51 protein-coding genes, 6 pseudogenes and 1 riboswitch (1 of these 58 only partly in view) are annotated in these 55,309 nt (G+C 71.0%); of the genes and pseudogenes, 28 read left to right on the top strand and 29 right to left on the bottom strand.

The window, feature by feature from the left end; genetic code table 11:
* From ACH5AF_RS18955 to ACH5AF_RS18930, 6 genes are all read right to left on the bottom strand, one after another.
* Positions 1 to 138, bottom strand: the 5' portion of a protein-coding gene (locus ACH5AF_RS18955; protein WP_134407181.1) for a mobile element transfer protein. Its footprint begins 57 nt before the window's first position; 138 of the gene's 195 nt are visible here — the first part of the coding sequence; it begins with the start codon at positions 136 to 138; its stop codon lies beyond the left edge, outside the window.
* Position 139: 1 nt separating this feature from the next.
* The gene (locus ACH5AF_RS18950; protein WP_398902769.1) at positions 140 to 334 is read right to left on the bottom strand and encodes a hypothetical protein; all 195 of its coding nucleotides are present in this window, start codon (positions 332 to 334) and stop codon (positions 140 to 142) included.
* Positions 335 to 353: 19 nt separating this feature from the next.
* Entirely contained in the window at positions 354 to 1,001 is a 648-nt protein-coding gene (locus ACH5AF_RS18945; RefSeq protein ID WP_398902768.1) for a DUF2637 domain-containing protein, read from the bottom strand.
* 88 nt (positions 1,002 to 1,089) lie between these two features.
* Positions 1,090 to 2,448 (bottom strand): FtsK/SpoIIIE domain-containing protein, encoded by a 1,359-nt coding sequence (locus ACH5AF_RS18940; protein ID WP_398902767.1) that lies wholly within the window; start codon positions 2,446 to 2,448, stop codon positions 1,090 to 1,092.
* 2 nt (positions 2,449 to 2,450) lie between these two features.
* The gene (locus tag ACH5AF_RS18935; protein ID WP_398902766.1) at positions 2,451 to 2,795 is read right to left on the bottom strand and encodes a hypothetical protein; all 345 of its coding nucleotides are present in this window, start codon (positions 2,793 to 2,795) and stop codon (positions 2,451 to 2,453) included.
* Positions 2,796 to 2,933: 138 nt separating this feature from the next.
* A complete protein-coding gene (locus ACH5AF_RS18930) occupies positions 2,934 to 3,713 on the bottom strand; it encodes a GntR family transcriptional regulator (protein ID WP_398902765.1) in 780 nt (259 codons plus the stop codon).
* 18 nt (positions 3,714 to 3,731) lie between these two features.
* On the opposite strand from ACH5AF_RS18930, the gene ACH5AF_RS18925 reads away from it, so the two are divergent.
* Complete coding sequence (locus ACH5AF_RS18925; RefSeq protein ID WP_071274990.1) at positions 3,732 to 4,199, top strand: NUDIX hydrolase; 468 nt, start codon at positions 3,732 to 3,734, stop codon at positions 4,197 to 4,199.
* Between the two features lie 341 nt (positions 4,200 to 4,540).
* Here the strand turns inward: ACH5AF_RS18925 and ACH5AF_RS18920 are convergent, their stop codons facing one another.
* On the bottom strand, positions 4,541 to 5,113 hold the full coding sequence (locus ACH5AF_RS18920) for a hypothetical protein (protein WP_398902764.1): 573 nt from the start codon (positions 5,111 to 5,113) through the stop codon (positions 4,541 to 4,543).
* A 380-nt stretch (positions 5,114 to 5,493) separates the two neighbouring features.
* On the opposite strand from ACH5AF_RS18920, the gene ACH5AF_RS18915 reads away from it, so the two are divergent.
* Positions 5,494 to 5,697 (top strand): hypothetical protein, encoded by a 204-nt coding sequence (locus ACH5AF_RS18915; RefSeq protein WP_398902763.1) that lies wholly within the window; start codon positions 5,494 to 5,496, stop codon positions 5,695 to 5,697.
* 471 nt (positions 5,698 to 6,168) lie between these two features.
* Here the strand turns inward: ACH5AF_RS18915 and ACH5AF_RS18910 are convergent.
* The 4 genes and pseudogenes from ACH5AF_RS18910 to ACH5AF_RS18895 form a co-directional block, all read right to left on the bottom strand.
* Positions 6,169 to 6,507: pseudogene (locus ACH5AF_RS18910) on the bottom strand (site-specific integrase); the annotation flags it as partial.
* A 75-nt stretch (positions 6,508 to 6,582) separates the two neighbouring features.
* Positions 6,583 to 6,882 (bottom strand): annotated as a pseudogene (locus ACH5AF_RS18905) (RNase A-like domain-containing protein); the annotation flags it as partial.
* Positions 6,883 to 6,892: 10 nt separating this feature from the next.
* Positions 6,893 to 7,498: a hypothetical protein gene (locus ACH5AF_RS18900; RefSeq protein ID WP_398902762.1), complete on the bottom strand. Its 606-nt coding sequence runs from the start codon at positions 7,496 to 7,498 to the stop codon at positions 6,893 to 6,895.
* An 11-nt stretch (positions 7,499 to 7,509) separates the two neighbouring features.
* The gene (locus tag ACH5AF_RS18895) at positions 7,510 to 7,644 is read right to left on the bottom strand and encodes a hypothetical protein (RefSeq protein WP_398902761.1); all 135 of its coding nucleotides are present in this window, start codon (positions 7,642 to 7,644) and stop codon (positions 7,510 to 7,512) included.
* A 543-nt stretch (positions 7,645 to 8,187) separates the two neighbouring features.
* Here ACH5AF_RS18895 and ACH5AF_RS18890 point away from each other — a divergent pair.
* On the top strand, positions 8,188 to 8,592 hold the full coding sequence (locus ACH5AF_RS18890) for a hypothetical protein (protein WP_398902760.1): 405 nt from the start codon (positions 8,188 to 8,190) through the stop codon (positions 8,590 to 8,592).
* A gap of 126 nt (positions 8,593 to 8,718) precedes the next feature.
* Here ACH5AF_RS18890 and ACH5AF_RS18885 read toward each other — a convergent pair.
* Together ACH5AF_RS18885 and ACH5AF_RS18880 are read right to left on the bottom strand one after the other, a co-directional pair.
* Positions 8,719 to 9,117: pseudogene (locus ACH5AF_RS18885) on the bottom strand (transposase); the annotation flags it as partial.
* A gap of 21 nt (positions 9,118 to 9,138) precedes the next feature.
* On the bottom strand, positions 9,139 to 9,633 hold the full coding sequence (locus ACH5AF_RS18880) for a hypothetical protein (protein ID WP_398902759.1): 495 nt from the start codon (positions 9,631 to 9,633) through the stop codon (positions 9,139 to 9,141).
* Positions 9,634 to 10,649: 1,016 nt separating this feature from the next.
* On the opposite strand from ACH5AF_RS18880, the gene ACH5AF_RS18875 reads away from it, so the two are divergent.
* The 3 genes from ACH5AF_RS18875 (at position 10,650) to ACH5AF_RS18865 (ending at position 12,541) form a co-directional block, all read left to right on the top strand.
* Positions 10,650 to 11,120: a DUF6153 family protein gene (locus ACH5AF_RS18875; RefSeq protein WP_398902758.1), complete on the top strand. Its 471-nt coding sequence runs from the start codon at positions 10,650 to 10,652 to the stop codon at positions 11,118 to 11,120.
* An 87-nt stretch (positions 11,121 to 11,207) separates the two neighbouring features.
* Positions 11,208 to 11,840 (top strand): DUF305 domain-containing protein, encoded by a 633-nt coding sequence (locus tag ACH5AF_RS18870; protein ID WP_398902757.1) that lies wholly within the window; start codon positions 11,208 to 11,210, stop codon positions 11,838 to 11,840.
* 158 nt (positions 11,841 to 11,998) lie between these two features.
* Positions 11,999 to 12,541 (top strand): DUF4396 domain-containing protein, encoded by a 543-nt coding sequence (locus ACH5AF_RS18865; RefSeq protein ID WP_398902756.1) that lies wholly within the window; start codon positions 11,999 to 12,001, stop codon positions 12,539 to 12,541.
* 47 nt (positions 12,542 to 12,588) lie between these two features.
* Here ACH5AF_RS18865 and ACH5AF_RS18860 read toward each other — a convergent pair.
* Both ACH5AF_RS18860 and ACH5AF_RS18855 read right to left on the bottom strand, forming a co-directional pair.
* A pseudogene (locus ACH5AF_RS18860) lies at positions 12,589 to 12,675 on the bottom strand (cation transporter); the annotation flags it as partial.
* Positions 12,676 to 12,762: 87 nt separating this feature from the next.
* Positions 12,763 to 13,299, bottom strand: coding sequence for a hypothetical protein (locus ACH5AF_RS18855; RefSeq protein ID WP_398902754.1), 537 nt, complete (start codon positions 13,297 to 13,299; stop codon positions 12,763 to 12,765).
* 379 nt (positions 13,300 to 13,678) lie between these two features.
* Here ACH5AF_RS18855 and ACH5AF_RS18850 point away from each other — a divergent pair, with 379 nt between their 5' ends.
* Positions 13,679 to 14,257, top strand: coding sequence for a TetR/AcrR family transcriptional regulator (locus ACH5AF_RS18850; protein ID WP_398902753.1), 579 nt, complete (start codon positions 13,679 to 13,681; stop codon positions 14,255 to 14,257).
* 21 nt (positions 14,258 to 14,278) lie between these two features.
* A pseudogene (locus ACH5AF_RS18845) lies at positions 14,279 to 14,437 on the top strand (four-helix bundle copper-binding protein); the annotation flags it as partial.
* Between the two features lie 57 nt (positions 14,438 to 14,494).
* Here the strand turns inward: ACH5AF_RS18845 and ACH5AF_RS18840 are convergent.
* Together ACH5AF_RS18840 and ACH5AF_RS18835 are read right to left on the bottom strand one after the other, a co-directional pair.
* Complete coding sequence (locus tag ACH5AF_RS18840) at positions 14,495 to 15,262, bottom strand: CbtA family protein (RefSeq protein ID WP_398902752.1); 768 nt, start codon at positions 15,260 to 15,262, stop codon at positions 14,495 to 14,497.
* 18 nt (positions 15,263 to 15,280) lie between these two features.
* A complete protein-coding gene (locus ACH5AF_RS18835; RefSeq protein WP_398902751.1) occupies positions 15,281 to 15,508 on the bottom strand; it encodes a CbtB-domain containing protein in 228 nt (75 codons plus the stop codon).
* Between the two features lie 60 nt (positions 15,509 to 15,568).
* Positions 15,569 to 15,657: riboswitch (cobalamin riboswitch) on the bottom strand.
* 173 nt (positions 15,658 to 15,830) lie between these two features.
* Between ACH5AF_RS18835 and ACH5AF_RS18830 the strand changes: the two genes are divergently transcribed.
* From ACH5AF_RS18830 to ACH5AF_RS18810, 5 genes are all read left to right on the top strand, one after another.
* On the top strand, positions 15,831 to 16,400 hold the full coding sequence (locus ACH5AF_RS18830; RefSeq protein WP_398902750.1) for a histidine phosphatase family protein: 570 nt from the start codon (positions 15,831 to 15,833) through the stop codon (positions 16,398 to 16,400).
* Between the two features lie 185 nt (positions 16,401 to 16,585).
* Positions 16,586 to 16,753 carry a hypothetical protein gene (locus tag ACH5AF_RS18825; protein WP_398902749.1) on the top strand — a complete coding sequence of 56 codons (168 nt, stop codon included), beginning with the start codon at positions 16,586 to 16,588 and terminating at the stop codon, positions 16,751 to 16,753.
* Positions 16,754 to 17,468: 715 nt separating this feature from the next.
* Complete coding sequence (locus ACH5AF_RS18820; protein WP_398902748.1) at positions 17,469 to 18,509, top strand: lyase; 1,041 nt, start codon at positions 17,469 to 17,471, stop codon at positions 18,507 to 18,509.
* Positions 18,510 to 18,532: 23 nt separating this feature from the next.
* Positions 18,533 to 19,876, top strand: a complete 1,344-nt coding sequence (locus tag ACH5AF_RS18815) for a cytochrome P450 (protein WP_398902747.1) — start codon at positions 18,533 to 18,535, stop codon at positions 19,874 to 19,876.
* 190 nt (positions 19,877 to 20,066) lie between these two features.
* Positions 20,067 to 22,961 (top strand): ATP-binding protein, encoded by a 2,895-nt coding sequence (locus ACH5AF_RS18810; protein WP_398902746.1) that lies wholly within the window; start codon positions 20,067 to 20,069, stop codon positions 22,959 to 22,961.
* A 245-nt stretch (positions 22,962 to 23,206) separates the two neighbouring features.
* Here ACH5AF_RS18810 and ACH5AF_RS18805 read toward each other — a convergent pair whose 3' ends face one another.
* Both ACH5AF_RS18805 and ACH5AF_RS18800 read right to left on the bottom strand, forming a co-directional pair.
* Entirely contained in the window at positions 23,207 to 24,241 is a 1,035-nt protein-coding gene (locus ACH5AF_RS18805) for a LacI family DNA-binding transcriptional regulator (RefSeq protein ID WP_398902745.1), read from the bottom strand.
* A gap of 75 nt (positions 24,242 to 24,316) precedes the next feature.
* Positions 24,317 to 25,170 (bottom strand): annotated as a pseudogene (locus tag ACH5AF_RS18800) (ATP-binding cassette domain-containing protein).
* Between the two features lie 284 nt (positions 25,171 to 25,454).
* Between ACH5AF_RS18800 and ACH5AF_RS18795 the strand changes: the two are divergent.
* The 4 genes from ACH5AF_RS18795 to ACH5AF_RS18780 all read left to right on the top strand — a co-directional run bounded on the left by ACH5AF_RS18795 (position 25,455) and on the right by ACH5AF_RS18780 (position 30,197).
* Positions 25,455 to 26,417 (top strand): carbohydrate kinase, encoded by a 963-nt coding sequence (locus ACH5AF_RS18795; protein WP_398902744.1) that lies wholly within the window; start codon positions 25,455 to 25,457, stop codon positions 26,415 to 26,417.
* A 569-nt stretch (positions 26,418 to 26,986) separates the two neighbouring features.
* The gene (locus tag ACH5AF_RS18790) at positions 26,987 to 27,727 is read left to right on the top strand and encodes a PP2C family protein-serine/threonine phosphatase (RefSeq protein WP_398902743.1); all 741 of its coding nucleotides are present in this window, start codon (positions 26,987 to 26,989) and stop codon (positions 27,725 to 27,727) included.
* 740 nt (positions 27,728 to 28,467) lie between these two features.
* Positions 28,468 to 29,625 (top strand): serine/threonine-protein kinase, encoded by a 1,158-nt coding sequence (locus tag ACH5AF_RS18785; RefSeq protein WP_398902742.1) that lies wholly within the window; start codon positions 28,468 to 28,470, stop codon positions 29,623 to 29,625.
* A gap of 206 nt (positions 29,626 to 29,831) precedes the next feature.
* On the top strand, positions 29,832 to 30,197 hold the full coding sequence (locus ACH5AF_RS18780; protein ID WP_398902741.1) for an ArsR/SmtB family transcription factor: 366 nt from the start codon (positions 29,832 to 29,834) through the stop codon (positions 30,195 to 30,197).
* A 212-nt stretch (positions 30,198 to 30,409) separates the two neighbouring features.
* Here the strand turns inward: ACH5AF_RS18780 and ACH5AF_RS18775 are convergent, their stop codons facing one another.
* Positions 30,410 to 31,750: a phytase gene (locus tag ACH5AF_RS18775; protein ID WP_398902740.1), complete on the bottom strand. Its 1,341-nt coding sequence runs from the start codon at positions 31,748 to 31,750 to the stop codon at positions 30,410 to 30,412.
* Positions 31,751 to 31,942: 192 nt separating this feature from the next.
* Between ACH5AF_RS18775 and ACH5AF_RS18770 the strand changes: the two genes are divergently transcribed.
* Positions 31,943 to 33,040 carry a magnesium and cobalt transport protein CorA gene (locus tag ACH5AF_RS18770; protein ID WP_398902800.1) on the top strand — a complete coding sequence of 366 codons (1,098 nt, stop codon included), beginning with the start codon at positions 31,943 to 31,945 and terminating at the stop codon, positions 33,038 to 33,040.
* A gap of 15 nt (positions 33,041 to 33,055) precedes the next feature.
* Here the strand turns inward: ACH5AF_RS18770 and ACH5AF_RS18765 are convergent, their stop codons facing one another.
* The 4 genes from ACH5AF_RS18765 to ACH5AF_RS18750 all read right to left on the bottom strand — a co-directional run bounded on the left by ACH5AF_RS18765 (position 33,056) and on the right by ACH5AF_RS18750 (position 37,168).
* Complete coding sequence (locus ACH5AF_RS18765; protein ID WP_398902739.1) at positions 33,056 to 33,238, bottom strand: hypothetical protein; 183 nt, start codon at positions 33,236 to 33,238, stop codon at positions 33,056 to 33,058.
* 200 nt (positions 33,239 to 33,438) lie between these two features.
* Positions 33,439 to 34,023, bottom strand: coding sequence for a PadR family transcriptional regulator (locus tag ACH5AF_RS18760; protein WP_398902738.1), 585 nt, complete (start codon positions 34,021 to 34,023; stop codon positions 33,439 to 33,441).
* Between the two features lie 114 nt (positions 34,024 to 34,137).
* The gene (locus tag ACH5AF_RS18755) at positions 34,138 to 35,019 is read right to left on the bottom strand and encodes a septum formation family protein (protein ID WP_398902737.1); all 882 of its coding nucleotides are present in this window, start codon (positions 35,017 to 35,019) and stop codon (positions 34,138 to 34,140) included.
* 106 nt (positions 35,020 to 35,125) lie between these two features.
* Positions 35,126 to 37,168 carry an FAD-dependent oxidoreductase gene (locus tag ACH5AF_RS18750; protein ID WP_398902736.1) on the bottom strand — a complete coding sequence of 681 codons (2,043 nt, stop codon included), beginning with the start codon at positions 37,166 to 37,168 and terminating at the stop codon, positions 35,126 to 35,128.
* Between the two features lie 190 nt (positions 37,169 to 37,358).
* Between ACH5AF_RS18750 and ACH5AF_RS18745 the strand changes: the two genes are divergently transcribed.
* On the top strand, positions 37,359 to 38,009 hold the full coding sequence (locus tag ACH5AF_RS18745; RefSeq protein ID WP_398902735.1) for a hypothetical protein: 651 nt from the start codon (positions 37,359 to 37,361) through the stop codon (positions 38,007 to 38,009).
* Between the two features lie 45 nt (positions 38,010 to 38,054).
* Positions 38,055 to 38,843: a DUF4239 domain-containing protein gene (locus ACH5AF_RS18740; protein WP_398902734.1), complete on the top strand. Its 789-nt coding sequence runs from the start codon at positions 38,055 to 38,057 to the stop codon at positions 38,841 to 38,843.
* 36 nt (positions 38,844 to 38,879) lie between these two features.
* Here ACH5AF_RS18740 and ACH5AF_RS18735 read toward each other — a convergent pair whose 3' ends face one another.
* Positions 38,880 to 39,014 carry a DUF6126 family protein gene (locus ACH5AF_RS18735; protein ID WP_398902733.1) on the bottom strand — a complete coding sequence of 45 codons (135 nt, stop codon included), beginning with the start codon at positions 39,012 to 39,014 and terminating at the stop codon, positions 38,880 to 38,882.
* 376 nt (positions 39,015 to 39,390) lie between these two features.
* Between ACH5AF_RS18735 and ACH5AF_RS18730 the strand changes: the two genes are divergently transcribed.
* Positions 39,391 to 39,837: a universal stress protein gene (locus ACH5AF_RS18730; protein ID WP_398902732.1), complete on the top strand. Its 447-nt coding sequence runs from the start codon at positions 39,391 to 39,393 to the stop codon at positions 39,835 to 39,837.
* A gap of 314 nt (positions 39,838 to 40,151) precedes the next feature.
* On the opposite strand, the gene ACH5AF_RS18725 is transcribed toward ACH5AF_RS18730, so the two are convergent.
* Together ACH5AF_RS18725 and ACH5AF_RS18720 are read right to left on the bottom strand one after the other, a co-directional pair.
* Complete coding sequence (locus ACH5AF_RS18725; RefSeq protein WP_398902731.1) at positions 40,152 to 41,231, bottom strand: MerR family transcriptional regulator; 1,080 nt, start codon at positions 41,229 to 41,231, stop codon at positions 40,152 to 40,154.
* A 256-nt stretch (positions 41,232 to 41,487) separates the two neighbouring features.
* Positions 41,488 to 41,898 (bottom strand): hypothetical protein, encoded by a 411-nt coding sequence (locus ACH5AF_RS18720; RefSeq protein ID WP_398902730.1) that lies wholly within the window; start codon positions 41,896 to 41,898, stop codon positions 41,488 to 41,490.
* A gap of 187 nt (positions 41,899 to 42,085) precedes the next feature.
* Here ACH5AF_RS18720 and ACH5AF_RS18715 point away from each other — a divergent pair, with 187 nt between their 5' ends.
* The 3 genes from ACH5AF_RS18715 (at position 42,086) to ACH5AF_RS18705 (ending at position 45,844) form a co-directional block, all read left to right on the top strand.
* Positions 42,086 to 43,132 (top strand): endonuclease/exonuclease/phosphatase family protein, encoded by a 1,047-nt coding sequence (locus ACH5AF_RS18715; RefSeq protein ID WP_398902729.1) that lies wholly within the window; start codon positions 42,086 to 42,088, stop codon positions 43,130 to 43,132.
* Positions 43,133 to 43,393: 261 nt separating this feature from the next.
* Positions 43,394 to 43,639, top strand: coding sequence for a DUF2630 family protein (locus tag ACH5AF_RS18710; RefSeq protein WP_398902728.1), 246 nt, complete (start codon positions 43,394 to 43,396; stop codon positions 43,637 to 43,639).
* A gap of 210 nt (positions 43,640 to 43,849) precedes the next feature.
* The gene (locus ACH5AF_RS18705; RefSeq protein WP_398902727.1) at positions 43,850 to 45,844 is read left to right on the top strand and encodes an FUSC family protein; all 1,995 of its coding nucleotides are present in this window, start codon (positions 43,850 to 43,852) and stop codon (positions 45,842 to 45,844) included.
* On the opposite strand, the gene ACH5AF_RS18700 is transcribed toward ACH5AF_RS18705, so the two are convergent.
* Entirely contained in the window at positions 45,839 to 46,234 is a 396-nt protein-coding gene (locus tag ACH5AF_RS18700; protein WP_398902726.1) for an RNA-binding S4 domain-containing protein, read from the bottom strand. The two genes, ACH5AF_RS18705 and ACH5AF_RS18700, sit on opposite strands and share 6 nt — an antisense overlap.
* 198 nt (positions 46,235 to 46,432) lie before the next feature.
* Here ACH5AF_RS18700 and ACH5AF_RS18695 point away from each other — a divergent pair, with 198 nt between their 5' ends.
* Together ACH5AF_RS18695 and ACH5AF_RS18690 are read left to right on the top strand one after the other, a co-directional pair.
* Positions 46,433 to 47,911, top strand: coding sequence for an APC family permease (locus tag ACH5AF_RS18695; protein ID WP_398902725.1), 1,479 nt, complete (start codon positions 46,433 to 46,435; stop codon positions 47,909 to 47,911).
* A 124-nt stretch (positions 47,912 to 48,035) separates the two neighbouring features.
* A complete protein-coding gene (locus ACH5AF_RS18690; protein WP_398902724.1) occupies positions 48,036 to 48,995 on the top strand; it encodes a hypothetical protein in 960 nt (319 codons plus the stop codon).
* Positions 48,996 to 49,019: 24 nt separating this feature from the next.
* Here the strand turns inward: ACH5AF_RS18690 and ACH5AF_RS18685 are convergent, their stop codons facing one another.
* On the bottom strand, positions 49,020 to 51,074 hold the full coding sequence (locus ACH5AF_RS18685) for a PhoX family protein (RefSeq protein ID WP_398902723.1): 2,055 nt from the start codon (positions 51,072 to 51,074) through the stop codon (positions 49,020 to 49,022).
* A 284-nt stretch (positions 51,075 to 51,358) separates the two neighbouring features.
* On the opposite strand from ACH5AF_RS18685, the gene ACH5AF_RS18680 reads away from it, so the two are divergent.
* Together ACH5AF_RS18680 and metG are read left to right on the top strand one after the other, a co-directional pair.
* A complete protein-coding gene (locus ACH5AF_RS18680) occupies positions 51,359 to 53,158 on the top strand; it encodes a VWA domain-containing protein (RefSeq protein ID WP_398902722.1) in 1,800 nt (599 codons plus the stop codon).
* A 133-nt stretch (positions 53,159 to 53,291) separates the two neighbouring features.
* Positions 53,292 to 54,899, top strand: a complete 1,608-nt coding sequence (gene metG / locus ACH5AF_RS18675; protein ID WP_398902721.1) for a methionine--tRNA ligase — start codon at positions 53,292 to 53,294, stop codon at positions 54,897 to 54,899.
* Positions 54,900 to 55,309 lie beyond the last annotated feature (410 nt).

Here is a 55,309-nt window from a genome sequence, read left to right as displayed (position 1 = left end):
GGAGAAGTCGGCGGACCAGCCGCAGCGGTCGGCGGTGCAGACGGCGGCGTGCTTGGTGCGGCCGTGCCGGTCGCGGTGGGTGCCGATCTGTACGGGGCCGATCCGCATGACGGAGTGGAAGTGGTCGCGAGCGGGCATGTCAGTCGCTCTCCGTTCGGGTGGTCGTCGGGTCGGGGTAGGTGGCGCGGATACCGGCGGCGGTGGCCGGGTCGCTGGTGAGCTGGGCGGCTTCCTCGGCGAGCAGGTGCGCGAGGTAGGGCCGGTCAGCGGCGGTCATCTCGCGGGCGCTGTCGAGGTAGTCGGCGGCGCTCAGGTCGGCCGGGTCACGGGCCACGGGGTTTCTCCCTTCGAGGTCAGGCGAGTTGGGCGGCGATGGCGTCGGCCAACGGGGCCGGGACACCGAGGCGGGCGCGCAGGGTGTCGGTGTCGATCGGGCTGCCGGTACGGGCGTGGTGGTCGTCGGCGACCTTGCGGGCGTGGTCGACCAGCGCGGCCGGGACCGGCGGAGCCGGGACGGGAGGAGCCTCAGCCGCTGCGGGCAGGGCCGGGGCAGGCTCCGGCTCGGCGACGGGAACCGGCTCGGGAGCGGACTCCGGTTCGGCCGGCACAACCTCGACCGGCTCCGGCTCGGGGGCACTCGCCGCGGGTGAGTGGGCGAGGAGCGTGCCGCCGAGGAAAGCGAGCGCGGGCCAACCGGCGATACCGAAACGCAGCCAGGCGGGCGGGTGGGCGAGGTCGAGGAATCCGGCGGTGGCGACGTTCGCGCCGAGCGAGGCGACCAGGGCGATCAAGAACCAGCACCAGGCCAGCCGGGACGGGCCGTCGTTGCGCAGCCGTCGCCAGGCGGCGACCAGGAGCAAGTCGACGGAGACCGGGTAGGCCCACGCCTTCCATCCGGTCTGCCCGGCAGCGGCGGCGAGGTCGTGCAGGTGGGCGAAGGACAGGGCCCCGGCGATCACGGCTTGCACCAGGACGGCGTCGACGCGGAGTGAGCGGGTCATGTCTTCACCTCCTTTGCAGGGCGATTTGGGCATGGCGGGGGTAGGGAGCTGGCGCGAGGCGGTCGCGCCGACCGGGGTGCGGGGCGGGTCAGGCGGAGGCGGGTGCCTTGGTCTGGGCCGGGATCTTGACGAGCGAGACCATGGGCGGCAGTTCGGGCCGGAAGGCGGCGAGGCCGGGCAGGTCGGGGGCGCGGTGGGCGTGCCGGTTGCAGGCGTTGACCGCCTGGCGCATCGAGGTGTGCGGGGTGCGGATGCGGGCCCAGCCGCCGGTCGAGTCGCCGGTGACAGCGAGGCCGGGGGTGTCGGTCGGGATGGAGATGGCGGCCAGGACGGCGTCGGGGGCGATGTCGCCGAAGGCCATGTTCGCGGACGTTTCGTCGTTGACGCGGTGGGCGGTGCGGGCGGTCAGCTGGGCGCGGAGCATGGTGATGCCCTTGCCGAGTTCGGAGCCGAAGCGCTGCCCACAGATCTCCAGATAGATACCGGCAGCACGACCGAGCTGGGCGAGCCGAGCGAGCGCGGTGATGATCCGGTCCCGGCGCTTCTCCTCTTCCTTCGTGGCGAACAGGGCGAGTTCGGCGACCTCGTCGACGAGCAGCACGATTGGCGTCGGCCGCAGACGATCGGGCAGGTCCCAGATGTCGGCGGCGATCTCCGCATCAGGGATGTCGGCGGTGATGCGCTGCTCGGCGCGGATCAGCTGATAGACGCCCTCCATGTGGGTCACGAGCGCGTCGAGGAGGTCGGCGGCGGTGTCGGGGTTGTCAGCCAGCGCGGAGAACCGGCGGGCCAGCGGGAACAGCTCCACCCCTTGCTTGCAGTCGATGCCGACCAAGGCGACATCCTGGGCGGCGAGTTCGGCGACCAGGTTGCGCTGGTAGACGGACTTGCCGGACTTCGTGGCCCCGACCGTCAGGGCGTGCGGGGTGGTGCGGTAGTCGCGGTAGTGGACGGCTCCGTCCTCCCGCAGCGCGACGGGAACCCGCATCGGCGCACGCTCGACCTTGGCGGGCATCTGCACCCGGGCCAGGACGTCGTAGCCGGTCATCCGCAGCTCGACCACACCCGAGCGGATCTCACGCGAGGTGACGCCGTACATGGCGAACGAGTGCCGAAGCCGGTCGCACGAGGCGGCCACGTCGAAGGCGTCCTGACCGGGCCGAAGCCCCAGCCGTAAGACCAGGCCGGTGCGTGTTGGGCGGAGCCGCATGATGCGCGGCGCAAGCGACTCGGGAGCCGGGCGGCTGGCCATCCTGGCGAGTGCGAGCCGCCAGCGCGGCGGGGGGACGGTCAGCCCGCAGGCTTCCATGACCGAGACGTAGCGGACCAGGACGCGCAGCGTGGCGAGGGTGACGCCGAAGGCCAGCCAGTACCAGGCGGGGCGCCGCCACCGCAGGAGACCCGCGACGGCGACGACCACCAGCAGCGCGACCGTGAAGCCGGTCATGATCAGGCCGCCTTCGGCTTCGCGGCGTTCTCGACCAGCGACGTGACGGCGACGGCGCGGAAGGCGATGCCGTGACGGCCATCCCGCTCCCACGGCCGGGCGACCAGACCGGTCAGCGCGACCGGAGTGCCCATGGTCAGGTCACCGGAGATGCCGGTCTTCGGCACGGTCACGGCCAAGAGTTCCACGGTGTCGTTGGCCGCGAACATCACGTTCACGGTCATCAGCGTCGTCCCGGTCTCGGCGTCGATGGCGATTTCACCGGTACGGCGGTCCTTGACCTTGGCCTGCGGGGGCTGGGCCGCCATGACGGAGGCGGCGGAGGTGTCGACGGGGATCTGACGCACAGAGATCACTCCTCTAGAAGTGCTGGACTCCGTCACTCATGTACATGAGTGACATGAAGAAGAGTGCACGACTCCTATACATGAGTCAACCCGCCAGGGCGAAGAAGTCCCGGCGGGTTGAGAAGAGTTGAGTGAGCGTCAGTCGGCCGCGGGGATGCGGTACTCGAAAATGAACTGGTCAGCAGCCATAAGGGTGTCGCAGACCTCCACCACGCGACCAGCTTCGGTGACTGCGTTGCGGAGGAGGTGCACGACGGGCGCGCCGGAGCTCAGCGCCAGTTCGGATGCCTCAGCCTTGGAGGCCGGGCGCGCTGTCAGCGTCTCGACGAACTCGGCGAAGGTGTGGCCGTCGTCCTCCAGGCGGGCGTAGATGCCGCCGGGGCCGGGGTTCTCAGCGAACAGTTCGGGGATGTCCTTGACCACGTCCCACGGCAGGTACGAGGTGGCCGTCTCGACGGGGACGCCGTTGCGGAAGTAGAGGCGTCGCCGGGCGAGGATCTGGGTGCCGGCGGGGACGTCGAGCCGTTCGGCGATCTCCTCCGGAGCCTCCCTCGGCCCGATGTACAGGACGCTCACTTTGGCCGTGGCGCCGGACTGGGCCGACTCTGCAAGGTACGCAGCTTTGCCGCCCCGGCGATGCGACGCGCGGAACCGGTCCGAGGAGCGCAGCCGCACGGGCGGCCGGTCCTTCACGATCGAGCCCTTGCCGTGGCGGGTATCGACGAGCCCACTGGCCCGGACCTCCACCATGGCCTTGCGGATGGTGCCACCGGAGACGCCGTAGCGCTCCACCAGCTCGGATTCACTCGGCACCAGATCACCAGGCTTGAGGACGCCCGCCCGGATCTGCTGAATGATCTCGTCGGCGATCTGAACGTACCGAGGTACGGCCCTCCCACCTCCTACGGCTGTTCCCATAGTCCTTCTCACTCTCCTATGCTCCTGTACATGAGTAACAGCGCCCGAGAGACTCAGTCAACGCCACTGCACTCCGTGTCCGTGGCAGGAGCAGTGGTGCGCGAGGACGGGCGACTCCTGGCGATCCGCCGAGCCGACAACGGAACGTGGGAGCTCCCGGGCGGCGTGCTCGAACTCACCGAAGCCCCCGAAGACGGCGTAGCCCGCGAGGTCTGGGAAGAGACCGGCATCCGGGTCGAGGTGGACGAGCTCACCGGGGTCTACAAGAACACGACGCGCGGCATCGTCGCCCTGGTGTTCCGGTGCAAGCCGTCCGGCGGCGTTGAGCGAACCTCCGCAGAATCGACGGCAGTCGACTGGCTCACGCCCGAAGAGGTCGCCGAGCGGATGGCCGAGGTCTACGCGGTGCGCCTGCTCGATGCACTGGACGGCCACGGGCCCCACGTCCGGAGCCATGACGGCAAGCAGCTGATCCAAGCGCGGTAAGAGTTTCTCTACTTCATCAAGGCGGCTCGCTCCGCTCGCCGCGCGCGGCCCCGGCTCCAGCGCCGGGCCCCGACGCTCCTGTCTCCGCCCCGCTCCGGGCCCCGGCTCCGCCGGCCGCGCGGCTAGAGCGAGCACACCTGATCCAGTGGACGGAAGCCCGCTGTGGCTGGGGCGGTCGGCTCCACGGCTTTAGGCAGCCACCATGGGGCGAGCCTCGAAGATCATGGCCCCAACGTCGTGCTTTAACGGGCAGGTCCACAGACTGCCCGACTCGCCGGAAGCTTACGGGGCCATGATCTCTCGCCCCATGGCAGCTCCCGCCCAAAGCCGCTACACCGACCTCAGTGCCGTGTCGGTCGCGCTGGCGAAGACTCGTTATCGCCGCCCAAAGCCTCGCGCGCAAGGCTGATGAAGCCGGGGCGTTTCGCAACGAAACAGGCGTCAAAGGTTTCTTGCCGCGGAGTGGCCAGGCGAGAGAGGCCGGCAGTTGCCTCGGGATTCTCGTTCACGATGTCTTCAGCTGCACGAAGCGCATCTCCGTAGTGAGAGATGAGGTCCTCGGCTTCGCCGGCCAGCAACGGAGGGCCAGCAAGCATGACAAGGTTAGCGACCTGCTCGATCTCGTCGACGAAGGCCTTGGCCCTCGCCAGAAGCTCGTTGTCGTTCCTGCGTAGATCCACTGGGCTCGACTGATAGACCGCCTCATACGCTGCAGATGCGTGCCGCAGCGTGGACACCATTTGTGAGTACACGTCCCGCCGAGCCTCACGATCCGCGCTGCGCCTCTGCTCCAAGCGGTCGAGTTCACGATCAAGTGAGTTGCGGCGTGCCTGCGCGAGGGAATACGTGCCAGCCACGACCACGCCACCCAAAGCTCCAGCTGCGCCGACAACAGCGGCCATGAGTTGAGACATGGCGCGAGTCAAGCAGGGTTCGCATGGCTGCGGAGCAAGACGTAAGAGTTGAGGGCCCCCTGAAGGCTAGTCCGCCCCAACAAGCCCTTAAATGTGATGTTCACCACTTCGTCGGGGGACAAAAGCGCAATCAAGCCCCATTCTGAACCCACTCTGGCCACAGTTCTACCCCAGTTTTGGGGTGGGTGCTCGATCAACTAGTCGCGCCACGGCGCTCGTTGAAGGTGTCCGATTGGGGACGGTCGGTGCGGTCGCTCTAGGATGAGCTGCAACGCAGAAGGAGCCCTGTGGCCCCGACTCCGGTTTCCACGCCTGTCGGTCGGGAGGGCTCCCTACGCGTGAACTGGCCACACCCATATCAAAGGAGAGCCGTGTTTCACGTGAAACAGGTTAGCAAGTTCCTTGCCGACTTCGCGCGACGGGCCGCCCGTTCGGTGCGCGCAGCCGCACGCAAGCTCGCCCTTCGTCAGCGCTTCGAGCGCCATCGGCGCGAGCTCCGTCTCCGCCTCCTGTACGGAGCCGTTAGCGCCTTCGGGAGTTGGGGCGCCGGCATTCTCATCACCTACATGATGACTCGCCGCTGACCCGCATCACGACGATGCCCCCGCCAACTCTCGGTGGGGGCATCGCCATTCCCAGCAGGGACGGCCGCACCAGATGCGCACCAGCTAGGGCGGCGATCACCGGTCAACCACGGTCACAACGGGAAGTCGGCACACACCTCGGTCCGTGCCCTTTCCACAGGTCAGCGACATCTCAACTGGATACGGCCGGTGATTCCCAAGCTCGGAGCGCGGGTTCGATTCCCGTCACCCGCTCCACGCAGAAGGCCCAGGTCGATGACCTGGGCTTGTTGCTTGTCTAGACCACTTCGGGGCGGCGCGCCATTCGAGTGCCGTAAGACCACTCCTGGCCTGCGCCGATGACACGCGACGGGCTGCGGAAGCGGCAACGACTCCTCGCCGTCCCGCATTGCGAGATCGACTTTCAGTGACCTGCACCACGGGGGCCGCCTGACCCATCGTGTGCACGTGTGAAGTTCTGAGGCTGCGCGATCAGCGTCTTGCGGCGCGCGGGGCCGAACCGGGCCGCCGCGGCACCAAGGGCTGCACGGTCGCACCGCCACCTGTGCGGGACACCGAGCCGGACTGCCGGCGGCACACGTGGAGGTCGATGTCGGCGGCGAGTCTTCGCTGATGCTCTTTGGTGGAGTGCTGGCAGATCAGCTGGGCTCGTTCCGAGGACTGGCCGGCTCGGACCGTGAGGTCCTTCAGCTTGGCGCCCGTGTCGGCGGCGACGGTGTTGCCGGTGTCCCGCAGGTCGTAGAAGCGAAAGTCGCCCGGCAGGCCGACCTTGTCACGGGCCCTGCGCCACTTGCGGCCGAAGGTGGTCTTCGGCGGCCTGGACGGCCTTGGCGGCGATCCGGTGCTGCGACGAATCCCGCCGTTTCTACGACCGTAAGCGCTTTGATAGATCGGGACGGTGGTGAGCACGACGAAGCCGTGCGGGCTGTTCGGCTCACGCTTGAGGACGACACGTGCCGCGCGCACATCGACGGGCTCGCGCCCGGCGAGCATCATCGCCTGCAGCAGTACGCGGCCGACGGGTGCCTCACGGGAGGGCCAGGCGGTCTCGATGGCGAGGCGGGCGCGGGTGCCCTGGGCGAGCCAGCGGTGGATCTTCTGCTCGTTGCCGGTCACCACCTGCTGGGTGGCCCAGTGGGCGGTTTCGCGGTCCGGGTAGGTGGCGGATCTGGTGCGTACAGTCATGTCTTCCACTTCAGCTTGCGTCGAACGACCAGATGAGGCCGACTTCCTCACGGGACACCGCGAGGAGGCCGAAGTCCCAGGAGTACTGGGTCATAGGCCAGCAGCCGGTGACCCGTTCGTAGAAGTCGGGGTGGTCGCCGTGGCGGGTGTTCGTGAAGAACTGCGAGCCCTCCGGGAAGCGCGACAGGATCGCCTGCGCGCGTTCCTCCATGCTCGGCCTGCGTTCGGCGAAGCCGTACTGCCGCGACACGTCCATGGCGTCCGTCGCCAGCATGACGAGCAGCCGTACGACGGCGGAACGCGGGATCTCGAACAGCCGGCTGCGCCATTCCGCGGCCCCGGTCTCATCCGTCGGCGGAACCCGGAACGGAAAGGCGGGGTCCTCCTCCAGTTCCTCGTCTCCCTGCTCGGGATCGCTGCCGCTCCAGCCACGGGGGTCGGCCACCTCGCGGTGCATCACCGCGGCCACATCGGGCAGCCAGTCCTCGTGGGCGCGCGGGCCGACCGCGACGAAGGAGTACCGGTTGCGGTACATCTCCACAGCCGCCGCCCAGGTCGCGGCATCCAGGGGCAGCTGGGGGCCGTCCTGCCGATCGGGCTCGGTCTCGCTGTCCATCCGGGTCTCCCTCACTTGGGCATCGAGCTGAAGACGACGAACGGCGGATCGAGGCTCGGGTCGTGCATGAGACGAAGCGAGACCCCCTTGGTGTCGCGCACCTCTGCGAGCTGTCCGTCGACCAGAGCCGTGCCGCGCCCGGTCACCGCGACGGCGGCCAGGGGACCCTGGAGAGGAACGGACGCCGTATTGAATTCCGCGAACGGCTTCGGCGGATTCTCATTGAGCCACTTGTGATTTCGTCCGTGTTGTCACGTAGAGCGTATTGGGTGTACCGCTGAGCGGATTCCATGTCGGCGTACGTAGATGCGCCCGGGATCTTGGGCGTCCCATCCGCCTTGCTCTCGTCCCTCATCCGCTGGAGCAGTTGCTCGGTGCCCGTCGCGTCAAGTGGTGATGGCATGGACCGTCGCGTGCGCCGGTCCAGGAAACGGTTCGCGAAGAAGGTGACCCATGGGCTATTTGCGGCCCGACCGCGATCGGCCGCTGTGGTTGCGGTACTTCGCTGCCGTACCACCTCACGCCTCGTCAAGAGTGGCCACCGAAACGACCAAGACTTGAACGTGTTCAAACACTGTGTCAGGGTACGGCGTGCGTTCTTGAGCCCATCGGTCGCGCCGGCGGCCTGCGGAACCCGCTAGGGGTGGAGTGTGTTGCGTTCCTGTCGTACTGCGCTGATTTTGCTCGCCATGGCCCTCGCCCTGACGGCCTGCGGCAGGTTCACCGTCATGCCGCCGCCCGAAGGCAAGCCGATCGTTCTGAAGCCGGCCGAACTTGCGACCACGTGGACCGATGCCGACGGCGGCACCCTCACGCTGAAGCCGGACGGGACGTTCATCGCCGATAAAGTCTGCATCGCCTACCGCTGGGACGAGGGTTTGACCGGGTCCGGAACAGGCACCTGGGTGCAAGACTCCAACAAGAAGCCAACCTTCGTCGGTGTGACCTTCGACGCCGCTCACCCCGAAACGGGTGAGCGGGAGCCCGACTCCTACGACGCCTTGAGGCACGGCAAGGTCCTGAAGCTCTGGGTCGCCGTCGGCGATCCGGACAACGATTATCCGAACTGCGTCCTGACCAGCCGTGCGGGTTGACCCGGTTGCCGCGCGGTCGGGTGAGCTGCACATGGTCCGGCATCGGACATGAGCGGTTTTAGTCGATCGTGTCCCCCTGCCGTGATGGAGGGGATCAGCCCTCGGTAGTGCCGGGGAGGGCCTCGGGTCGACGGTGGCCATGCTCTCTTCGGAGAGGTAGCGGCGAGGGAAGGCGATCCATTCGTCGTGCATTTCGGCCAGCACTGCGGTGGCCAGTCGTAGGACGGCCTCGGGGTTGGGGAAGACCTGGACGACGTCGGTGCGGCGTTTGATCTCGCGGTTGATCCGTTCCAGCGGGTTGGTGGACTGGATCTTTTTCCAGTGCCGCTGGGGGAAGTCGGCGAAGGCGGTGAGGTCCTCTTTCGCCTCCAGCAGCATGGTTTTGACCTTGGGGAACTGTCTGCCGAGGATGTCGGCGACAGTATCCAGCTGGGCCCGGACTGCCTCAGTGGTGGGCTGGGCGAAGATGGTGCGGATGGTCGCGGCGACCATCTCCCCGGTGCCCTTTTCGATCACCGAGAAGACGTCGTGGACGCGTGCATGGCCTCAGCTGGTGAAGCAACCGAACTGCTCGCTGTCCAGCCCCTCGTACTCCCTTCGCGACTCTGCTCTGCCGTCACTGAAAACGACGCGCCCGGTCGACAGTTGCTCTGGCCGAAAGGTCAGGAAGCCGGGAACGAGGTCATCCGACGTCATGTTGGTGCGCAGGGCGTAGGTGGATCGGGCGTCCAATGTCGCGGTCAAGGGGCGTTGCGTCGTGAAGCCTTCCGGTGCGCTTCCCATCCGTATCCGGTGCAGCGGGAGACTCCGGTCAGCCTTGATGTGCCACAACAGTTCACCGGGCTCGTCGACGGTGCTGGAGTCATCCCACTCGTACAGGCCGACCTCGGTAATGCCGTCATGCTTGGCGTGTGGGCACTCCCGCCAACCGATCACGGGCTCCGCGCGATCGCCGTTGATGAAAAGCGGGTTGAGCTCTGCACCACACGCGCTCAACAGGAACACGAGCCCGAGGACCACCACCGCTTTGCCCCACCTCATGCGGCGGAGTCTACGAGCGGCGGGTGGTTGCAGTGCCCCCTGGAGTGTCTCGACCCGATACCAACCCACTGATGCCAGAGCAACTTCCGGCCGCCGGAACGCGGCTTCCTTGGGGGTGGGCCGTGGGGACGGCGTTCGCGCCCACGATCCTCGCCGGATCCGTCGCAGCTGTCACCCTGTGGCTTGCGTGCTCCGTGCTGGGTGTCCACGGCCTGTTGCCTGGGCGCATGCCCGGTCGATGGGTGCAACGGCACGTAAAGCAGCCAAGGGTGTGGGGAACCGGTGCCCTGCTGGTGGCAATCGGCGGCTGCTCCTACCTGTGCTGGGTCTGCCGGGGCGAAGGCGGAGGCCGTCCGGCGTACCGACGGGCGGACCGCGCCGGGCGACCTGCCCGCACCCACCTTCGAGCGCGGGTTCAGCTCGGTGAGAGACCGCGCGCTGCCCGGTGGACGGACCGTGGGGCTGGCGCGTGATGATGTGGCCAAGCCCAGTAAGCAGTTGCTCAGAAAAGCGGCCTGGCTCGTCGAGGCGGCAGGGCGATTGCGCGGCGGGGCCTGACACTGCGCTGTCCGTGGGCCCCGGCAGGGAGGAGTGTCGTGAGCCGTGCTCATGGCTTGGAACGACGAAGGTGGTTCAGCGATCCTGAGTGGACCGGGCGTACCGCAGGATCGAGGCGCGGGTGTCCTCGACGGTGTGGTCAAAGACGGTCCCGTCCCTGGCCGGTCCTTGGCCAGATGTCTCGCTGCCTGTTCAAGGCGCCGCGGCCCCCAGCCGCGGGCGTCCCTTTGTGTCTTCGCACTGCCCACGCCCCCGGACGGCGGCGCACCGGGCGCGCGGCGTCTCGCATCACGAACGTAACCTGTGACCCGCGCCACTGGGCGGCACTACCGGCGCTGTACGCGTCCACAGAGCAGCCTGGCCGGCAGGGACCGGCAAGGTCCTGCAGCAGCGGCTCCGCTGTTGCCGGGCAGGGTGCTCGATCCCGCCAGAGGAAGGCGCCGGATTACGATGCGGGCATGAGTCGGCAGGGAAGGCATGCGGCCCAGCCCCATGGGGCGCGGGCGTACCTGCTGCTTGTGCTGGCCGTGCTCGCTGGGGTCCTGGCCATGCATGGCTTGGGCCCTGCTTTCGCCTCCCCTGCACCGCCCCACTCCACTGCGGCGGCCGCTTCAGACCATGTCACCGCGACCTCGGCCGCGTCCCACACCGCCGTGACGGCCTGCGAGGACTGCATCCACGCCGGCCACGGCGGCACAGGCACAGGCGGGCACGCCGACCACAGTGGCACAGGCACAGGCGGGCACGCCGAGCACGCCGACGCCACCTGTGCGGCAGGCGGCACGAGTACGGCGCCCGCGCTTCCCGCCCTGGCCCTGGCCGGTGTGGCCGACCGCGCGACCGCGGACATGGCCTCCTTCGCCCCGACCGCTCATGTCGGCGGACGCGCCCCGCCGACACTGAGCGAACTGCAACTCCTGCGCATATAGGCGGGCCCCGGCGGACCCGAACCCCTTGTCGGGAGCCGCCGTTGAGAGCCACGCCCGATTCAGCGCACACACAGGAGTCGCACCACCATGACCGCACACCGTTCCATGATCCGCCGTGCCGCCGCCGTGGCGGCCGCGGCAACCGCCGCTGTCGTGCTCGCCGCCTGCGGCGGTGGAGACGACAGCCCGGTCGGGCACGACGGTCACGACAAGAGCGCCTCGCCCAGCGCGTCCGCCGCCGCACAGCAGGGTGAGCACAACGCCGCCGACGTCTCGTTCGCGAAGGGGATGATCCCCCACCACCGACAGGCCGTGGAGATGGCCGGGCTGGCGGAGACCCGGGCCGCGTCCGCCGAGGTCAAGAAGCTGGCCGAGGAGATCAAGAAGGCACAGGACCCGGAGATCAAGACGCTGTCCGGATGGCTCACCTCCTGGGGCGAGGAAGTCCCCGGGGAGGAAGAGGGCGGAGAGCACGCCGGCCACTCCATGTCCGGCATGATGACGCCCGAGGAGATGGACAGGCTCGAGAAGTCCTCCGGCAAGGCGTTCGACACCGCCTTCCTGGAGATGATGGTCAAGCACCATGAGGGCGCGGTCGAGATGGCCAGGACCGAGCAGTCCGAAGGCGCCTACCGGCCCGCCAAGGACATGGCCGGCACCATCATCACGTCGCAGAGCGCGGAGATCACGCGGATGAACGGGCTGCTCGGCAAGAGCTGAGCGTAGAAGCCGCACGGCGGGGGCAGCCACTGGCCGCCCCCGCCACGTCCTCCTCCATGCGGTGTCTGACTCCCTACGGTCTCTGAACTCTGTCGAACTCCCTACGGTGCCGGTCCGTCGGGCCCGACACACACTGGAAGGGTGAGAGGGAGTACGTCATGGACGACAGGGACCACACCGCTCATCAGGCCGATCCCTCCGGTGCCCAGGAGAAGGCGCAGGAGCACGCGGCTCATGAGGACGATCACCACGGTGACGGCGCCGGTGGCGCCTCCTGGGGTACCGCGGCGAAGGCGACGGCGCACTGCCTGACCGGCTGCGCGATCGGCGAGATCCTGGGCATGGTGATCGGCACCGCGCTGCTCTGGAGCAACGTCCCCACCATGGTCCTGGCCATCGCCCTGGCGTTCCTGTTCGGCTACTCGTTCACCCTGTACGCCGTGCTCCACGCGGGCCTTAGCCTGAAGGCCGCCATCCGCGTCGCCCTCGCCGCCGACACCGTGTCCATCGCGATCATGGAACTGGTGGACAACCTCGTCATCGCGCTGACTCCGGGCGCCATGGACGCCCACCTCTCCGACGGCCTGTTCTGGTCGGCGCTGCTGGGCGGCTTCGTCGTCGCCTTCTTCGTCACCACCCCGGTGAACAAGTGGATGATCGGCCGCGGCAAGGGCCACGCAGTCGCCCACGCCTATCACTGACCGCCGCGCCTGGCGTACGGCACGGCATGCTCGCGTACGGCACGGCTCGCGTACGGCACGGCATGCTCGCAGGCGGAGAACTGCCAGGCGACCGCGGCGGCGGAGGAGACCTCGATGACCTGGTCGAGGCCGAAGCGATCGGGGCGACGGACGAGGCGATCGCCCGTGTCGGCGCACTCCTGTGCAGCCGACCGACCTCCACGGCCGATGCGCTCCCGCCCCTACCTACTCGACGGAAACGGACGCCGCGCGCGCTCGTCGCGCCGCTGTTGCTCCTGCTTGCGCCACCCGTACCTGGTCAGACCCCGCGGCTTGACCACCGAGAGGATCGTGATGACGACCAGGACCACCAGGCCGCCGACGGAATGGGGCAGCGAGCCCGGCAGGCTCCGGGGATCGGCACCGGAGGCTGCCACATCCGCCATGGAGCTGACGGTCTGCGTCTCCACGAGCAGGACGGCGGTGGCGAGGAGGGTGAGCAGGAATTTGACCAGCACCCAGTAGTGCCGGAACAGCCCCCAGGAGGTGCCCAATGCGTTGATCAGCCCGATGAGCACCGACGCGAGGGCCAACGGGACGATGACGTACCAGGCGATCAGCTCCATCGACAGGTAGGCACTCCGCACCGTCTGGACGTCCTGACCGGCCACGGCCGCGACATCGAGGGCTATGTAGGCGGCGACCGCGCCGAGCCAGCCGAGCGAGGTCGTGACGTGCGCGGTGAGGACGACCTTGCGAAGGAACGGAGACATGGTCATCGGAGGCTCCATCGGGATGGGCCGTCGCTCCGGGCAACGTCCGCGAAAGGCGCGTACTCCTGCGTGACGCCGCTCAGCGCAGCACCTCCGGACAGGTGTCGCCCAGGGCCGTGCCCCCCACCATGGCCCGTCACCTTCAGGATGACGAACAGCAGGACCACGATGCCGATGATGATCGCGGGCCACTTCACCCAGCGCGGCATACGAGGGGGCATACCGTGATCGGGCCCTGCCCCGGAGTCGGGGTGGCGAGGCGTGTCGGCCATGAGATACCTCCGGTGGGCGATCAGCGATGTCTGCCGGGCTACACCAGTTTACGAGACACAGCGTCTATTACCGATCAATGTGTCACTACCCGGTCACACCGTATACTTGCGGAGTGCCGAAGCTGTGGAACGAGACCATCGAGACGCACCGCAACGCCGTCCGCGAGGCGATCCTGGAGAACACCTGGGCGCTGGTGACGGAGCACGGACTGATGTCGGTGACCATGACGCGGATCGCCGAGAAGACCGGTATCGGCCGGGCGACGCTGTACAAGTACTTCCCGGATGTCGCGGCGATCCTGGCCGCTCACCACGAGCGACACGTCACGGGCCACCTCGCGCACCTCACCGAGCTCCGGAGCCGACCCGGCGACCCCGGCGAGCGGCTCGAAGCGGTACTGGAGCAGTACGCACTCATCTGCCACCACCGCCGCCGCCACGGCACCGAGGAACTGGCGGCGCTCCTGCACCGCGGCGAGCACGTCGACCACGCCCAGCAGCAGCTGCTCGCCCTCTTCCGGGAGCTCTTGAAGGAGGTGGCGGAGTCCGGCGGCCTCCGGGACGATGTCGCCCCCGACGAGCTCGCGAATTACTGCCTGCACGCCCTCGCCGCAGCCGGCAGCCTGCCCTCCGAGGACGCCGTACGGCGACTGGTCACCGTGACCCTGACGGGGCTACGCCCTCCCGGCTGATCCCACCACCGCACTGACCGGGTCACCCGAGCCATGCGTCAGGCGTGCGCCACCGTCTGCGAGGCGTGCGCGGACGAGTGCGTGAGCCGCGCCGACATGCACGAACACTGCCGGGGATGCGCCGAAGCGTGCCGGCGGTGCGGGCAGGCATGCAACGACCTGCTCCCCGCCCTCGGCTGAAGGAGCTGAAGGAGAGGCCGTCGGGCGCGCCCCCGACGGTCTCTCGCAGAGCAGGCGTCAGTGAGCCGGCGCCGAAGCCTGTGGCGCCGGGCTCGTCCCGGTCACCGCCGCGGCGCGGGGTTCCAGGACCCGTTCGGCGAGGAAGCCGAGGATCAGGCCCAGGGACGCCCACAGCAGGGCCTGGACGCCCAGTGACGCCAGGCGGAACTCCCACAGGACATCGGCCGGGAACCCATGGGGGAGTCCGCCGGCCGCAGGCAGGAAGGCCATGGCGATCGCCACCACCACCGCGAACGCGGCCCCGGCGGTGATCGAGGCGTTCCAGGAGCCCCAGCGGGGTGCGAGCGCCCGGCCCAGCAGCACGGCGCCGACCGCCAGGAGCACGCTGAGGACGATCATCAGGAAGAACAGCGCGGTGCGCTGATTCAGAGTGGCCGGGTCGCCGACCGCCGGCGGGTTCGCCGGGTACTTCAGGAACGGCACGAGGGCCACGGTGACGAATCCGCCGAGCCCGACGAACGCGGCCGTGGCGCGGGCGCCGAAGCGGCCGATGCGGCCCAGCGCGAAGCAGAACGCCAGCGCGGTGATGCCGCCGAGCGCGGTGCCGTAGACGAGGACGGCCGTGGCCAGACCGGCGGTCGACTGCACCGCCCGGCTGACCAGTTCCTCCCCTCCCTCTTCATGCGAGTGGGCCGATTCGAAGGCGATCGCGGCGTCCACCGGGGGCTCACCGATCAGATACGCGAGCCCGAAGGCGAGCAGACCCGCCAGGACACCGGCGAGCATGCCGCGCACCAGTAGGCCGCGGACGATTGCAGAATTCATGGCTGGGCTCCGCCCGTCTCAGTGGCAGGGGAAGCCGAGCAGATGACGGCCGTCGTGCACCCACTCGTGCACGGACTCACCGGAGAAGACGGAGAGCGCGCCCTGCTCGGTGCCGACGAAGTAGAGCAGGACGAGCATCAGGACGCCGAAGAAGGCGGCCCAGGGAGCGACGGCCCTGACCGGGAGCTTGGCCACGGCGGGCGGGGAGACGGCGACTGTGACGGGCGTGATGGCTGACTGAGCCACGGGGTACCTCCTCGGGAACACGCGTCCCGCATTGTGTGAAGCACGCGACGACGGCTACGGGTCTGACTCACCGGGCGGTCCACCCTGGGTTCGGGATTCACCGCTCGGCACACAGTGGCGCGACCGTGCCGGGTTTTCACCGGACTTCCGTGAGCGCCGTCGTCCTAGCGGGGGAAGAGTACCGGCCACCGCCGGGGCCGCCAAGAGCGCATGTGCACGGTGACCACCGGCGCACGGCTGCACGGCGCGCGCCCTGCTCCCGCCCGTACGATCCCGCCAGAGCCCGCGATCCAGCCGGGTACCTGCACAGGGGGTTTCAGACATGTCCATCCGCCTCACGCTGCTGTGCGGCGGGGCCGGCCCAACTGTGCGTGCGGCGCGGTTCGATGACGGGCCGCTCGACGAACGGGGCGTACGGGAGGTGCGTGCGGCGGCGGACCGGATCCCAGCGGCCTCGGTCCGCGTACGGGCACCCTCACTGCGGTGTCAGCAGACCGCCGAGGCACTCGGCCTGACGGCCGGGGCGGAGGAAGCCCTGCGCGACCTGGACGTGGGCACATGGCGCGGGCGCACGCTCGCCGAGGTGGCCGCCGATCAGCCCGAGGCGCTCGCGGGCTGGACAACGGACCCCGAGGCCGCGCCGCACGGCGGCGAGTCCGTGCGGCAGCTCTGTCGTCGTGTCGGCCTGTGGATGGACGGCCTCCCTCAGGACGCGGGCAGGGTGCTCGCCCTCACGGAACCGGCCGTCGTACGCGCCGCGGTCGTTCACGCCCTCGCCGCACCCCTGTCGGCGTTCTGGCGGATCGACGTGCCGCCGCTTGCCACCGTCCCCCTCACCGGGCGGTCGGGCCGCTGGAACATGCGACTGGGTCCGTCGGACACCGAGCGCTGAGGGGCGGCGGCGGCCCGTCTCGGGGATGCGGCCATGCCCCCCGCATGGTTGCGGCCCGCCGATCCCCAGCATGTGGTCCCGCTCTCGTGCGGCAGGCCCGTTGCGGACGTGGGTGCTGGCCGTACTGCTCCTCGCGCTGGCGTACACGCACGGTGTCAGCAAGGAGAGCGCCACAGGCCAGGTCGATGTCGGCCGGCAGGGGCCGCTGCTCCCCACTGCGGCGCACGTCGACGGGTACCCCCGCGTCCGCGATCGCCACCGCCGCGGTCCCCGGCTCCGGGATCGTGTACGCACTCTGGCCGCTGATCGCGGTCGCACTCGCCGTGGCCGTCGTGCGCCGGCGGGACGTGTGAACGTGCCTCCGGGTCCGCCGGAGCGGATAGGGGGTACGCCCGCACGTCGACTGCCTGTCAGGCGTGGTCCGCCTCGCCGCCCGACTGCCGGAAGTGCGGCTCGACGCGAATCCGCATGCGCGGACGACGATCTGTCACATGCCTCCAGCCGATCGTGGAAGCCGTTGGATACGGAGAATTGAGCCCGGGGCGGCGCGTAGGGCGAAACGTCGGCGCGCGAGGACGGAGGCAGGCGCTTCACGGGTTCCCGCGCGCCTGGCGGGTTCCTCCCGGCCGGCCCCGCCCTTCTCGCTTCCTCGGATCGACACGTGCCTCTGCGCCCGATGCTGAAGCGATGGCGATCACCCCCTCTGAGCTGGGAGTTCTCCGATGAGCGCCACGCACCCCGCGTACGTGTGGACGATTCGCCGGCCTTCCTCACGCCATAATTATGGCATTCGCATATGACTCTCCGAATAATCGTCTGGCGATTGCCCAATGCCCCAGGGGGTTCGCGGCCGGATTATATTGACAGTCTGCCCGGTCCACGCGTTAATTGACCAACTGAGGTGTCGAATGTTCTCGCACAGATGCATAAATCGACCAATCTTGCGAGCGGAGTGATCTTAGGAACATGCGGGGGCCACGCCGTGGTTGAGGTGTGATCGCCTGGCCGTCGACGCGCGGAGCATTTCGGCGGGAAGCGTCGAATCCCGGATTCCCTATGGAGAGATTTGTGGCCCTTCTCGACTCCTTCACCATTCCAGACTTCCATCTCCCCTTCGAATCCTCCAAACATCCACAGTCAGGTCAGGCCAACGGCGAGGCGACCTCGTGGGCACTTCGCCATGGGCTGATCACCGACGCGGCGGAGCAGTTCGCCGGCATCGGTTTCGGGCACCTGTCCGGGCGGGTGTGTCACGAGGCGCCCTACCGGCACGTCGTGCTGCTTGCCGAGTGGATGGCCTGGTCGTTCGTACTAGATGACCAGCACGACCACTTGATCAGGGAGAATCGGCTGGAGGCGTGGCGCCCGCTCACCGATGCGATCACCGGGTACCTCGCCACGGGGAAGGCCGACAGCGCGCCGCAGCTGTGCCGGAATCCGTTGGTGGCGGGATTCATCGACCTGTGCGACCGCATCCTGGCCGAGATGCCGCCGGGCATACGGGAGCGCTACCGGAGCCACATCCCCCTCATGCTGCATTCCCTCGACCAAGAGGCGATCAACCGGAATGCCGCCGAGCAGCCGACGATCGACGACTACGTCCGCATGCGCCGGCACAGCTCCCAACTGCTGCCGATGATGGACATGGTGGAGGCCGGCCTGGGCGTCGAAGTGCCCCCGGAGGTGTACGGCAGCCCGGCGTTTCAGGACCTCATGAGCAGCGCCCTGGACGTCATCTCATGGGGCAATGACGTCTTCTCCCTGCGCAAAGAGTTCTCCTGCGGGGACAACAACAACCTCGTCTCCCTCCTTGCCTGGTGGAACGAGTGGTCACTGCCACAGGCCGTGCTCGCCGTCCAGGAGCGCACCCGCTCACGCGTCGAGGACTTCCTGACCGCCGCACAGGAGCTGCCCCACGTGCTGGACACGCTCGGGGTGACAGACCCGTCGGCACGCGCCGGAGTCGCGCGCTGCGTGAAGAGCTACGAGGACTGGATGATCGGCGCCGACCTCTGGCAGCGGTACGAGTGCACCCGCTACAGCGATGAACGGTGGGTCGCGGGCCTGGAGTCCACGTACACCCGCCCGGATCTGGTCTCGGCGATATGAGCGGTACGACGGAGGGGTGGCCCATGACGCAGGTGAACCAGTCACGCACGGCCGCGGTGGCTCCGGGGAGGCTGCCAGTCCTGGGCCACGTGCTGCAGTTGTGGCGCAGGCCCATCGCGTTCCTGGAGTCGCTGCGGACGTACGGCGACGTCGTACGGCTCGATGTGGCCACCTGGCCCGTCCATGTGCTCACCAGTCCCGAGCTGATCCAGACCGTACTGGTCGGTGACGCGAAGAACTTCGGGCGCGGGAGGATCTTCGAGAAGCTGCGCCCGCTGTTCGGCAATGGCCTCGTGACGAGCGACGGGGAGTTCCATCGCAAGCAGCGCCGACTGGTACAACCGGCGTTCCACCGCAGCCAGATCCCCGCCTACGCGGACATGATGGCCCGGCGGGCGGACGCGATGTCCGCTTCGTGGACGGCCGGTGAAGAGATCTCGGTGGTCGCGGAGATGCGCCGGTTCGCGATGTCCTCGGTCGCTGAGATGATCTTCTCCGGCGATCTCGGGCAGCCGGCTGTCGCGGAAGTACAGCGTTCGCTGCCGACGGTCCTGGAGGGCATGCTCGCGCGAACCGTCATGCCAAGGGCGCTGGACCGGCTGCCGATCCCGCTGAACCGGCGGTTCGACGCGGCCTGTGCACGACTGCGCCGGATCATCGACGAGGTGATCGCACAGTACGGCAGCGAAAAGCAGAACCGCGACGATCTTCTGTCGCTGTTGATGTCCAGCGTGGACCCGGAGACGGGCGAGACCATGAGCGACGAGCAGGTGCGGGACGAAGCCATCGCCATCATGTTCGCCGGCACGGAGACCTCTGCCACGGTGCTTTCCTGGATCTTCCACGAACTCGGCCGTCATCCGGAGGTGGAGAAACGCCTGCACGCCGAAGTCGACGACGTGGTGGGCACTCGGCCCGTGACCTACGCCGACATCGCCGGACTCACGTACACGGACAGCGTTTTCCGGGAGGCGCTTCGCCTGCATTCGCCGCTGCTGTTCACCAGGCGCGCTCTGGTGCCGGTGAACCTCGGGGGCGTCTCGATTCCAGCCGGATCCGAATTGGGGTACAGCCCCTATGCACTCCACCGGGACCCCGCGCTGTTCCACGAGCCCACGACATTTGATCCGGATCGCTGGAACAGCGACTCGGCGGACCGGCCGCGCCCGCACAGGTTCATACCCTTCGGGGCCGGTCAGCACAAATGCATCGGGGATAATTTCGCGGCAGCGGAGATCGTGATCGCTCTGGCGAGCGTGGCGTCCCGATGGCGGTTGGTTCACGCTCCGCGCACCACTGTGCGCGAGGTTCCCGCAGGTATCCCGCAGCCGGATGCGCTGGCCATGATTCCCCTCGCGCGACACTGACGGAAAATGACCCCGGGCCTCCTGGAGACGATCTTCGGCCGGCATCACGACTCCGCGCCTGAGGCTGCGTCAGCAGAGGGTACAGGCCCACCCACGAATGAGTGGCCGATTTCCCTGAAAATGGTCGCAAGGAGCGTCATCCCATCCCTCTGACCGTACACTCGACCGCACGCGCTGGAGGGGGTCAGAGATGACACAGGCCGTGGAGCACGAAGAGTGGGCTGATCAGCCCCTCCTCGAACGGGAATCCGAGGTCCACGCAATCCAGCACGCGTTGGACGCATTGTGCGGAGACTCGGTCAACGGCTCCGGTAGGCGGCGGGGCGGTGTACTCGTCTTCGCCGCAGGAGCCGGACTCGGCAAGACCACCCTGCTCGCCGAAGCCCGCCGACGTGCCGGCGAACGCGGCTGTACGGTGCTGTCGGCTCGTGGCGGCGAGCAGGAGAAGCAGGTGCCGTTCCATGTGGTGCGCCAGCTCATCCAGCCCGCCTTCGCCGCCATGAGCGAGGACGAGCACCGCGAGATCCTGGGGCACTGGTACAGCATCGTCGCACCGGCGATCGGCCTGACCGCCCCGCAGGCCGGCGCACCCGACCCCCAGGGCGTGCGCGACGGTCTCGACTGGGTCGCCACCCGACTGTCGGTGCGCTCCACTGCCGTCGTGCTGGTCCTCGACGATGCGCACTGGGCCGATGCGGAATCCCTCGCGTGGCTCACCGCCTTCGCCGCACGCGCCGAGGAACTGGGGATGCTGATCGTCGTGGCCTGCAGGCCGGACGAGCTCCCTTCCGAGGCCGCCGTGTTGCACACCCTGGCCTCGCGCCACGGGGCACGCCCGCACCAACTGGAGCCCCTCACACCGAGCGCGGTGGCGCGCATAGTGCGCGATGCCCTCGGTGACGGCGCCGACGACCTGTTCTGCCGGGAATGCTGGGCGATCACCGGAGGAAACCCCTTCGAGGTCGTCGAGCTCACCGCGAAAGGCCGCGACCGTGGCCTGATGCCGCAACAGGAGAACATTCCCCAACTCCGGGATCTCGCCTCGGCCGTCAAGGGCAGCGGACTCATTGAACGGCTCGAACAGTTCGGTCCCTCCACCGTCCGGCTCGCATGGGCCGCCGCGGTGCTGGGCACCGGTATTTCCACAAGGATTGCGGCGAGCGTCGCGGCGCTCGGCGAGGCGCAGATCAGCGAGGCCATCGACCAGCTGCACACCGCGCGCATCCTGACGGTCCTGACCACGGTGAAACGCGACGAGGTCGTGGAGTTCTTCCACCCGCTGATCGCCTCTGCCGTGTACCGGTCCATCCCTCCGGGCGTACGCGTCGCCATGCACGGCATGGCGGCGAAGGCCGTGATCGACGCCGGCCTCGGCGCCGGGGCCGCCGCCCGCCACATGTTGGAGATGCACCCGGAAGGCGACACCTGGGTCGTGCAGCAACTGCGCCAGGCCGCCCGCGAGAACTTTTCCGCCGGAGCCCCCGACGCCGCCCGCCGCTACCTGGCCCGCGCTCTGCGTGAACCGCCGGATCCGGAGGACCGCGCCCAGGTGTTGTTCGAACTCGGCTCGGCCAGCCTCCTCCACGAGCCCGCCACCACCGTCAACCACCTGCGGGCCGCGTTGGAGGAGCCCGAGACCGAGCAGGCTCTGCGGGAGGCCGTCATCTACCGGCTTGCCCAAGCTCTCGCCCACACCGGCCAGTTGGCGCAGGCCTCCGAGCTCCTCGCGGTCGAGACCCGCCGTACCACCAGCGCCCGGGCCAAACTGCGCATGCAGGCCGAGCAGTTCAAATGGAACGCGGTCCGCGTCGACGAGCAGGACTCACCGGCCCGTTCCCGGCTGCTGGCCCAGTTCGCCAAGCGCCTCACCGGCCGAGACCTCGCCGAACGCCACATCCTGGGAATGCGGGCCTGGGACGGCGCGATGCGCGGCGAAAGCTCCGCCACTGCCCTGAAATTTGCCGAGCAAGCCCTTGCGGGCGGCCTGAGCTGGACCGACCAGGACTTCGGGTTCGAGGTGCCGGTCGTCGTCGCCATCACACTCATGTACTGCGACCAGCCAGGCCGAGCCGAAGAGCTCTTCAACGACGGCATTGCCGAGTTCGAGGAACGAGGCTGGCGCGGCGCACACCTGTCCTTCGCCTACACCCTGCTCGGCTACATCCGCTACCGGCGCGGACGGCTCGCCGAAGCGGAGGACTTCGTACGCCAGGGACTCGGGATCGCCAACCGCGTCGGGCACGACATCCCCGCACAGTGGTACGCGATCGGCACCCTCATCGAGACCCTGATCGCGCGCGGCCAGATCGCCGAAGCCCAAGCCTTCGCCGATTCCTACGACGTTGGGAAGGATTTCCCCAATGCGGTCGTCTACCCCGACCCGCAAGCCGTCTGGGGCAAGCTCCTCCTGGCCCGCGGCATGAGTGAGGAGGCCGAGCGGCAGCTCGCCGAAGCCGGCCAACGCCTCGACAGCCGAGGCACACGCAACCCCGCGTGGAGCCCCTGGCAACTCGACCTCGCCCTGGCACAGGCCAAGCATCACCCCGAGAAGGCCCGTGCCACCGCGCAAGAGGCCGTTGAGCGCGCCCGCGCGTTCGGCACTGCCAGCGTCATCGGTCACGCACTGCGTGTCCAGGCGGCGACCACCGACCCGGCCCAGGCGGTCGGCCTCCTCCAGGAAGCCGTCGAGCACCTCGAACAGTCCCCGGCCGCGTACGAACTCGCGCACGCGCTCATCGACCACGGCACCGCCCTGCACGCCCTCGGCGACCTGGAGCGGGCGGCCCACCAGCTCTACTCGGGGATGGAAACCGCGACCGCCTGCGGCGCCGAAGCCCTCGCGACCCGCGCCCGATGCGAGCTCGCCTCCGCCGGACTGCGCCCGCGCCGCCGCCAGGTCATGGAACAGGAGACCCTCTCCACAGCGGAGAGCGCGGCAGCCCGCCACGCCGCGCTCGGACTCGACAACGCGGCGATCGCCGCCGAGCTCGGCACCGGCGAGGACGCCGTATCGAAACTGCTGTCCTCGGTCTTCACCAAACTGGGAACCGACCGAGTGGGCCTACGCCGCACGCTCGGCATGTGATCGTGCCGGGCCCGGGACGGCACCTCCCCGCAGGGAAGGGGTCCGGTGCCGGGCGTGCTTCCCGTGCACGAAGGCTACGGGGCTCATCCCGACGACGAAGGCCGTGGGGATGAGCCCGGAAAGATCCGGACGAGAGGCCCTGGGCGCCATCGCCGAGCCGGGGAGGGGCCCGCCCGGGGACGGAGGGCGTCGGCCCGATCGAGAGCGCCCCCACCTCGCGTCCCCGACCTCACCGGGCCATACGCCTAGCGCGCCGGCGCTCCTTGCGGCACGGGCAGTTCACCCGAGCCGCGCGGGACCAGGCGGGTCGGGATCGTGACCGTGCGGGCCCGGGTGCGGTCGCCGTCCAGGCGGGTCAGGGCCGTCGCCACCGCTGCCGTGCCCAGTTCGGCCGGGTTCTGGGCCACCACCGTCAGGGCCGGTTCCAGCACCTCGGCCAGTGGCAGGTCGTCGAAGGAGACCAGCGCGATGTCCCTGCGGCCGGTACGGGCGAGTTCCGCCACGACACCGAGGGCCACGATGTTGTTCGCGGCGAAAAGGGCGGTGGGCGGCTCCGGCAGTGCCAGCAGGCGCGTCGTGACCGCCGCTGCCGTGCCCTGGTCGTGTGCACCGGTCACCAGCGCGCGGTCGTAGGCGATGCCCGCCTCCTCCAGGGCGGCGCGGTATCCCGCGAGCCGCTCGCGCCGGGTGTACAGCTTCACGGGCAGGTCACCGACGAATCCGATACGCCGGTGGCCGCGCTCGACGAGGTGGGCCACGCCTTCCTGCGCGCCGGCCCGGTTGGAGCTGACCACACAGTCGGCGGACAGGCCGACTCCCGGGCGGTCGAGGAAGACGACGGGCAGTCCGGCCGCGCGCTGGGTCTTGAGGTAGCTGTGATCGGCCCCGAAGGCCGGCACGACCATCAACATGCTGACGCGCCGTGCCAGGAACGTCTGGATCAGAGCCCGTTCGCGGTCGGCGTCTTCGGCGGACGAGCCCATCAGGAGTGTCAGTCCCCGGTCCCGTACCGCGTCCTCGATCCCGCCCGCGACCGTGCCGAAGAACGGGTTGCCGAGGTCCGGGACGATCAGACCGATGGTGGTGTCGGGACCGCCCACGCGGATGTTGCGGGCCATCAGGTTCGGCTGGAAGCCGAGCTTCGCGACGGCGGCGAGCACCCGCTCCCTGGTCTGCGGCGAGCTCGGTCCGTCCTCGTTGAGCACCCGTGAGACCGTTTTGGCGCTGACGCCCACCTCGCGGGCCACATCGGCCAGGGTCGGGCGTCGGGTAGCGGCCATGTGTCACCGTTCCTGTGTCTGCCGCCCGGGGGCTCCGGCGGGGGTCCGGCCGGGACCCCCGGCGGGGATGCTGTATCAGCTGGCGGAGACTCCGGCGGCCTTGGCGGCGTCGGTGTCCGCCACGACAGTACCGCCGCCCTCCCGGACGCTCAGCGCCCCCGTCATGAGGGCGACGACCTCGGCCATCGAATAGTCGGACGGCTTGATGAGGGCCTCGCGCCGGCCGAGCCGGTGGACGTGGATCCGGTCGGCGAGCTCGAAGACATGCGGCATGTTGTGGCTGATCAGGACCACCGGCATGCCCTTGTCGCGGACCCGGCGGATCAGGTCGAGGACCTGTCCGGACTCCTTCACTCCCAGCGCTGCCGTGGGCTCGTCCATCACCACGGCGCTCTTGGCCCAGGCGACGGACCGCGCGACGGCCACGGCCTGCCGCTGGCCGTCGGAGAGCGTCTCCACCGGCTTGGCCAGCGACCGCAGGCCGATCTTGATGTCGGCCATGTGGGCCGCGGCCTCCTGCCGCATCCGCTTCCTGTCGAGCACGCGGAAGGCGCTGCCGAGGAGCCCCGGCCGGCGCGGCTCGCGCCCGAGGAACATGTTGGAGGCGATGTCCATCGAGGCGGCGACGGCGAGGTCCCGGTAGACGGTCTCGATGCCGTGCTGCCGGGCGCCCTGCGGGCCGGTGAACCGGATGGGCTCCCCGTTGAGCCGTATCTCCCCCTCGTCCGGGGTCAGCGCGCCGGTGAGCGCCTTGATCAGGCTCGCCTTGCCGGCTCCGCTGTCGCCGACGGCGGCGAGGACCTCGCCGGGCAGCAGGTCGAAGTCGGCGCCGTGGATGGCGGTGACGTGGCCGTACCGCTTGACCAGGCCGCGGGCCTGAGCACGGGCGTCACGGCGGTGGATTCGTTCGCCGGACCGGTGGGGTTCACCGGGCCGGGCCGGGCCGGGCCGCCTGGCGACGGTGGCGCGGCGAGCTGCGGTGCCACGGAGCCCGGGGGCTCCGAAATGAGGGAACAGTGTGCTTTGGCGGGCAGTGCCATCGTTGACTTATGTCATCGTTGACACAACCTGCCGAGGATGATGGACTCCGCTTCCCGGCAACGTCAATGCCCTGGGCCCGTCACAGATCGACAACGTACGGAAACGGTCGTACCGGGCGGCGCCGCGGTCCCGTATCCGCCCCGCCCCTCCCCTCCCGAAGAGAGAAGCAGCCATGCACCCACAGCAGGTCACTGTCCTGGGTGAATGCGTCGCCGACGCCTTCACCTCACCCCGGCACACCCCGGCCGAACTCACCCTGCGCGTCCTGCCCGGCGGCGGCCCCGCGAACACCGCGGCCGCCCTCGCGCGCCTGGGTACACCGGCCCGCTTCCTCACCCGGCTCTCGCAGGACGTCTTCGGCCGCCTCTTCCGCGACCACCTGGAGGCGTCCGGCGTGGACCTCTCCGGCGCGGTACGGGCGGCGGAGCCCAGCACCCTGGCGGTGGCCGAACTGGACGACCAGGGGCAGGCGGCGTACTCCTTCCACGCCGAGGGCAGCGCCGACTGGCAATGGACGCGCACCGAGCTGGCGGCGGCCGACCTGGCCGGCACCGCCTGTCTGCACTCCGGCTCGCTGGCGCTGGTACGCGACCCCGGCGCGTCCGCGGTCGAGGAGTTCCTGGCCGGGGCCACCGCGACAGCGACCGTCTCCGTCGATCCCAACGTGCGCCCCCTCCTGGTCCGTCCGGACGTGTACCGGCAGCGGCTGTCCCGCTGGTGCGCCTTCACCGACATCCTCCGGCTGAGCGAGGAGGACCTGGAGCTGCTGCTGCCGGGCGCGGCTCCCGAGCGCGCGTGCGACGCATGGCACGCGGCCGGGGCGCGGCTGGTCGTCGTGACCCGCGGCGCCCGCGGAGCACTGGCGTCGCTCGACGGGGAGCGGATCACGGTGCCCGCGCCGCCCGCGCGGGTGGTCGACACCGTGGGCGCCGGCGACTCGTTCACGGCGGGGCTGCTCCACCACCTCGGCTCCCGCGGCCTCCTCGGCGGACGGCTCACCGAGCTGCGGATCGAGGACGTCGCTCAGGCGTGCGCGTTTGCCGCGAGGGTGGCGGCTCTGACCTGCGCGGTGGCGGGTCCCAACCCGCCCTGGGGCCACCAGCTGACGTCGGCCGCAGCGGTCGCCACCGAGTGAACGCGACAGCCGAACAGAGCGCCACCGGCTCCGACAGCGGGGCCCTGGGCTGGGCGTCGTTCGACCTGCGCGCCAGGCGGGCAAGCAGGCTCGGTCCAGCTCGTCGACATGAACACCGGGGGCTGGGGCCACATCCTGGCCGACCGGTTCACCACGGCCGACCGGCCCGCGACGTCCGCCGTGCAGCGCGCGGACTGGTCGATCGCGGAAAGGACTACTACGGGGCCGTGTCCCGGGAAGACGCCCCGGACGGCAGGCGCCACGTGATCGGCTGGATGAACAACTGGCGGTACGGCAACAACATCTGGACGACCCTTAGCTCCGGCACCTGTGGTCGTACCGGGGCTGACAGGTCTGCCGGGATCCCGACCCGCCCGCCCCGGCACCCCGACCGATGCCGTCGGGGAGGAGCGGGTCGGCTTCCGGCTCCATCCGACGACGTGGACGGCGACGGCCCCGGTGCCGCCCAGTACGTCGCCGCTTCCGCACGGACGTCCGTCGTCGGCCGCCCACAGCGTGACAATGGAAGGAGGGACACGCCTTCTGCCACGGAGAGGCGGGACACCGACGTGCCGTACATAGCCGTGACGGCCTTGAGCCATGCCGGGCTGATCCGCGATCACAACGAGGACAGCCTGGTCATCGGCCCATGGACGCTGTGCGGGACCGTGACCGAGAATCCGCAGACCTTTCTGTTCCCCATCGGCAGGCCGCTCGTCGTCGCCGTCGCCGACGGGCTCGGCGGGCACCCTGCCGGTGAGGTGGCGAGCGCCCTGGTCGTCCGTCGGCTCTCCGCGCTCGGTCCGTCCCTGGACGACGCGGAGACCGTCCGCGATGCACTGGAGCTCTGCAATCACGAGGTGTACTTTGCCGCGGAGGGGACGCCGGAGCTGTTGACCATGGGGACCACCGTCGCCGGTACGGTACTGCTGCCCACGACGCAGCTGACGTTCAACGTCGGCGACAGCAAGGTGTACGACGCGGGGGCCGACGGGCTGCGGCAGGTGAGCGTGGACGACAGCCCGCCGCCGGAGCCCGGGCAGCGCACCACGTCGATCGTGACGCAGACACTGGGCGGCACCCCCGACTTCCGTGCCGTCACACCCCATGTCACGGCATCCGCGCTGACCGAGGGCGATCGCTACCTGGTGTGCAGCGACGGGCTCACCGACCCGGTGCCGGACGGGACGATCGACGACCTGCTGCGCGTGCACGACGACGGCCGGGCCGCCTTCGAACTGTGGAAGGCGGCCATCGAGGCGGGAGGCCCCGACAACATCACGCTGGCGCTGGTACGCATCAGCTCCTGAGACCTCCGGCCCGTCACGGCACCCGTCCGCGCTGGGTCACCCCGTCCGACCCGGCCACCCCCTCCGACCCGGCCACCCCCTCCGACCCGGCCACCCCCTCCGACCCGGGTCACCCCGTCCGCACGGTCGCTGAGCAGTCGGCCGCCCCTCGCGGTTGTCAGCTCGCCCACCGCCCTCCCGGTCATCGGCTCATGGTCGCCCCGCGCGTTCGTCAGCTCGCCGTCGCCCTGTGCGGTCGTCAGCTCGCGCCCCTGCACAGGGCGTTGTCGTCGAACGGGTCCAGGTGAGCCATCTTGTGCACGTGGCCCCCAGATGCACAGCCGCGCCGGGACGCACCTCGGCAGCCGTAGCGTGACTTGTGCGGGCGTCACACCTGTGCGGAGAACCCCGGCGGGCAGCGTGAACGATCCATGGAGAACTGCGGTAAGACACACTCCACTTGGTGCCTCGGAAGCCGTACCGGCACGGCGCGGGCGGCTCGACGAGATGGCAACCCGGCAGGCGGAGCGCGGGCGGCACGCGTCCATGACCCTCGTCCAACTCCCCGGCCGCACCGGGAAGACGTCGCCCACGCGCGCATGGCCCCAGCCCTCACAGGCGGTGGTGGTGGACGGGCGTCCGAGGCATCGCCCCGGGCTGGCTAGGCTTATGGCCGCCGCGACTCCTTCACCTTTTCTCCTTGCGGAGGCCGCGGGCGGCTCGCGATGGATCCGGAACGAGGTTGGGTGCAGCAGGTGCTGGTGGCTGATCGATACCGGTTGGATGCCCGCATCGGGCAGGGTGGCATGGGGGAGGTCTGGCAGGGCTCCGACGAGGTGCTCGGCCGGCCCGTGGCCGTCAAACTGCTCCTCGGGCAGAACGCCGACCCCCAGGCGGCGGCCCGGTTCCGTATGGAGGCGCAGACGGCGGCGCGGCTGAACCACCCCGGCGTCGTCGCGGTGTTCGACTTCGGGACGTGGGACGGCCGCTTCTACCTGGTGATGGAACTGGTCGAGGGCAGGAGCCTGGCCGAGGAACTCGCCACCGACGGCCCCCTGCCGCCGGAGCGCGTCGCGGCCGTGGCTGCCCAGGCGGCCGCCGGGCTCATGTCGGCACACCGGCAGGGGATCGTCCACCGGGACATCAAGCCGGGAAACCTGCTCGCGGACAGCGAAGGAGCCGTCAAAATCGGTGACTTCGGGATAGCCCGCTTCGTCGACGATCCGTCGGCCGCGCTCACCACCACGGGCCAGATCGTCGGCACGAGCCTGTACCTGGCACCTGAACGGGCACTGGGTCGCACCGCAGGGCCCGCCTCGGACGTGTACTCGCTCGGCTGCGTGCTGTACCAACTGCTCACCGGACGGCCTCCGTTCAAGGCCGACACCCCGACAGCCACGCTCTACCAGCACATCGACGCCGCGCCGGTCCCGCCGCTTGACCTCGGCGTCGGGCTCTCGCCCGCGTTCCAGAACTATCTGCTCGTCATGCTGGCGAAGCAGCCGGAGGACCGGCCGACCGCGGACGAGGTCGCCGCATGGTTCGCCTCCGACGCCTGGCAGGGACGCTCCCGGCCCATGCCGACACCGCAACCCGTGCCGACACCTCAGCCGACACCGCAACCCGTGCCGACACCTCAGCCGACACCGCAACCCGTGCCGACACCTCAGCCGACGCCGCAACGCGTGCCGACAGCCCCGCCGTCGCCGCGGCACGCCACGGCTGCGGCCACCGGTCCGATCGGCTCCGCACCCGGCCCCGCCACCACGTACATGCTGCCCGGAGCCGTCCCGGCGTCCGGCGCACGCCCCGCCCTGCGGGCGCTCGCCAGACGCCGCCCCCGGGTGGCAGTGCTGGTGGCGGGGTCGCTGGCCTTCGCCACCGCTCTGCTGATCGGGCTGGCGGTGTTCTCGCCCTGACGAGAGCGCGGCGCCCACACCGCCCACGAAGAGCCCGCGGCCTCGGTCACCGGGTCCCTCCCCGAGAGTCCGGCCGCGGAAGAGGCCGCTCAGCGGCCCGCCGCCCCACCGGACGCCGACCGGACACAGGAAGAGGCGGACCGGCGAGGACGAGACCGGGACACTGACTCCAGCTCCATTGGTTCGACATGTGTCAACATAGATGCATGTCGAATACGAAGGTGCTGCCGCTGCTGGAACCGGAGTCCGTGGTGCCGTGCTGCCCGCCGCTGACCGAACGCCCTCTGAACGCGGACGAGGCGGAGCGCACCGCGAAGATGTTCAAGGCGCTCGGTGACCCCGTACGCCTGCGCCTGTTCTCGGCGGTCGCCTCGCACGAGGGCGGCGAGGCATGCGTGTGCGACATCTCCGACGTCGGCGTCTCACAGCCGACCGTCTCCCACCACCTGAAGAAGCTCAAAGAGGCCGGACTGCTGACTTCCGAGCGGCGCGGCACGTGGGTGTACTACCGGGTCGAACCGGCGGTGCTTGCCGCCATGGGCCGACTGCTGACGACGGCCGCCGCGGCCTGACCGCGGCGGCGCCGCGGACCCCCGCACCGGCGCGGACCCCCGTAGCACCGCAGACCTCGCATCGGCGCAGGCGGTCGATCCGCCGTGCCGCGTCCCGAACTGTGCGGCCGACACCGATCGGCGTGGCGGAGACGGACCACCGCGCGAGTTAGACCTCCGGGCCGGGCGGTGGTCGCAGCCACGGCACCGCCCGGCCCGGACCCTTCCTGTGCTCAGTCGTCGAGGGCGTCCGTCACCTCGCCCAGGTCCACGAACTTGAAGCCCGTCCCGGCGCGGTCGCCCTCCGCCGGGGTGGCGTCGCCGTCCTGGACCACCAGCAGGCCGTTCGGGTACCTGTGGCCCAGTGGGGCGTTCAGCACCGCCGCGCCGTCGCACTCCTCGGCCCCGTCGAGCGTCGCGGACGCCGCGGCGACCGTGAACCCGCCCTCGTACTCGGTGTCGTCCGCGAGCTCGCGGTCGTACGCGGCGAAGGTGTTGTCGCCCTGGCTGGAGGCGAGGACGTAGCCGTCGCCGCCGGGCTCGGTGAGCAGTGTCAGGCCCTCGACGTCCGCGGCCAGGCGCGTGCCGCCGTAGCCCGGGTCGGGTCCTGCGACGCACTCGTCCGCCGGCTCGTCGTACGTGCCCGGCACGCCGTACTCGCGCACCGTGTCGACCAGCTTCGGCGTGCCCGTCAGATCGGCGCGCAGCCGCCAGATGCCGACGTCCTCCTGACCGGCGTAGAGCGTGCCGTTCGCCGGGTCGACCACCATGCCCTCGACCTGCGGGAGTTCACCCGGCTCCGCGCACGGGGTCCAGGACGTGCCGTTCGGGAGGCGGAAGGCGGAGGGCAGGTCCAGGGTGCGGACCGTGCGGTGGGTGACCGTGCCGGCGGACGTCGCGGTCAGCTCCAGCAGCGCGATCGTGGTGCGCTCCCGGCGGCTGACGAGGGCGTACGAGCGGCCCGTCGCCCGATCGGTCCAGGTGGCCAGGCCGTATGCGGTGCGCTGGTCGTTGATCTCGTCCTGGTCCGCGGAGAAGACTGGCGGCGCGGCGGGGTCGGTGACGTCGGTGAGCGGACCGCCGGGCCGGTCGCGGTCGATGCGGTACACCCGGAGCCGGTCGTGGCCGCGGTCGCTCGTCACCGCGAGGTCGGTCCGACCGGACGGCAGGCGCATGCCGTGGACGAGGTCGACGTTGTTGAAGCGGCCGGGGGCATCTCCCTCGGCCGCGGGCGGCGGTGCGGGCACCGACTGGACGGGCCGGGCGGCGAGGTCGTAGACCCGCAGCCCGCCCTCCTTCGCCGTGGCGATGACCAGGCTCCGCCCGGGATCGGCCGCGTTGCGCCAGATCGCCGGATCGTCGGCGTCGGCGTTGCCGCCGGCCTCGTCGTCGTGGAGTGTGGGCGTCTCGGCGCGGGCCGTCACGGCGGGCAGGGAGCCGGACGACACCGAGGCCGGACCCCCCGTCGACGCCGGCCGCGACGCCGACGCCGGGTTCGACGCCGAGGCCGGCGCCTGGGCGACGGCGGCGAGAGCCGTCAGGGCCGTGACGAGAGCGGCTGCACGAGCGTTCACAAGAGCTCCTTCATGCCGGGGACACGGGATCGCCACGGTGAGCCTGCGGACGGTCGGTGACCGCACGGCGTCCCGGGGGTGATGCCCGCCCAGTCATGTCATGAACTCGTCGGGCTAACCCCCGGCCACGGCTGCGCGTGGCCGCGAATGGCACACTGGCCCATCGCCGCCGAGAAGGGCCCCGTCGTGCCGATGATCCGCCGCCTGCGCCGCGTGGTGCACCGCGCCTACCGGCGCACCGTCGACCTCAGCCACCCCGCCAGGTCGCCGCTCGGCAGCTCGGTGGTCAACTGCGTGCTGTACGAGGACGGGAAGCGCCGGCCAGGCCCGTACACGGCCGACGAGGCACTGCGCCGGGCGCGCACGTCCGGCCGCGGGTTCGTGTGGATCGGCCTGCACGAGCCGACCGAGGCCGAACTCACCTCCCTCGCCGAGCGGTTCCGGCTCCATCCGCTCGCCGTAGACGACGCGGTCCGCCCTCATCAGCGTCCCAAGGTGCAGCGCTACGACGACCCGGACGGGCCGGGGACGCTGTTCGCCGTGTTCAAGACCTGCCGCTACGTCGAGCACGAGGAACTGACCGCCACGAGCGAGGTCGTGGACACGGGCGAGCTCGCGGTCTTCACCGGCGCCGACTTCGTGATCACGGTCAGGCACGGCGGGCACGGCTCGCTGGGCCCGCTGCGGGAGGAACTGGAGGCCTCGCCCGAGCAGTTGGCCAAGGGCCCGGCCGCCGTACTGCACGCGATAGCCGACCACGTCGTCGACGACTACCTGGCCGCCGCCGACGCGCTGCAGAACGACGTGGACGCCGTCGAGACCGCCGTCTTCAGCGAGCACGCCGGCCGCGGCGACGCCGGGCGCATCTACCAGCTCAAGCGCGAGCTCCTGGAGCTCAAGCGGGCAGTGACACCACTGGAGCGACCCCTGCGGACGCTGGCCACGGCTCCCCTGCCGCCGATCGGGGAGAGCATCCAGCCCTACTTCCGCGACGTCGCCGACCACCTGGCCCGTACGTGCGAGCAGATCAACGCCTTCGACGGACTGCTCGACTCGATCCTCCAGGCGCATCTCGCCCAGGTGACCGTCGCCCAGAACGAGGACATGCGCAAGATCACGGCATGGGCGGCGATCATCGCCGTACCGACCATGGTCTGCGGGGTGTACGGCATGAACTTCACGCACATGCCGGAACTGCGCTGGACCTACGGCTATCCGCTCGTCCTCGCCGCGATGGCGGTCGCCTGCGTGGTCATCCACCGCGGCTTCCGCCGCAACGGCTGGCTGTGAGCGGTCCGGCCGGCTTCAGGTCAGCGTGATGAACAGCCCGAGCGTCACGACGGCGACCGCGCCGCCGTAGAGGGCGAGGGTCACCGAGCGCGCCTCGGCGGAGGGGTCGGTGCCGCCGGCGCGGCGCAGGCCGAGGACAGACCTCGCGAGCAGGACGAGCGCTGCCGCACAGCAGGCGGCGATCAGTGAATCAGCCACGCCGCGACGTTCTCACGGGTCCCCGGGCCCCGCATCCGCAACGCGTCCGACCGGGGCGCGAAGCACGCGCGGGGCGGGAAGCCGCTCAACGCCCGCCGCATGGCGCGGCCTCCGGCCACGGGGGCGGCCGAGCCGGGCGAGGCGTGGGGACCGAGGCCGGCCGGGTCGCCGTACGGGACCATGCGCCGCGCGGTCCGGTCTCAGGACGTGGGGCGGCCGGACGCGTCGCCTCGGGACGGGGGCCGGTCGGGGCCCGGGGAGAGTTCCGCCAGGGTGTCCGTCAGCCACTTCGTCCAGAACGTCTCCAGTTCGATGCCCGCCCGCAGGACGACATGGCGCAGCCGGTCCTCGTGGGTGATCCGGCGCTCCGGCGGGAAGTCGCGCTCCTCGATCGCCTCGTAGTCCGCCAACTGGGCGCGGTGCAACCGAAGATGGCGGACGAGCTCCTGCGCCATCCCCGCCCCGCCCACCACCGCCGAAGCGCGCAGGCGCAGCAGCAGCGGGTCGCGCACGGTCTTGGGGTCCTCGGGGCGGGCCGTCCAGGCGGCCAGTTCCTCGCGGCCCGCGGGCAGGACCTCGTACTCCTTCTTCTGCCCGCGGGTCGGCTGGACGGACGGCAGCGCCCTGATGTGGCCCGCCTTCTCCAGCTTTCCCAGCTCGCGGTAGATCTGCTGGTGGGTCGCCGACCAGAAGTAGCCGATCGACCGGTCGAACCGGCGCGTCAGCTCCAGGCCCGACGAGGGCTTTTCGAGCAGGGCCGTGAGGATGGCATGCGGCAGGGACATGGCCGCATCGTAGGACTCGCCTCGCCACGGCGGTTCCGCCGCCCGGCCTGCGTACGGGCCGGGCGGCGGGAGAGGCGTCTCGGTGAGCGCGGCCCCCGCGCGCTCCGCAGGGCGTCAGCCCGCCCAGACCTCGGCGTCGTCGGCCGGGACGGTGGTGGCCAGGCCCAGTTCCTTGCGGGCGGCGATCGTCTTGTTCGGGTCGAGGCCGGTGAAGGCCGGGTCGTAGGCGATGTAGAACGCGTCGGAGTCGGCCGCGTTCGCGGCCTTCTTCCATTGGCCTGCGGTCTTCTCCAGCTGCGCGCGGAGCTTGCCGGTCTCCGTGCCCTCGATGCCCTGAAGGCCCTTGAGGTGCGCGTCGAGGGCAGCGGCGACCGCCTTGGCCTGCGCCTTGTAACCGTCGAGGTCGTCCTCGACGTTCTCCGCCTCGGGCTGGTTCGTCCACAGGGCCTCGTAGACGGCGTTCGCCCCCGTGAGGTACGCGGTCTGCTCGGGCTTTTCCCCGCTGCCCTTCAGCGAGCCGGCGAAGGTGCCCTTCTCCTTGGTGTAGGTGCAGCTCACGGCGCGGTCACCCGTCGACCAGCTCTCCTTGGTCGGCGTGTAGTAGAAGATCTCGACACCCTTGGGGAGTGCCCAGGTGTCCGGGGCGAACTTCGCCGCCTCGGCCGGGCACCGCTCGTCGGCGATCGCCCAGATCGCGTCGTTGCCGGGAAACGTCTTCCCTTCGTCGAGGGTGAACTCGCCGACGACCTGACCCTGGTGCGGCTCGCCGCAGGGCACCATCTCGATGCTGAACGTCTCGCCCTCGGCCGCCTTGCCGTTCGGGTTGTAGCAGTCCCCGGTGTTGAGCTGGAACACCGACCGCTGGCGAGCCACCTTCTCCGCACCGTCCTTGGCGCTCTCCACGACATCGGAGCAGCCCACCGCACCCACCGCGAGCAGGGCGACGACGGCGGATATACCGCGCAGGCGGGGACGGGACGAGGTGCGGACTGCCATGACGCGTACATCCTCTTACGTGAGCCTTATAAATGTCGTGCGCATCGTATGCGAGCCCTGTGACAAGGCTGCGGCCGCATCCCGAGGCAGACCCCGACGCGGGAGATCACAGGTCGGCGGCCAGCCGGGTGCCCTGGTCGATGGCGCGCTTCGCGTCCAGCTCGGCGGCCACGTCCGCGCCGCCGATGAGGTGGACGCTGCGGCCGGCCGCGGACAGCTCCTCGTACAGCGAGCGCTGCGGCTCCTGGCCGGTGCAGAGCACCACTGTGTCGACCGGCAGGACGGAGGCCGTGCCGTCGACGCTGATGTGCAGGCCCTCGTCGTCGATCCGCTCGTAGGTCACACCGGCCGTCATCGTCACCCCGCGGTGCTTGAGCTCCGTGCGGTGGATCCAGCCCGTCGTCTTGCCGAGTCCGGCGCCGACCTTGCTCGTCTTGCGCTGGAGCAGGTGCACGGCGCGCGGCGGGGCCGGGCGCTTGGGCGCGGTCAGGCCGCCGGGGGCGGCGTAGGCCATGTCGACGCCCCACTGGCGGAAGTACGTCTCGGCGTCCAGGCTCGCGCCCTCGCCGCCGTCGGTCAGGTACTCGGCGACGTCGAAGCCGATGCCGCCCGCGCCGACGACCGCGACGCGCTCGCCGACCGGCGCGCCGTCGCGCAGGACGTCGAGGTAGCTGACGACGCTCGGATGGTCGATTCCCTCGATCTCGGGAATCCGCGGGGACACACCGGTGGCGACCACGACCTCGTCGTAGTCCTGCGCCGACAGGTCGGCCGCGGCGACACGGGTGCCGAGGCGCACCTCGACACCGCGGAGCTCCAGCTGGGTGCGGAAGTAGCGCAGGGTCTCGTCGAACTCCTCCTTGCCGGGTACGCGCTTGGCGACGTTCAGCTGGCCGCCGATCTCGTCGGCCGCGTCGAACAGGGTCACGGCGTGGCCGCGTTCGGCGGCGGAGACGGCACAGGCCAGGCCGGCGGGGCCGGCACCGACGACGGCGACGCGCTTGGCCCGTCGGGTGGGGGCGAGGACGAGCTCGGTCTCGTGGCAGGCGCGCGGATTGACCAGGCAGGAGGTGATCTTGAGGCTGAAGGTGTGGTCGAGGCAGGCCTGGTTGCAGCCGATACAGGTGTTGATCTGCTCCGGCCGGCCGGCCCGCGCCTTGGCCACGAACGCGGGGTCGGCGAGGAAGGGCCGCGCCATCGAGACCATGTCCGCGCGCCCGTCGGCGAGCAACTGCTCGGCCACTTCGGGGGTGTTGATGCGGTTGCTGGTCACCAGCGGGACGGACACCTCGCCCATCAGCTTCTTGGTGACCCAGGTGTAGGCGCCGCGCGGCACGGACGTCGCGATGGTGGGGATGCGGGCCTCGTGCCAGCCGATGCCGGTGTTGATGATCGTGACACCGGCCGCCTCGACGGCCTTGGCGAGGGTGATCACCTCGTCCAGCGAGGAGCCGCCGGGCACCAGGTCGAGCATGGAGAGCCGGTAGATCAGGATGAAGTCGGGGCCGACCGCCTCACGGGTGCGGCGGACGATCTCCAGGGGCAGTCGGATGCGGTTCTCGTACGAGCCGCCCCAGCGGTCGGTGCGGTGGTTGGTGGAGCTCGCGATGAACTCGTTGATGAAGTAGCCCTCGGAGCCCATGATCTCGACGCCGTCGTACCCGGCGGACCTGGCGAGGACGGCCGCCCGGACGAAGTCCTCGATCGTCTCCTCGACCTCCGCGTCGGTGAGCGCGTGCGGGACGAACGGGCTGATGGGGGCCTGTATCGCGCTGGGAGCGACCAGGTCCTGGTGGTACGCGTACCGGCCGAAGTGCAGGATCTGCATGGCGATCCGGCCGCCCTCGGCGTGCACGGCGTCGGTGACGACGCGGTGCTGGTCGGCCTCGTCCTCGGTGGTGAGCTTGGCCCCGCCCTCGTACGGACGGCCGCGGTCGTTCGGCGCGATGCCGCCGGTGACGATCAGGCCGACGCCGCCGCGGGCACGCTCGGCATAGAAGGCGGCCATGCGCGCGAAGCCGTTCTCGGCCTCCTCGAGGCCGACGTGCATGGATCCCATCAGCACCCGGTTGGGCAGCGTGGTGAACCCAAGGTCGAGCGGGCTCAGCAGATGGGGGTAAAGGGTCGGCCGGGCTGTGCTCGTACTCATCGGGTCGCCTCCTCGCGCGGACTCATCGGACCCAGTTCTAGCGGCCGCTCCAGCCTTTTGCAACAAAGTGCAAAATGAGCTCGGTCACGCTCGACCGGAGCCGGTCGCACTCGCGGTCGAATAGTGCTTTCATCAGCCATACGGGTGATCTTGGGCATACAACCCCGTTCCGGACCTCTACCGTGTCGGCGTGGTGGGTTGGCAGCAGGTGAGCGCACTGGGGATCGCGGCCGTTCTCGGCACGCAGGGAGCCGGCATCGGCTCCCTGTCGTCCGAGGAGCCCAAAGTGTCCGGGCCGGCCGGGGTGTCGGCGCCCGCACCCGGGGCGGAGGCGGACGAGCCGCCGCCCGTCGTGTCGGTGTCCGTGTCCCTCCCGTGGCCCTTGGGGCTCCACCTCGGCGTGACGATCGGCCTGGGCGACTGCCCGCCGCCGACACCGTCACCCACCGAGGCGACGCCCCCACCCACGCCGTCGCCTGTTCCCGAGCCGCCCGCCCCGCCGGCGGAACCCCCTGCGCCGTCGCCACGGCCGCCGTCCCCCAAGCCGCCGCCCGCCGCGCCCGCGTCCCGGGCCGAACTCCCGTCACCCGCCGCGCCCTCCGCACCACCGGCACCACCGGCACCACCGGCACCACCCGAGCCGCCCGAGCCGCCCGCGGCCGCACCGCCGCAGCGGGCGGAGGCGGTCGTCATCCGCACCTACCGGCCCGCCTCCCGGAGACCTCAGGACACCGGCACGCCTCTCACCGTCCTGATGCTGGTGACCACGATTCCGGCCGTGCTCGCCGCGGCCATGCTGCGCCCCCGGTCCGGCTCCGCCGGACGGCGCGGCCGCACCTGATCCGTCCCTCGCCCCGCAAGCCCCTCACCGCACACCGGAGATCCCATGTCCGAATGGCTGGTCCTGGCCACCGTGATGGCGGCCGCCTGCACCGTCGTCCTCGTCGTCACGCTCCTCGCCCAACGAAGGATGCGCAGCACGCCGGACGGTGTGGAGGAGGCCGGGGCGCCGGAGACACCCGACGTCCTGGAGTACATGGTGATGATGGTCGGCGTCGTGTACGCGATCGTGCTCGGCCTCGCCATCGCCGGCGTCTGGGAGGCCCGCGGGGCGGCCCAGGACGCCGTACAGGCCGAGGCGCAAGCGCTGCACGAGGTCACCCAGCGCGCCCAGGTGTATCCGGCGGACTACCGGGAGGAGCTTCGGGCGAACGTCGACGCCTATGTCACGGAGGTCGTCGAGGAGGAGTGGCCGCGGATGATCGACCACGAGGAGCTGTCGCCGCGCGGGACGGAGCTGCTGGCCACCGTACGCACCGCAGTGGCCGCGCACGAGCCTGCGAACGAGCTCCAGGCACAGGCGTACCAGCCGATGCTCGACCAGGTGGCCACCGCCGAGGACGCGCGCAACGCCCGGGCCTCGGGCGCCGGAGAGACGCTGCCGGGCATCGTCTGGTTCGGCCTGATCAGCGGGGCCGTCGTCACCATCGGGCTGATCTTCACGATGCAGATCGGCCGTTCGTTCCGGGAGCTGCTGCTCGCCGGACTGTTCAGCGCCCTGATCGCGTTCCTGCTGTTCCTCGTGTGGGACTTCGACGCGCCGTTCGGGCGCTCCGGCACGGAGTCCGCGGACGCCTTCCGCCGGCTCTTCCCGGGCGCGGCCGGCACCGGCTGACCGCGGCGGGCGGCGCACACCGGACCCGGGCCGGTGTCACTTCTGGGCGTGCTCGCCGACGTAGAAGAGGAGCCAGACGAAACCCGCGAAGAGGTGGGTCACGAACACGTACACGAAGACGCGCAGCGCCACGCCGCGTTCCTTCCACTCTTCGCTCTCGTGCCCGCCCATGTCAGCCTCCGGCCTTCGGTCCCGGCCCCGGCGGGGCCGTCCCCAGGGTACGGGGACGGGTCGGCGTGCGCGGAGCAAGGAGGGGCGGGCCACCTGCGGGCCGCGGTCGTACCGACCGCGGTGTACGCGGCGTCGGAGGACTGGGGGGCACGGCGCCGCGCCCACCGCCACCCTGCCGGACCGGATCGCACGGGCGGGGCGCGAGCCGGCCCGCGTGCCGGCCTCTACGGGGGCGTCCCGGCCCAGGGCGCATCCGAGGAAACGGCCATCGCGGGGCTTTTCGCCTAGTTACCAGCTCTTTGCGTGGTTCTCCGTAGGCTGGAGGCGAGTCCGAGCTGAGGCGAGTGGCGAGCTCTTGAACCACGGAGGTGGCGGTATGGCGAAGGCGGGCAGGATCGTCGTAGGAGTGGACGGCTCCGAGCCGTCCATCAGGGCCCTGCGCTGGGCCGTACGACAGGCCGGGCTCACGGGGGAGGCCCTGGAGGCCGTCATGAGCTGGGAGTACCCGGCAGCGGGCTGGGCGGCCATGGTGCCCGCCCTGCCCACCGACTTCGATCCCGAGGGGATGGCCGCCAAGATCCTCGACGACACGCTGGAGCAGACGCTCGGCGCCGAGGCAGCCGCGGCGATCACCCGGAAGGTGATGATCGGAAACCCGGCGCAGGCCCTGATGAACCGCGCCGAGGGCGCGGCGCTGCTGGTCGTCGGGGACCGCGGGTACAGCGGCTTCAAGGCGGCGCTGCTGGGCTCGGTCGGTCTCCACCTCGCCCAGCACGCACCCTGCCCGGTCGTAGTGGTGCGAGGCGAGCAGGACGCGGCCTGACGGAGCCTGCGGGTCGCGGCCTTACGAGGGTGGCTGTTCGGGTTGGCCGCCGGGCCGGTCCGGGGCCCGAGGACGGAGCCGGCGTTGAGGCCGAGCCGGGGCGGCCGCGCAGCGCCGAGGCGTAGCCGCGTACAGGCCGAAGCGAGGACGGAGCCGCGCAGCGCCGATGCCCGGGTCAGAACCGGTGGGCCAGCGATGGGCCATGGCCTGAGCCCGGGCAGGGGCCGGGCAGGGCCAGGGGCAGGGGCCGGGCAGGACCAGGGGCAGGGGCCCGGGTTGGCCCAAGCCGCCGTTACCCGGCGCCCCGCCCGCCGTTACGTGCTGATCACCTCGGCCACCACGCACGCGATGTTGTCCGCGCCGCCCCCGTCGTGTGCCCGGGCCATCAGGGCGTCGACCGCTGCCTCCGGGGCGGCGGCGGCCGTCAGGCACTGCCGTACGGTCGCCTCCGGCACCGTCGTCGACAGGCCGTCCGAGCAGAGCAGCAGGCGGTCGCCGGCCCTCGCCTCGTGGAGGCGCAGGTCCGGCCGAGGCCGTCCGTCGCCGCCGTCCAGCGCGCGCAGCAGCATCGCCCGTTGGGGATGCCCCGCCGCCTCCGCCTCGTCGAGGCTGCCCTCGTCGACCATCGACTGCACCACCGTGTGGTCGTTCGTGAGGCGCCGGAGCGTCCCGCGGCGCAGCAGGTACGCCCGGGTGTCGCCGATGTGCGCCAGGGCCAGACCGGAGCCGGTCCACAGCAGTGCGGTCAGCGTCGTGCCGGACTCGGGGAGTCCACGTACCGTGGTGTCGGCCCGGTGCACCGCGTCCTCAAGGGTGTTGAGCAGATCGCCGGGCCGCAAGGCCCCCGACGCCGCCGCGGCCTCCACCGGTTTCAGCGCGTCGATCGCCGCCGCGCTCGCGGCGGCACCCGCGACGCCGAAGCCGTCCGCGACCGCGAGCAGCCGCGTCCCGGCGTACACGGCGTCCTGGTCGGCCTCCCGGACGAGGCCGCGGTCCGAGCGGGCCGCGCAGTGCATTCCCAGGGGCATGATGATCCGATCCATCGTGTCGGTGTCCTTCCCGGACAGCTGGTCCACGAGGAAGCCGGCCAGGCCCCGGCGTGCGGAGGTCTCCGACTCGACCTGCGTCCAGTACGCCCGGATCTCCCGGGCCGCCGCAGCCTTGTCCGTCTCCGCCAGATCGCAGACCCGGCCGACGCGGGCGAGCGGCATCCCGATCCGCCGCAGCCACGCCACCAGCCGGGCCCGTTCCACCTGGGCGTCGTCGTAGTAGCGGTAACCGGTGAACTGGTCGACGCGTGCGGGCGGCAGCAGCCCCAGCTCGTCGTAGCGCCGCAGTGTTTTCGCGGACAGCCGCGACACACGGGCGAACGCACCGATGGTCAGCAACCCCATGCCTGCCCCGGCCTTCCTCCTCGTACCGGGCGGGGACGCCCGGCTGCACCGATGCTGGAGCTTCCCCCGCGAGGAAGGTCAAGGCAGGACGGCAAGGGCGCTCAGTTGCGGTTGCAGAGCCGCATCGTCACCGAGCCGAACACGACCACGAGCACGGCGGACCGGCCCAGCGACCAGGCGATGTCCGGGTGGGCCAGTTGCCCGCCGTCAACTCCCGTACCCGGTCACCCATGTGGCAACTCCGGTCCGCTGAGCCTCACTCATGGGTGTAGTAGTAATAGAACATCACCAGCCCCACCCCCGCGCCGACCGCGACGCCGATGCCTGCCGCCCGGAGCACGCTCCCCCCGGCCAGACTGGTCAGGAAGCCGATGGTCGCCGCGGTCAGCGCCCCGTACGCCAGGGCGCGCAGTTCGCGCGGCAGCGCGTGCTGGATGCGGCCGAGACCGAACGCGAGCGCGCCGATCACCACCGCGGCGACCACGCCGAGGACCCATTGACCGCCGGTGGCGACGCCGCCGTTCTCGAAGCGCTCGATGGACGCGGCCCAGATGCCTACGGTCAAGGCGAGCACTGCGGGCAGTACCAGACCGAGCGGGCTGTGGTGCTGTCGTCCGGACGCCCGGTGGCGACGCCGTCGCTGCGGCATCGCTGCTTGTGTGGCCATGGCGCAGAGCTCCTTCCCTCTGACCCCGACCCCCGTCCTCCTCTCAGAGCACACCCGCGCGCGCCGGGCGGCAAGTCGGCCCCCGTGACCGCCGGACAGCGGCAACGCGGTCGGCGAGACTGACGTCCTCACGACAGACGGAACTGCAAACCCGATCGACGACACATCTCGCGGCACGGAGGTCTGCGTGGACCAGGAGACCCAGGAGACCCAGGAGCCCGGGGACGGCAGCAATCCGGCGGCGGGGCCGTACGACGCCGGACCGGGCCCCGCAGTCGGGCGGCGGCGTGGCGGCGCGTGGTTCGCCGGGCTGCTGCTCATCGTGCCGACCGTCGTCGTCGCCTGCCGCGCCGCGGACACCGACGCCGTCACCCCCGTGCCGCAGCTGCTCGCCTTCCTGCCGTGGCTGCTGGTCCCGGCCGGTGTCGCGCTGCTGGCGGCCCTGGCGGGCCGCCACCGCGTGCTCATTGCGTGGGCGGTGGCGGTGCTCGCCATGACCGGCTGGTTCGTCAGGCCCTACGACGTCGGCCTGACCGAGAAGCCGCCCGGACCGGCCGTCGCCCGCGTCGACGTCCTCACGGCGAACCTCGAGTTCGGCGCGGCCACCGACGCACTGCTCGCGACCCTCGCCCGGGAGCGGCCCGGCCTGGTCTTCGTCCAGGAATGCACCGCCGCGTGCTCCGACGCGCTCGCGGCGGGTGTCTCCCGCGCCGACTATCCGTACCGCCATGTCGTCGAGGCGGGCGGCGCCGCGGGCTCGGCGATCCTCAGCAGGTACCCGCTGGCCCCGGCGGCAGGCGTCCGCTCCGTGCTCGCCATGCCCGCCGCCACCGCCGACATCGCGGGCCGCTCCGTCGACCTCCAGCTCGCGCACCCCCTGCCGCCCGTTCCCGAGGCCCTGGCCGACTGGCGCAGGGAACTGGGCCTGCTGCGCGACCGGGCGGCAGCGACCGGGGACGGCCCGGCCGTCGTGGCGGGCGACTTCAACGCCACCCAGGACCACGCCGCCTTCCGCGGCATCCTCCGGGCGGGCGGCCTGAGGGACAGCACCCGGCTCGCCGGCGCCTCCCGTACCCCGTCCTGGCCGGCCGGCCTCCCGCGCCCGCTGGGCGCCCAGATCGACCATGTACTCGTCAGCGAGGACTTCTCGGTGCGCTCCGCGCGCTTCCTCGACCTGGGCGGCACCGACCACCGGGCCCTGCTCGTCGCGCTGGAACTGCACGACGTGCGCTGACCTGCCCGCGGGGTGAGAGTGGGGACGTGGTGCGAGGCACCGCGGGGTGCTCGCCGGTGACGTGGACGGGGTCGGCTTCCGGCCGCATCCGTCGTCGACTCTGCTCGACGCGCTCGCCGCCGCGGCGGCCGACGGTTCGCTGCGGACGCCTCCGGAGGCCGAACTGCCTCTGGAGAAGGCGTCTGACGCGGCGCGCCCGGAGCCGCGCCGCAGGAGCGCGCGGCAAGGCCGTCTTCGTCCTGTGAGCAGGAGGTGGTGGGCATGAACGACGAGCAGATCATCGACGACATCGGCGCACTCGTCGAGGAGGAGCGGGCCCTGCGCGACCACTCGATCCAGCAGGGCGGACTCGACGCGGACCAGCAGGCCAGGCTCAAGGAGCTGGAGATCCGCCTCGACCAGTGCTGGGACCTGCTGCGCCGGCGGCGGGCGAAGTCGGAGTTCGGCGACGACCCCGACACGGCGCAGGTGCAGCCGCCCGACGAGGTCGAGAACTACGAGAGCTGACATGCCGCCCGACGAGACCGAGAACCACGAGAGCTGACATGCCCCCCGACGAGACCGAGAACCACGAGAGCTGACATGCCCCCCGACGAGACCGAGAACCACGAGAGCTGACATGCCCCCCGACGAGACCGAGAACCACGAGAGCTGACGTGCAGGCCGGGGACGATCGCAACACTTGCGCACGGCGGGTCCTTCGGGTCTGTTGACTCCATGGCGGAGCACGAGGGCGGGGCGAGAGCGGCGGGCCGGCGCGCGGGGCGTCGGGCGCTGACCCCGCCCGAGTGGCTGATCCGCGGTCTGCGCCCGCAGGACGCGCCTGTCCCTCGGGCCGCCGTCGCCCGTGCCGCCGTGGCCCTCTCGGCGCCACTGGCCGTGGGCCTCGCGACCGGCCAGCCCGCGTACGGGGCGCTGACCTCGATCGGTGCGCTGTCCGGAGTCATCGGCGACACGGCCGACGCCTACCGGATGCGGCTGCTGAACATCGCCGTCCCCCAGCTCTTCGGCGCGGTCGGCATCATGCTCGGCACGCTCGTGTACGGGCAGGGCTGGGCCGCCGTCGGCGCGCTCACGCTGGTCGCGCTCGTCTCCGGCATGATCTCCTCGATCGGCGCGGTCGCCTCGGTGTCCGGTCTGCTGCTCCTGTTGAACGCCGTGGTGGGCGCCGGCCTGCCGATGCCGGGACCGTGGTGGAAGGCCCCGCTGCTGATCACCCTCGGCGGGCTGTTCGTGCTCGTGCTGACCCTGCTGGGCTGGCCGCTGCGCGGCCGGGCACCGGAAGTGGCCGCGGTGGCCGCGACCTACCGCAGCGTCGCCGAGCTGCTGGCCGCGGCGGGCACGAGCGACTACGACGCCCGGCGCCAGGACGTCACCGAGTCCCTCAACACCTCCTACGACCTGATCCTGGCGCGGCGTGCCCACGACCACGGCCGGCGCGGCCCGTTGGTGCGGCTGCTCGCGCAGCTGAACGTCGTCATCCCACTCGTCGAGGCCGCCGCGGCGGCACACCGCTACGGACGGGCCTCCCGCCGCCCCGAGATCGCCGCCGCCGTGCGGGAGTTGGCGGACGCCGTGGAGCACGGTCGCCGCACGGCGCCGGAGGCTGTGCTGCCCTCCCCCGAGGGCCCGGCGGACCGCGCCGTCGAGCGCGCCGTGCGTCACGCGTCCGCGGTCGTCCACCGGCCGGACGCCGATCCCGCCCGTGCCGACGACCGGCTCGGGCGGCCCGCGGCGCTCGGGGTCCGCGTCCGCCGGGCGACGCGCGGCGTGCTGCTGTCCGAGCAGTCCTGGCGGTACGGGCTGCGGCTGGCGCTGTGCATCGGCATTGCCCAGTCGTTCGTCTCGCTGGTGCCGCTGACCCGCTCGTACTGGGTCGCGCTCACGGTCACGTTCGTCCTCAAGCCCGGCTTCGGCTCGGTCTTCTCCCGCGCGGTGCTGCGTGCGCTCGGCACGGCCGCGGGCCTGCTCGTCGCCACCGCGGTCCTCGCCGCCGTGCCGCGCGGCTGGGCGGACGTACCGGTGATGATGGTCCTCGCCGCGCTGATCCCGGCGTTCTCGGCGAAGGGGTACGCCTTCCAGACCGCGGCGATCACCCCGGTGATCCTCCTGCTGTCGGACGTCCTCAACCACCAAGGCTTCCACCTGGTGCTGCCCCGGCTCGTGGACAGCCTCATCGGCTGCGCCATCGTCCTGGTGGCGGGCTACCTGCTGTGGCCGGAGAGCTGGCACACCCGCATCGGCGACCGGCTGGCGCAGGCCGTGGAGGACGCGGCGGACTATGTGGCGTGCGCCTTCGGCAGGGTCGGCTCGTCGGCCCCGGGCGACCAGGGCGAACGGGTGCGGCGACGGCGACGGCTGTACCGGGACCTGTCGAACGTGCGCTCCGAGTTCCAGCGGGCGCTGACCGAGCCGCCGCCGACGGGTGCGAGGGCCGCGGCCTGGTGGCCGCTGGTCGTGGCCGTCGAGCGGATCGTGGACGCCACGACGGCGGCACGGGTGCGCGTGGACCACGGGGCCACGCCGCCGCACGACGCGGAGATCACCGGCATCGAGCGGCAACTGCGCGAACTCGCCGAGGGGCTGCGCTCCAGCGAGGAACTGGTGGAGGTGCGCGCCGACCTGCCGGGCGACGACAAGGGCGTGCTGGAGCCGCTCCGCCAGGAGGTCAGGGCTGCGCGGGCGATCGCCTCGCCCGCGCCGAGGTCATGATCCCGGCCGGTGGCCCTGCAGACGCTCCAGCTCGCGGCGGTCCCGCTTGGTCGGGCGTCCGGCGCCCCGGTCCCGTACGGCCGCGGGAGCGGTGAACTCCTTCGGCGGGGGCGGCGGGCTGTTGTCCACGTAAGCCTGCACGGCGACCGGCGGACCGACCCGCTTCCGCACGATCTTCGAGACGACCACCAGCCGCTCCCGCCCGGCGTGGAACACCCGCACCTGGTCTCCGACCCGCACGGACTGCGCGGCCTTGACCCGCTCGCCGTTGACACGCACATGGCCCGCCCGGCAGGCCGCGGCGGCCTGCGAGCGGGTCTTGGTGAGCCGTACCGACCAGACCCAGACGTCGACCCGTACGGTTCCCTCGTCCGCCACCTCTGCAGCCATGCCACCGACTCTACGGCTCCAGGTCCCCGCGGGGCACTCGCACGGAAGTGGACGGCACCCCACCCCCTCACCACAGCGCACCCGTCCGACTACGATGCGCACGATCTCCCCTTGACGGAGGGCTCTCCTTCGAACGCGGGTGTTCGCTTCTGTCGTGCCCGCATCTCCCGCGCGGCACAAGGGCATTCGGAGATTTCCATGCGCAGCAGCTCCGGCAGAGGGCTCCGGCCAGGAGTCCTCGGGACGTTCGACACCGTCGTCATGGCGGTCGCGGGCAGCGCCCCGGCCTACTCGATCGCGGCGACCACCGCCGTCCTCGTCGCCACCGTGGGTCTCGCGGGACCGGCGGCCCTGCTGTACTGCGCGATTCCCATGTTCGGCATCGTCCTGGCCTTCGGCAGGCTCGGCCGCCTCGACGTGAACGCGGGCGCCGGATACTCATGGGTGGGCCGCACCCTGCACCCCTTTCTCGGCTTCCTGTCCGGATGGGCGCTGGTCGTCTCCACGACGATCTTCATGGTGGCCGGATCACTACCGGCCGGCGCGATGACCCTGGCGCTGATCGACGAGGACCTCGCCGACGACACGGCACTGGCGACGGTCGTGGGCGCGGCCTGGTTCGTCGCGATGCTGCTGGTCGTGCTCGGCGGTGCGCGGCTGACCGTACGCGCCCAACTGCTGCTCTCCGGCGTCGAACTGGGCATCCTCCTCCTGTTCATCGCCGCGGCCGTCGTGAACCGCGGCAGCCGTGTCGCCTTCGACTGGTCGTGGTTCGGCTTCTCGCACTTCGAGGGAACCGGCGGATTCGCCTCCGGCGCCCTGGTCGCCGCCTTCTACTTCTGGGGCTGGGACGTCACCAGCAACCTGAGCGAGGAGACGCGCGACAGCCGGCGCACCGCGGGGCTCGCCGCGCTGATCGGTGTGGGCATCGTCTTCGTCCTCTTCGAGGCGTTCACCGTCGCGGTCAACCTGTTCCTCTCCGCCGAGGAGGTCCGGGCCTCCGGCGCCCAGGTGCTCGGTGCGCTGGGCGAGGCGGTCTGGCCCGGAGTGGGCGGCAGACTTCTCGTTGTCGCCGTGCTGTTGTCCACCGTGGCCACGCTGGAGACGACGCTCATCCAGGTGACGCGGTCGCTGTTCGCCATGGGCAGGGACCGCACCATGCCCCCGGTCCTCGGGCGGGCGCACCGCCGCTGGCACACCCCGTGGGCCGCGGTCGCCGTCGTCGGCGCCGTCGCGCTGACGATGTTCGCGGCGTCCGCCGCGCTCGGCTCGATCGGCGACGTGCTCGCCGCCGCGGTCGCCGCGATGGGACTGCAGATCGCCTTCTACTACTCTCTCGCGGGCATCGCCGCGGTCGTGGCCTACCGCAGGACGCTGCTCGGCTCGGTGCGCGACTTCGTCCTCGGCGGCGTCTGGCCGCTGTTCGGCGCGCTGTTCATGCTGTGGATCTTCTTCGAGTCACTGGGCGAGCTGAGCGGGGCGTCGATCGCGATCGGCCTCGGCGGGCTCGCCGCCGGCATCGTCCCGATGGTCCACTACTGGCGGAAGGGCAGCTCCTACTACCGGCCCGCCCCGCTCGACGCGACTCGTCCCATCGACACCGACGACCACTACGGGGACCGGGGGCCGGGCAGCCGTACCGACTACGCCGACAAGGCATTCGCCACCGACTACTGACCGCTGCCCCACCTCATCCGATCGCCGCGCCGGACCGGCCGTCGCCCCCCGTAGAGCCTGTGGATCCCCGCAGTCGCCCTGGATCCCCCAGATCGTCCCTGAACCGCCGAGGAAAGTGCCGCCCATGGCCGCTCGCCGCCGCTTCGTCCCCGACTTCGATCCCGCCTACGGGGACCGAGCGCTCATCGACGCCCTCGACGACATCGTTATCGGCCGCTGGCAGGGCGTACGGGACCTGCTGCGCGACACCGGCGACGACTGGGGGCTGCGCACCCACCGGATACGGCTGCTGGCCCACGCCGCGGCCGGCTCGTCCGCCACCGGGATCTGGCGGGCCGCCGAACCCGCCGGCCCCGACGCGGCGGTCCTCGCCGCGGCGACGGAGGTCGTACGGGTCTTCCACCGGGCCATCGCCGCGGGGCGGGGCGGCGGCGTGGACCGCGACCGGCTGGACCTCGCCGTGCGGTCCTGCCTGGCGGCCGCCGACCTGCACCCCGCCGACCCCATGCCGTGGGTCTCGCTGCTGACGGTGGCGCGGCTGTACGAGGGCGGGGTGCCGCACCGCGAACTGCGGCGCTGGTGGGACGAGATGCGCGGGCGCGACCCGTACAACGTCGAGGGGCATGTGCAGCTGCTGCGCTACCACTCGGCGCGCTGGCACGGCACGCACGGCAGGATGTACGACTTCGCGCGGGACGTGGCGGGGGCGTCGCCTCCCGGGTCGCCGCTGCCGGTACTTGTGCAGATCGCGCGCGCGGAGGAGTACCGCCATGTCTGCGACGCCGCCCAGGGACGGGCGGTGCGCGGGCTGGACCAGCACTGGAAGCACGAGCTCGCCGTCGTGGAGATCCGGCGCACCTGGGAGCGGTGGATCCTGTGGCGGACGGACGGACCGGTCGCACCCCAGGAGATCGGGGAGCTCAACTACCTGACGCACGCAGCCTGTTACGCGGGGCTGCGGCAGGAGGCCTGCGGCCTCTTCCAGCTGCTGGGCACACGGGCGGCGCATCTCCCGTGGGCGTACACGGGAGATGCGGCCGAGCAGTTCACGAGGTGGCGCACCCAGGTGGGGGCCACCCCCTGAACCGCCCCGTGAACCGCCGCACGGTCACGCGCCGATGCCGCGGCCGTCCTTGCGGTAGACGGCGACGACCGACGGGCGCACGAGCTTGCCCGGTCCGTCGGGCCAGGCGCTCGCGGGCTTCTCGACGGACGCACCGTCGACCTCGCCCGGGTGCTGGACCGCGACCAGCACGCGGCGGTCCTGGATGACCGGGCCACAGGTCTCGGCGCCGGTCGGCACGGTCAGGAACTGCTTGAGCTCACCGCGTCGCTCGCCGTGGGTCGCCACACCGAACAGGCCGTCGTGCGAGCCGAGCGCGTTGCCGTCCGTGGAGATCCACAGGTTGCCGTACGGGTCGAAGGCGACGTTGTCCGGGCAGGAGATGGGGCTGACCTTCTCCTTGGGGAAACCGGCGAAGTAGGTGGCAGGGTCGTTCGGGTCGCCCGCGACCAGGAAGAGGCGCCAGGCGAAGCCGTCGCTCGCCGGGTCGTCCCAGTGCTCGGCCAGCTCCAGGACCTGGCCGTGCTTGTTCTTGTTGCGCGGGTTGGCCTCGTCCGCGCCGGCCTTGCCGGCGGCGCCGCGGTCCTTGTTGTTCGTGAGCGCGACGTAGACCCGGCCGGTGCGGGGGCTCGGCTCGACGTCCTCGGGGCGGTCCATCTTGGTGGCGCCGACCTTGTCACCGGCGAGGCGGGTGAAGACGTACACCTCCTCGGCGGTCATGCCCGGGACGTGCGAGACGTCGCCGGTGGCGAGCGGGATCCACACGCCGGAGCCGTCGAACTCGCCGTCGTTCGGCAGCTTGCCGGTGCCGTCGATCTCCGCGGCCGGGCTGTCGCCGGTCAGCTTGGCGACGTACAGCGTGCCCTCGTCGAGCAGCGTGAGGTTGTGCTCGCGGGCGGCGCGGCCGCCGCCCTTCATCATCCGCTTGGACGAGACGAACTTGTAGAAGTAGTCGAAGCGCTCGTCGTCACCCATGTAGACGACCGGACGGCCGTCGTCGGTGAGACGGGGCTGCGCGGCCTCGTGCTTGAAGCGGCCGAGCGCGGTGCGCTTGCGGGGCGTCGACTCGGGGTCGTACGGGTCCAGTTCGACGACCCAGCCGTGGCGGTGCGACTCGTTCGGCTCCTGCGCCGCGTCGAAGCGCTTGTCGAAACGCTCCCACTTGCGCTCGGTGGGTCCGGAGGCGATGCCGTAGCGCTTGTCGGTCGCGCTGGAGCCGCCTGCGAAGTACTGGTTGAAGTTCTCCTCGCCGTGCAGCGTGGTGCCCCACGGGGTGGTGCCGCCGGCGCAGTTGTTCAGCGTGCCGAGCACCGTGGTGCCGGACGGATCGGCGGACGTACGCAGCAGGGGCGAGCCCGCGGCGGGGCCGGTGAGCTCGAACTCGCTCGTCGCGGTGAGGCGGCGGTTGAGCGGGTGACGCGTGATGGGGGTGAGTCTGCCGTTGCGGTGCTCCTCCTGGACCACGACGACGGACAGACCGTGCGCGGCCCAGGCGATCTCGACCTGCTCGCGGGTCGGGTTCTCGGGGTCGTAGCCCTTGAACATCAGGACTTCGTCCGTGTACTCGTGGTTCGCGACGAGGACCTGGCGGCCGCGCTCGCCCTTGAGCGGGAGCAGGGAGAGGAAGTCGTTGTTATAGCCGAACTGCCCGGCCTGCGCCTCGGCGGTCTGCCTGTCCGGGTCGAAGGCGGGCGCACCGCGCAGGATGGGCTCGCCCCAGCGGATGACGATGCTCTGCTCGTAGCCCGCGGGGACGGTGACCTTGTCGTCATTGTTCGGGGCGACGGGGGCGAAGCGGAGACCGCGGGCCCCGTCGGCCGTGCCTGGCTTGTGCGGGTAGCCGGTTCCGGCTGCCGTGGCCGGGGCTGCGCCCTGCACGACGGCCGCGCCGCCCGCCGCGGCGGCGACGGTGACGACGGCGGCGGCGCGCATGATCGAGCGGCGCGACAGCACGCTCGCTATGACGTCACCGACGTACTCGTTGTCGCTGGTGTTGGGGACCTCGTGGAAGCAGGCGTCGCCGCAACGGTAGCGGCAGGTCAGCGCGGAACGACCGCCCGCGTGGGGGGCGGCGTTCAACAGCGGCAGCAGTTTGCGCACTTCGTCCTCCTTCGGCGCAGCCTGCGCCGACATGGTGTCGGAATGATTCCGGCCGTGACGTTAGGTGCGTAGCTCTGCCCGGCGGCGGACACAGAGTGAACGGGCGATGAATGCGGCACGGACGAGGCACGGTTGGGATGTGTGGGGGAGGCATGAGGGTGCCCTCCCCGAAGCCGCCGCGGGCTGCCGCTAACCTTACGTGTCCGCCCTGTCCTGCGTTGCCCGGGCGGAACGTCTGCAGGAGCGGACAGTCACCGCACCCAACTCATGCGAAAGGCCCGCCCATGGGTATTCGGAGCTTGCTGCGCAAGGTGTTCGGCCGCGATCGCGCTGACGGCGCCGGGCACGAGGAGTCGGCGGCGACCTCCGTTCCGGCCCAGACGGAGCGCAAGGAACCGGCCACGGTGCCGGCGCAGGCACCGGTGGACCGGGCGTCGGACCTGGTCTCGGCGGCGTTCGACAGCCCGCCCTCACGCCGCGCCTCGGTCCCGCTCCAGTCCACGCCGGAGCCGGCGAAGCCGGCGAAGGTCGTCACCACGGAGACCGCCCCCGCCACGCCGGAGACGGACCCGGTCGAGCCGGCCGAGAGCGTCGCTGCGGAGACCACCACCGCCGCGCCCGACACGGACCCGGTCGAGCCGGCCGAGAGCGCTGCCACGGAGGCCGACGCCGCCGCGCCGGAGGCCGACCCCGCGCCGGAGGCCGACGCGGTCGAGCCGCAGGACGAGGCCCCCGCCACGAACGCCGCTGCCGCGGAGGAGGCCCCGGCGAACGAGGTCACCCCCGAGCCGGAGGCCGACCTCGACGAGCAGGCCGACGAGACACCTGAGGCCGCCGCCAACCCTCCCGCGGCCGAGAACATCACCGCAGAGACGACCACCGCCGCGCCGGAGACCGCCCCCGAGCCGGAGGCCGACACCGCCGCGGCGGAGAGCGTCGCCGCGGACACCGACGCTGCCGCGGAGGAGGCCCCGGCGGACGAGGTCACCCCCGAGCCGGAGGCCGACCTCGACGAGCAGGCCGACGAGACACTTGAGGCCGCCGCCAACCCTCCCGCGGCCGAGAACATCGCCGCAGAGACGACCACCGCCGCGCCGGAGACCGCCCCCGAGCCGGAGGCCGACGCGGTCGAGCCGCAGAACGAGGACCCCACCACGAACGCCGCTGCCGCGGAAGAAACCCCGGCAGACCAGGTCACCCCGGAGCCCGAGGCTGCCCCGGTCGAGCAGGCCGACGAGACGCGCCTGGCCGCCGCACCCGCGGAACCCGCCGCACCCGCGGAGCCCGCCGCGGCCGAGAGCATCGCCGCGGAAACCGCCACCCCCGCGGCCGACGCCGCCGCGCCCGAGGTCACCCCCGAGCCGGAGGTCACCGCCGCTGCGGTGACCTCGGCCGACGAGGGCACGGGGGCCGCAGCCGAAGGCGGCAAGGCCGCCACCGCGCTCGCGCGCGTCAAGGCCCGCGCTCCCCGGCTCGTCGACGCGTACAAGACCGCCGGCGCCGCCCTCAAGAAGGCCGGGCTCACCGGTGCCCGCGCGCGGGTGTATCTCGTGCTCGACCGGTCCGGGTCCATGCGGCCCTTCTACAAGGACGGCAGCGCCCAGCACCTCGGCGAGCAGGCGCTCGCCCTCGCCGCGCATCTCGACGAGCGTGCCACGGTCGACGTCGTCTTCTTCTCGACCGAGATCGACGGCACCGGCGAGCTCACCCTCGACGCCCACGAGGGCCGCGTCGACGAGCTGCACGCGGGGCTCGGCCGTATGGGACGTACGAACTACCACCTCGCCGTCGAGGAGGTCCTCGCGCTGCACGCCAAAGCGGCCACGGACGCCCCCGCGTTCGTGATCTTCCAGACCGACGGCGCGCCCGAGTCCAAGACCGCCGCCACAGCCGCCCTCGCGGCCGCCGCCGCCCAGCCGGTCTTCTGGCAGTTCGTGGCGTTCGGCGAGCACGACGCCAAGGCGTTCGACTACCTCCGCAAGCTGCAGGCCGACAACGCAGCCTTCTTCCACGCGGGCCCGGCGCCCGCCGACCTGCCGGACGCCGAGGTGTTCCAGGGGCTCCTCGGGACCTGGCGTCCCTGAGTCACCGGCATCACACGCCACACCCGACGGCCGGGTCGCGCACACCGCGCGGCCCGGCCGTCGGGCGTCCGCCTCGCACCCCCGCGCCTTATGCGTGTGAGTTGATCTCCAGCGGGCCGATAGGATTTCGACCATGGCGGCCACTGGATCCGAGAAGCAGGGGGCGAAGGCGTACTACGTCTCGACCCCCATTTACTACGTCAACGACGCTCCTCACCTGGGCCACGCCTATACGACCGTCGCAGGCGACGTGCTCACCCGCTGGCACCGTCAGCGCGGCGAGAAGGTGTGGTACCTCACCGGCACGGACGAGCACGGTCAGAAGATCATGCGCACGGCCGAGGCGAACAACGTCACGCCCCAGGCATGGTGCGACAAGCTCGTCGAGGAGGCGTGGAAGCCCCTCTGGGAGCACCTGAACATCGCGAACGACGACTTCATCCGCACCACGGAGAAGCGGCACACGGATCGTGTGCAGGAGTTCGTGCAGGACCTGTACGAAAAGGGCGAGATCTACAAGGGCGGGTACGAGGGCCCCTACTGCGTGGGCTGTGAGGAGTACAAGCTCCCCGGCGACCTCATCGAGGCCGAGGACGGCACCAAGCTGTGCCCGATCCACAAGAAGCCGGTGGAGATCCTCAAGGAGGAGAACTACTTCTTCAAGCTCAGCGAGTACGGCCCGAAGCTGCTCGACCTCTACGCGGCGAACCCGGACTTCATCCAGCCCGAATCCGCGCGCAACGAGGTCGTGAACTTCGTCAAGCAGGGCCTCCAGGACCTGTCGATCTCGCGCTCCACCTTCGACTGGGGCGTCCCGGTCCCGTGGGACGAGAAGCACGTCATCTACGTGTGGGTCGACGCGCTGCTCAACTACGCGACCGCGGTCGGCTACAACGAGAACCCGGCGAAGTTCGAGGAGACCTTCCCGGCGAACGTGCACCTGGTCGGCAAGGACATCCTCCGCTTCCATGCGGTGATCTGGCCCGCCATGCTGATGGCGCAGGGCCTGCCGGTGCCCGGCAAGGTCGCGGCCAACGGCTGGCTGATGGTCGGCGGCGAGAAGATGTCCAAGTCGAACCTGACCGGCATCAAGCCGCAGGACCTGACCTCGCACTTCGGCGTGGACGCCTACCGCTGGTACTTCCTGCGCGCGATCGCCTTCGGCAGCGACGGCTCGTTCTCCTGGGAGGACTTCAGCGCCCGCTACACCTCCGAGCTCGCCAACGACTACGGCAACCTGGCCTCGCGCGTGGCGGCGATGGTCGGCAAGTACTTCGCGGGCTCCCTGCCCGCCGCCGACGCCCCCGGGGACGCCGAGAAGGCCGTCCAGGACGGTCTGGCCAAGGCGGTCGCCGAAGCCGACCGGAAGATCGGCGAGGAACTGGACTTCCAGGGCGGCATCCTGGCGATCTTCGACTTCGTGAAGCAGGTCAACGGCTACATCACGGAGCAGGAGCCGTGGAAGGTCGCGAAGGACACCTCTGACGAGGGCCGCGCCCGCCTGGCGACGATCCTCTACACCGCCGCCGATTCCCTGCGCGCGGTCGCGGTCCTGCTGAACGCGGTGATGCCGGAGACGTCCCAGAAGCTGTGGGAGTCGCTCGGCGCCGAGCCCGTCCTGGGTGCGCTGGCCGATCAGCGGGTCCAGGAAGCGGGCGAGTGGGGCAAGCTCCCCGCGGGCACGACGGTGACGAAGGGCGCGGTGCTGTTCCCGCGCCTGGAGGAGCCGAAGAAGGACTGACCCGGCACGGCGAGGGGCCCGGAACCACACCTTGGGACACCTTGGGTTCCGGGCCCTCGCCACATCCGCCGCGCAAGCAGCTCCACGGGCTCCTCCCGTATCCGCCGGGCCCGGCCCCTCGCCGTATCCGCCGCGCAAGCAGGTCCACGGCCCCCCGCCGTACTCCGGCGTGCGCTCGGCCCGTCAACGTGCGCTCATCCCTTCGGCGATCCCGCGTCCCCCATCACCACCTCCGGCCGGAGCCCGGCTCCAGATGCAGCCGCCCTGCGCGGCGGAGCCGCCGGGCGCAATGGGGAGGGCCCCGGGACCGGCCGACGGCCGGTTCCCCCGCCCACCCCCCGAGGGGGGGGGTCCAACTCGGCACACATGGCGACCCCCATGCCACCCTCGAGTTTCCGCACCCGCCGGCG

Origin of the sequence: Streptomyces sp. NPDC018833 (assembly GCF_044390825.1) — a bacterium.
Taxonomy (GTDB): Bacteria; Actinomycetota; Actinomycetes; order Streptomycetales; family Streptomycetaceae; genus Streptomyces.
The sequence above is the reverse complement of the archived record's forward strand: the minus strand, read 5'-3'. Positions and strand labels throughout refer to the sequence as shown.

Bases quoted from the DNA above. Each gene is read 5' to 3' on its own strand.
- ACH5AF_RS18940 (WP_398902767.1), bottom strand. From the start codon at position 2,448: ATGACCGGCTTCACGGTCGCGCTGCTGGTGGTCGTCGCCGTCGCGGGT.
- ACH5AF_RS18700 (WP_398902726.1), bottom strand. From the start codon at position 46,234: ATGGCTGCAGAGGTGGCGGACGAGGGAACCGTACGGGTCGACGTCTGG.
- ACH5AF_RS18780 (WP_398902741.1), top strand. From the start codon at position 29,832: ATGTCGAATACGAAGGTGCTGCCGCTGCTGGAACCGGAGTCCGTGGTG.
- ACH5AF_RS18830 (WP_398902750.1), top strand. From the start codon at position 15,831: ATGTCCATCCGCCTCACGCTGCTGTGCGGCGGGGCCGGCCCAACTGTG.
- ACH5AF_RS18770 (WP_398902800.1), top strand. From the start codon at position 31,943: ATGATCCGCCGCCTGCGCCGCGTGGTGCACCGCGCCTACCGGCGCACC.
- ACH5AF_RS18815 (WP_398902747.1), top strand. From the start codon at position 18,533: ATGACGCAGGTGAACCAGTCACGCACGGCCGCGGTGGCTCCGGGGAGG.
- ACH5AF_RS18880 (WP_398902759.1), bottom strand. From the start codon at position 9,633: ATGAGGTGGGGCAAAGCGGTGGTGGTCCTCGGGCTCGTGTTCCTGTTG.
- ACH5AF_RS18900 (WP_398902762.1), bottom strand. From the start codon at position 7,498: ATGGACAGCGAGACCGAGCCCGATCGGCAGGACGGCCCCCAGCTGCCC.
- ACH5AF_RS18755 (WP_398902737.1), bottom strand. From the start codon at position 35,019: ATGGCAGTCCGCACCTCGTCCCGTCCCCGCCTGCGCGGTATATCCGCC.
- ACH5AF_RS18810 (WP_398902746.1), top strand. From the start codon at position 20,067: ATGACACAGGCCGTGGAGCACGAAGAGTGGGCTGATCAGCCCCTCCTC.
- ACH5AF_RS18710 (WP_398902728.1), top strand. From the start codon at position 43,394: ATGAACGACGAGCAGATCATCGACGACATCGGCGCACTCGTCGAGGAG.
- ACH5AF_RS18750 (WP_398902736.1), bottom strand. From the start codon at position 37,168: ATGAGTACGAGCACAGCCCGGCCGACCCTTTACCCCCATCTGCTGAGC.
- ACH5AF_RS18805 (WP_398902745.1), bottom strand. From the start codon at position 24,241: ATGGCCGCTACCCGACGCCCGACCCTGGCCGATGTGGCCCGCGAGGTG.
- ACH5AF_RS18735 (WP_398902733.1), bottom strand. From the start codon at position 39,014: ATGGGCGGGCACGAGAGCGAAGAGTGGAAGGAACGCGGCGTGGCGCTG.
- ACH5AF_RS18865 (WP_398902756.1), top strand. From the start codon at position 11,999: ATGGACGACAGGGACCACACCGCTCATCAGGCCGATCCCTCCGGTGCC.
- ACH5AF_RS18945 (WP_398902768.1), bottom strand. From the start codon at position 1,001: ATGACCCGCTCACTCCGCGTCGACGCCGTCCTGGTGCAAGCCGTGATC.
- ACH5AF_RS18875 (WP_398902758.1), top strand. From the start codon at position 10,650: ATGAGTCGGCAGGGAAGGCATGCGGCCCAGCCCCATGGGGCGCGGGCG.
- metG (WP_398902721.1), top strand. From the start codon at position 53,292: ATGGCGGCCACTGGATCCGAGAAGCAGGGGGCGAAGGCGTACTACGTC.
- ACH5AF_RS18690 (WP_398902724.1), top strand. From the start codon at position 48,036: ATGGCCGCTCGCCGCCGCTTCGTCCCCGACTTCGATCCCGCCTACGGG.
- ACH5AF_RS18840 (WP_398902752.1), bottom strand. From the start codon at position 15,262: ATGAATTCTGCAATCGTCCGCGGCCTACTGGTGCGCGGCATGCTCGCC.
- ACH5AF_RS18680 (WP_398902722.1), top strand. From the start codon at position 51,359: ATGGGTATTCGGAGCTTGCTGCGCAAGGTGTTCGGCCGCGATCGCGCT.
- ACH5AF_RS18890 (WP_398902760.1), top strand. From the start codon at position 8,188: ATGGCCCTCGCCCTGACGGCCTGCGGCAGGTTCACCGTCATGCCGCCG.
- ACH5AF_RS18825 (WP_398902749.1), top strand. From the start codon at position 16,586: ATGTCGGCCGGCAGGGGCCGCTGCTCCCCACTGCGGCGCACGTCGACG.
- ACH5AF_RS18730 (WP_398902732.1), top strand. From the start codon at position 39,391: ATGGCGAAGGCGGGCAGGATCGTCGTAGGAGTGGACGGCTCCGAGCCG.
- ACH5AF_RS18695 (WP_398902725.1), top strand. From the start codon at position 46,433: ATGCGCAGCAGCTCCGGCAGAGGGCTCCGGCCAGGAGTCCTCGGGACG.
- ACH5AF_RS18925 (WP_071274990.1), top strand. From the start codon at position 3,732: ATGCTCCTGTACATGAGTAACAGCGCCCGAGAGACTCAGTCAACGCCA.
- ACH5AF_RS18725 (WP_398902731.1), bottom strand. From the start codon at position 41,231: ATGGGGTTGCTGACCATCGGTGCGTTCGCCCGTGTGTCGCGGCTGTCC.
- ACH5AF_RS18720 (WP_398902730.1), bottom strand. From the start codon at position 41,898: ATGGCCACACAAGCAGCGATGCCGCAGCGACGGCGTCGCCACCGGGCG.
- ACH5AF_RS18920 (WP_398902764.1), bottom strand. From the start codon at position 5,113: ATGTCTCAACTCATGGCCGCTGTTGTCGGCGCAGCTGGAGCTTTGGGT.
- ACH5AF_RS18740 (WP_398902734.1), top strand. From the start codon at position 38,055: ATGTCCGAATGGCTGGTCCTGGCCACCGTGATGGCGGCCGCCTGCACC.
- ACH5AF_RS18855 (WP_398902754.1), bottom strand. From the start codon at position 13,299: ATGACCATGTCTCCGTTCCTTCGCAAGGTCGTCCTCACCGCGCACGTC.
- ACH5AF_RS18795 (WP_398902744.1), top strand. From the start codon at position 25,455: ATGCACCCACAGCAGGTCACTGTCCTGGGTGAATGCGTCGCCGACGCC.
- ACH5AF_RS18870 (WP_398902757.1), top strand. From the start codon at position 11,208: ATGACCGCACACCGTTCCATGATCCGCCGTGCCGCCGCCGTGGCGGCC.
- ACH5AF_RS18760 (WP_398902738.1), bottom strand. From the start codon at position 34,023: ATGTCCCTGCCGCATGCCATCCTCACGGCCCTGCTCGAAAAGCCCTCG.
- ACH5AF_RS18930 (WP_398902765.1), bottom strand. From the start codon at position 3,713: ATGGGAACAGCCGTAGGAGGTGGGAGGGCCGTACCTCGGTACGTTCAG.
- ACH5AF_RS18705 (WP_398902727.1), top strand. From the start codon at position 43,850: ATGGCGGAGCACGAGGGCGGGGCGAGAGCGGCGGGCCGGCGCGCGGGG.